This is a genomic window from Nakamurella endophytica (assembly GCF_014646215.1).
Lineage (GTDB): Bacteria > Actinomycetota > Actinomycetes > Mycobacteriales > Nakamurellaceae > Nakamurella > Nakamurella endophytica.
Genome location: NZ_BMNA01000002.1, coordinates 57,672 through 115,342, shown reverse-complemented (window position 1 = coordinate 115,342; position 57,671 = coordinate 57,672). Strand labels below are relative to the sequence as shown.

At 74.1% G+C, this 57,671-nt stretch carries 42 protein-coding genes, 1 tRNA gene and 1 pseudogene (2 of these 44 cut by a window edge); 10 read left to right on the top strand and 34 right to left on the bottom strand.

The window, feature by feature from the left end; translation table 11 throughout:
• Window positions 1-686: the end of an alpha/beta fold hydrolase gene (locus IEY37_RS04145; RefSeq protein ID WP_229673807.1), read on the top strand. Its footprint begins 2,542 nt before the window's first position; 686 of the gene's 3,228 nt are visible here — the last part of the coding sequence; the start codon falls outside the window, past its left edge; its stop codon occupies window positions 684-686.
• A 46-nt stretch (window positions 687-732) separates the two neighbouring features.
• Entirely contained in the window at window positions 733-1,650 is a 918-nt protein-coding gene (locus IEY37_RS04140) for an ABC transporter permease (RefSeq protein WP_188940280.1), read from the top strand.
• Window positions 1,651-2,253: 603 nt separating this feature from the next.
• Here IEY37_RS04140 and IEY37_RS04135 read toward each other — a convergent pair.
• The 3 genes from IEY37_RS04135 to coaE all read right to left on the bottom strand — a co-directional run bounded on the left by IEY37_RS04135 (window position 2,254) and on the right by coaE (window position 6,332).
• Complete coding sequence (locus IEY37_RS04135) at window positions 2,254-2,694, bottom strand: VOC family protein (protein WP_229673806.1); 441 nt, start codon at window positions 2,692-2,694, stop codon at window positions 2,254-2,256.
• A 153-nt stretch (window positions 2,695-2,847) separates the two neighbouring features.
• Window positions 2,848-5,028: an excinuclease ABC subunit UvrB gene (uvrB, locus tag IEY37_RS04130; protein ID WP_188940279.1), complete on the bottom strand. Its 2,181-nt coding sequence runs from the start codon at window positions 5,026-5,028 to the stop codon at window positions 2,848-2,850.
• 110 nt (window positions 5,029-5,138) lie between these two features.
• Complete coding sequence (coaE, locus tag IEY37_RS04125) at window positions 5,139-6,332, bottom strand: dephospho-CoA kinase (protein WP_188940278.1); 1,194 nt, start codon at window positions 6,330-6,332, stop codon at window positions 5,139-5,141.
• A 159-nt stretch (window positions 6,333-6,491) separates the two neighbouring features.
• Between coaE and IEY37_RS04120 the strand changes: the two genes are divergently transcribed.
• Window positions 6,492-6,689, top strand: coding sequence for a hypothetical protein (locus tag IEY37_RS04120; RefSeq protein ID WP_188940277.1), 198 nt, complete (start codon window positions 6,492-6,494; stop codon window positions 6,687-6,689).
• Window positions 6,690-7,066: 377 nt separating this feature from the next.
• Here the strand turns inward: IEY37_RS04120 and IEY37_RS04115 are convergent, their stop codons facing one another.
• Window positions 7,067-7,828, bottom strand: coding sequence for a hypothetical protein (locus IEY37_RS04115; protein WP_188940276.1), 762 nt, complete (start codon window positions 7,826-7,828; stop codon window positions 7,067-7,069).
• A gap of 214 nt (window positions 7,829-8,042) precedes the next feature.
• On the bottom strand, window positions 8,043-9,515 hold the full coding sequence (gene rpsA, locus IEY37_RS04110) for a 30S ribosomal protein S1 (RefSeq protein WP_188940275.1): 1,473 nt from the start codon (window positions 9,513-9,515) through the stop codon (window positions 8,043-8,045).
• Between the two features lie 356 nt (window positions 9,516-9,871).
• Between rpsA and IEY37_RS04105 the strand changes: the two genes are divergently transcribed.
• Window positions 9,872-10,651: a class I SAM-dependent methyltransferase gene (locus IEY37_RS04105; protein WP_188940791.1), complete on the top strand. Its 780-nt coding sequence runs from the start codon at window positions 9,872-9,874 to the stop codon at window positions 10,649-10,651.
• A 63-nt stretch (window positions 10,652-10,714) separates the two neighbouring features.
• On the opposite strand, the gene IEY37_RS04100 is transcribed toward IEY37_RS04105, so the two are convergent.
• Both IEY37_RS04100 and polA read right to left on the bottom strand, forming a co-directional pair.
• Entirely contained in the window at window positions 10,715-11,380 is a 666-nt protein-coding gene (locus IEY37_RS04100; protein ID WP_229673804.1) for a hypothetical protein, read from the bottom strand.
• An 8-nt stretch (window positions 11,381-11,388) separates the two neighbouring features.
• A complete protein-coding gene (gene polA / locus IEY37_RS04095) occupies window positions 11,389-14,184 on the bottom strand; it encodes a DNA polymerase I (protein ID WP_188940790.1) in 2,796 nt (931 codons plus the stop codon).
• A gap of 590 nt (window positions 14,185-14,774) precedes the next feature.
• Between polA and IEY37_RS04090 the strand changes: the two genes are divergently transcribed.
• Both IEY37_RS04090 and IEY37_RS04085 read left to right on the top strand, forming a co-directional pair.
• Complete coding sequence (locus IEY37_RS04090; RefSeq protein ID WP_188940274.1) at window positions 14,775-17,819, top strand: thioesterase domain-containing protein; 3,045 nt, start codon at window positions 14,775-14,777, stop codon at window positions 17,817-17,819.
• On the top strand, window positions 17,816-19,765 hold the full coding sequence (locus IEY37_RS04085) for an ATP-binding cassette domain-containing protein (protein ID WP_188940273.1): 1,950 nt from the start codon (window positions 17,816-17,818) through the stop codon (window positions 19,763-19,765). The genes IEY37_RS04090 and IEY37_RS04085 overlap by 4 nt, the downstream gene beginning before the upstream one ends.
• 43 nt (window positions 19,766-19,808) lie before the next feature.
• Here IEY37_RS04085 and IEY37_RS04080 read toward each other — a convergent pair whose 3' ends face one another.
• The 6 genes from IEY37_RS04080 to IEY37_RS04055 form a co-directional block, all read right to left on the bottom strand.
• Window positions 19,809-20,513: an ABC transporter ATP-binding protein gene (locus IEY37_RS04080; protein ID WP_188940789.1), complete on the bottom strand. Its 705-nt coding sequence runs from the start codon at window positions 20,511-20,513 to the stop codon at window positions 19,809-19,811.
• A gap of 131 nt (window positions 20,514-20,644) precedes the next feature.
• Entirely contained in the window at window positions 20,645-21,487 is an 843-nt protein-coding gene (locus IEY37_RS04075; RefSeq protein ID WP_188940272.1) for an ABC transporter ATP-binding protein, read from the bottom strand.
• Window positions 21,484-22,962, bottom strand: a complete 1,479-nt coding sequence (locus tag IEY37_RS04070) for a branched-chain amino acid ABC transporter permease (RefSeq protein ID WP_229673802.1) — start codon at window positions 22,960-22,962, stop codon at window positions 21,484-21,486. The genes IEY37_RS04075 and IEY37_RS04070 overlap by 4 nt, the downstream gene beginning before the upstream one ends.
• Window position 22,963: 1 nt before the next feature.
• Window positions 22,964-24,010 carry a branched-chain amino acid ABC transporter permease gene (locus tag IEY37_RS04065; RefSeq protein ID WP_188940271.1) on the bottom strand — a complete coding sequence of 349 codons (1,047 nt, stop codon included), beginning with the start codon at window positions 24,008-24,010 and terminating at the stop codon, window positions 22,964-22,966.
• A 142-nt stretch (window positions 24,011-24,152) separates the two neighbouring features.
• The gene (locus tag IEY37_RS04060) at window positions 24,153-25,472 is read right to left on the bottom strand and encodes a branched-chain amino acid ABC transporter substrate-binding protein (RefSeq protein WP_229673800.1); all 1,320 of its coding nucleotides are present in this window, start codon (window positions 25,470-25,472) and stop codon (window positions 24,153-24,155) included.
• Window positions 25,473-26,331: 859 nt separating this feature from the next.
• The gene (locus tag IEY37_RS04055) at window positions 26,332-26,919 is read right to left on the bottom strand and encodes an ANTAR domain-containing response regulator (protein ID WP_188940270.1); all 588 of its coding nucleotides are present in this window, start codon (window positions 26,917-26,919) and stop codon (window positions 26,332-26,334) included.
• A gap of 198 nt (window positions 26,920-27,117) precedes the next feature.
• On the opposite strand from IEY37_RS04055, the gene IEY37_RS04050 reads away from it, so the two are divergent.
• Window positions 27,118-27,194, top strand: a tRNA-Leu gene (locus IEY37_RS04050).
• 65 nt (window positions 27,195-27,259) lie between these two features.
• On the opposite strand, the gene IEY37_RS04045 is transcribed toward IEY37_RS04050, so the two are convergent.
• The 10 genes from IEY37_RS04045 to IEY37_RS04000 form a co-directional block, all read right to left on the bottom strand.
• The gene (locus tag IEY37_RS04045; RefSeq protein WP_188940269.1) at window positions 27,260-28,162 is read right to left on the bottom strand and encodes an acyl-CoA thioesterase; all 903 of its coding nucleotides are present in this window, start codon (window positions 28,160-28,162) and stop codon (window positions 27,260-27,262) included.
• A gap of 40 nt (window positions 28,163-28,202) precedes the next feature.
• Window positions 28,203-29,621, bottom strand: a complete 1,419-nt coding sequence (gene pyk / locus IEY37_RS04040; RefSeq protein WP_188940268.1) for a pyruvate kinase — start codon at window positions 29,619-29,621, stop codon at window positions 28,203-28,205.
• A 110-nt stretch (window positions 29,622-29,731) separates the two neighbouring features.
• Window positions 29,732-31,216 (bottom strand): glutamate synthase subunit beta, encoded by a 1,485-nt coding sequence (locus IEY37_RS04035; RefSeq protein ID WP_188940267.1) that lies wholly within the window; start codon window positions 31,214-31,216, stop codon window positions 29,732-29,734.
• Entirely contained in the window at window positions 31,209-35,837 is a 4,629-nt protein-coding gene (gltB, locus tag IEY37_RS04030; protein WP_188940266.1) for a glutamate synthase large subunit, read from the bottom strand. The genes IEY37_RS04035 and gltB overlap by 8 nt, the downstream gene beginning before the upstream one ends.
• Window positions 35,838-36,328: 491 nt before the next feature.
• Window positions 36,329-37,552, bottom strand: a complete 1,224-nt coding sequence (gene lgt, locus IEY37_RS04025) for a prolipoprotein diacylglyceryl transferase (RefSeq protein ID WP_188940265.1) — start codon at window positions 37,550-37,552, stop codon at window positions 36,329-36,331.
• Window positions 37,549-38,430, bottom strand: a complete 882-nt coding sequence (gene trpA / locus IEY37_RS04020; RefSeq protein ID WP_188940264.1) for a tryptophan synthase subunit alpha — start codon at window positions 38,428-38,430, stop codon at window positions 37,549-37,551. The genes lgt and trpA overlap by 4 nt, the downstream gene beginning before the upstream one ends.
• Window positions 38,427-39,719, bottom strand: a complete 1,293-nt coding sequence (gene trpB / locus IEY37_RS04015) for a tryptophan synthase subunit beta (protein ID WP_229674049.1) — start codon at window positions 39,717-39,719, stop codon at window positions 38,427-38,429. Before trpB ends, trpA begins: the two co-directional genes overlap by 4 nt.
• A 166-nt stretch (window positions 39,720-39,885) precedes the next feature.
• The gene (gene trpC / locus IEY37_RS04010; protein ID WP_229673798.1) at window positions 39,886-40,695 is read right to left on the bottom strand and encodes an indole-3-glycerol phosphate synthase TrpC; all 810 of its coding nucleotides are present in this window, start codon (window positions 40,693-40,695) and stop codon (window positions 39,886-39,888) included.
• Window positions 40,696-40,786: 91 nt separating this feature from the next.
• On the bottom strand, window positions 40,787-41,653 hold the full coding sequence (locus IEY37_RS04005) for a Trp biosynthesis-associated membrane protein (protein ID WP_188940261.1): 867 nt from the start codon (window positions 41,651-41,653) through the stop codon (window positions 40,787-40,789).
• Entirely contained in the window at window positions 41,646-43,307 is a 1,662-nt protein-coding gene (locus IEY37_RS04000) for an anthranilate synthase component I (protein WP_373298250.1), read from the bottom strand. Before IEY37_RS04000 ends, IEY37_RS04005 begins: the two co-directional genes overlap by 8 nt.
• 47 nt (window positions 43,308-43,354) lie before the next feature.
• Between IEY37_RS04000 and IEY37_RS03995 the strand changes: the two genes are divergently transcribed.
• On the top strand, window positions 43,355-44,170 hold the full coding sequence (locus tag IEY37_RS03995) for a GNAT family N-acetyltransferase (RefSeq protein WP_229673796.1): 816 nt from the start codon (window positions 43,355-43,357) through the stop codon (window positions 44,168-44,170).
• A gap of 24 nt (window positions 44,171-44,194) precedes the next feature.
• On the opposite strand, the pseudogene IEY37_RS22945 reads toward IEY37_RS03995, so the two are convergent.
• The 10 genes and pseudogenes from IEY37_RS22945 to IEY37_RS03950 form a co-directional block, all read right to left on the bottom strand.
• A pseudogene (locus tag IEY37_RS22945) lies at window positions 44,195-44,515 on the bottom strand (hypothetical protein); the annotation flags it as partial.
• Window positions 44,439-45,596, bottom strand: coding sequence for a hypothetical protein (locus tag IEY37_RS03990; protein WP_188940259.1), 1,158 nt, complete (start codon window positions 45,594-45,596; stop codon window positions 44,439-44,441). The gene IEY37_RS03990 and the pseudogene IEY37_RS22945, both read right to left, overlap by 77 nt.
• 124 nt (window positions 45,597-45,720) lie before the next feature.
• Window positions 45,721-46,092 (bottom strand): phosphoribosyl-AMP cyclohydrolase, encoded by a 372-nt coding sequence (gene hisI, locus IEY37_RS03985; RefSeq protein ID WP_188940258.1) that lies wholly within the window; start codon window positions 46,090-46,092, stop codon window positions 45,721-45,723.
• Window positions 46,089-46,883 (bottom strand): imidazole glycerol phosphate synthase subunit HisF, encoded by a 795-nt coding sequence (hisF, locus tag IEY37_RS03980; RefSeq protein ID WP_188940257.1) that lies wholly within the window; start codon window positions 46,881-46,883, stop codon window positions 46,089-46,091. Before hisF ends, hisI begins: the two co-directional genes overlap by 4 nt.
• A 95-nt stretch (window positions 46,884-46,978) precedes the next feature.
• Entirely contained in the window at window positions 46,979-47,911 is a 933-nt protein-coding gene (locus tag IEY37_RS03975) for a hypothetical protein (protein WP_188940256.1), read from the bottom strand.
• A 103-nt stretch (window positions 47,912-48,014) separates the two neighbouring features.
• Entirely contained in the window at window positions 48,015-48,431 is a 417-nt protein-coding gene (locus IEY37_RS03970) for a RidA family protein (protein WP_229673794.1), read from the bottom strand.
• Window positions 48,428-49,147: a bifunctional 1-(5-phosphoribosyl)-5-((5-phosphoribosylamino)methylideneamino)imidazole-4-carboxamide isomerase/phosphoribosylanthranilate isomerase PriA gene (gene priA / locus IEY37_RS03965; protein WP_188940255.1), complete on the bottom strand. Its 720-nt coding sequence runs from the start codon at window positions 49,145-49,147 to the stop codon at window positions 48,428-48,430. The genes IEY37_RS03970 and priA overlap by 4 nt, the downstream gene beginning before the upstream one ends.
• Window positions 49,148-49,335: 188 nt before the next feature.
• Window positions 49,336-50,544, bottom strand: coding sequence for a THUMP-like domain-containing protein (locus tag IEY37_RS22455; protein WP_268237962.1), 1,209 nt, complete (start codon window positions 50,542-50,544; stop codon window positions 49,336-49,338).
• Entirely contained in the window at window positions 50,541-51,320 is a 780-nt protein-coding gene (locus IEY37_RS03955) for an enoyl-CoA hydratase/isomerase family protein (RefSeq protein ID WP_188940254.1), read from the bottom strand. The genes IEY37_RS22455 and IEY37_RS03955 overlap by 4 nt, the downstream gene beginning before the upstream one ends.
• On the bottom strand, window positions 51,320-52,171 hold the full coding sequence (locus tag IEY37_RS03950; RefSeq protein ID WP_188940253.1) for an ABC transporter ATP-binding protein: 852 nt from the start codon (window positions 52,169-52,171) through the stop codon (window positions 51,320-51,322). The genes IEY37_RS03955 and IEY37_RS03950 overlap by 1 nt, the downstream gene beginning before the upstream one ends.
• Before the next feature lie 139 nt (window positions 52,172-52,310).
• Here IEY37_RS03950 and glgX point away from each other — a divergent pair, with 139 nt between their 5' ends.
• Window positions 52,311-54,500: a glycogen debranching protein GlgX gene (gene glgX, locus IEY37_RS03945; protein ID WP_188940252.1), complete on the top strand. Its 2,190-nt coding sequence runs from the start codon at window positions 52,311-52,313 to the stop codon at window positions 54,498-54,500.
• Window positions 54,501-54,517: 17 nt separating this feature from the next.
• Here glgX and glgP read toward each other — a convergent pair whose 3' ends face one another.
• On the bottom strand, window positions 54,518-57,106 hold the full coding sequence (gene glgP, locus IEY37_RS03940) for an alpha-glucan family phosphorylase (protein ID WP_188940251.1): 2,589 nt from the start codon (window positions 57,104-57,106) through the stop codon (window positions 54,518-54,520).
• Between the two features lie 257 nt (window positions 57,107-57,363).
• Between glgP and IEY37_RS03935 the strand changes: the two genes are divergently transcribed.
• Window positions 57,364-57,671, top strand: partial view of an alpha-1,4-glucan--maltose-1-phosphate maltosyltransferase gene (locus IEY37_RS03935; protein WP_229673792.1) — the start only. The gene runs 1,717 nt beyond the window's last position; only the first 308 of its 2,025 coding nucleotides appear in the window; it begins with the start codon at window positions 57,364-57,366; its stop codon lies off the right edge, out of view.

Genomic DNA, 57,671 nt, shown 5'->3' with positions numbered 1-57,671 from the left:
AGGACGCCCATCTCGAGCAGGCGCTCGAGATCGCCGGCTTGGGGACCGCGGTCGACCGGCGGGTGAAGACGTACTCACAGGGCATGCGCCAGCGACTCGCGATCGCCCAGGCCATGCTCGGCTTCCCGGACCTGCTCATCCTCGACGAGCCCACCAACGGCTTGGATCCGCCGCAGATCCACGCCATGCGGGAGGTCCTGCGCCGGTACGCCGCCACCGGGCGCACCGTCGTGGTCTCCAGCCACCTGCTGTCCGAGGTCGAGCAGACCTGCAGCCATGTGGTCGTGATCAACCGCGGGCGCACGATCGCCGCCGGCACCGTCACCGAGCTGGTGTCGGCCTCCGGCGACACCGTCTTCACCGTCGACGACGTACCGGCCGCCGCCCGCGTGCTGCGCGACCTCGACGGAGTCGGCGCCGTCGTCGACGACCGCATCGGGCAGGCCCCGTCGGAGGTCGCGACGGCAGCCGACGCGTCCGGATCCCTGCGCGTGGACCTCGACCGGTGCCCGCCGGACGTGGCCGTGGCGGCGCTGGTCCGCGCCGGCATCGCCGTGCGCTCCGTCGCGCCCCGCAACCGGCTCGAGGACGTCTTCCTGGAACTGGTCGGCGCCGCCGGGCCGGAGGTGCCCGCGGACACCCGGACCGGATCCGAGCCGGTCGGCGCCGGACGAGGGGCACCGTGACGCCGGCGACCGCACGCCCGCAGGTACTCAGCGAGGAGGGACGCGCGTGACCGCAGCCCACGATCGGTCCGCCGAGGCCGCGGCCCACGCGTTGGCCTCCCTCGGCCCGCCGGTCGACGCCACGGCTTCCGGGGTACCGCACGGGTTCCGGCCGGGCCGGACGCTGCCCGTCCGCGTCGAGGTGGCGCGCCAGCTCCGCCGGCGGCGCACCCAGCTGTCGCTGGGCTTCATGGTGGCGCTGCCGGTGATCCTGTGGTTGGCGTTCTCGTTCGGGTCCGACGACAACGGGTCCCGCAGCTCGTTCGTCGACCTCGCCCAGGGCGGCGCGGCGAACTTCGCGCTCGTCTGCCTGTTCTTCTCGACGAGCTTCCTGCTCATCGTCGTCATCAGCCTGTTCTTCGGCGACACCGTGGCGTCGGAGGCGTCGTGGTCGTCGCTGCGCTACCTGCTGGCCATGCCGGTGCCGCGGCTGCGGCTGCTGCGACAGAAGGTCGTGGTCGCGGCGTTGCTGTCCTTCGTGGCGCTGGTCCTGCTGACCGCGACCGGCTGGGTGGTGGGCGCGCTCGCCTACGGCACCGGGCCGCTCACCACCCCCATCGGCGACCAGTTCACGCCGGGCACCGCGGTCGTCCGGTTGTCCGTCGTGGTGGCCTATGTCGCGGTGCAGCTCACCTGGGTCGCCGGGTTGGCGTTCCTGCTCAGCGTGACCACGGACGCGCCGCTCGGCGCGGTGGGCGGCGCCGTGCTGCTGTCCATCGTGTCGCAGATCCTCGACCAGATCTCGGCGCTCGGCACGCTGCGGAACTGGCTTCCCACGCACTACTCGCTGGCGTGGACCGGCGCCGTCGTGCAGCCGATCCGGTGGGACGACATGGTCCGCGGCGCCTTCTCCGGCCTGGCCTACGCCGCAATCTTCTTCACGCTGGCGGCGCTGCGCTTCCGGCGCAAGGACATCACCAGCTGACACCTCGACCGCCGGACGAGACGGTGGTGTCCGGCTCCGCGCGCGCCGCCCGGCGCCGCGGTGATCCAAGCGTCGCGGCGCCCGGGCGTCGGGATGCTCAGGCGTCGGGGTGCTCAGGCGTCAGGTGCCGCAGCCTGACCGTGCTGGAGCGTCGCGGTGGCGCAGCGCCGGGAGTAACCGGGCACCGCGGTACAGGAGCGTCGCGGTACAGGAGCGTCGCGGTGCTGAAGCGTCGCGGTACTGAAGCGTCGCGGTGCTGAAGCGTCACGGTGCCGCAGCGCCGGCAGTAACCGGAGCACCGCGGTAGCGGAGCGCCCGCGGCATCCCGGCGCGGTACGGGCGTCCGAGGACTCAGGGCACTCAGGTCACCGCGGCAACGGAATCGCCACCTGCGGAGGGTGAAGACCTCGGACTGCCGGCATCTCGGAGAGTCCAGGCGCCGACATGACCGAGGTGTCGGGCGCCGGCATTACCGGGGCGCCGGCATCACCGGGGCGCCGGCATCGGGGTGTCGGCGCCCCGGCACCGAGGTGCCGAGACGCCCCGGTCACCACAGCGCCGGGTGACCGGGACGGCGAGGACGGGCCGCCGCCGCAACGTCGGTCACTGCACGCAGAACTCGTTGCCCTCCGGGTCGGTCATCACCATCCAGCGCTCGCCCCAGTCCCCGGTGCGCTCCTGCACCACGGCCGCGCCGGCGCCGATCAGCCGCTCGACGTGCTGCATCACCCGTTCCCAACGCTGCTGGGGGTCGCTGATGCCCCGTCCCACACCGACGTCCAGGTGCAGCCGGTTCTTGACCTGCTTGTGCTCGGGCACCTTCTGGAAGAAGATCCGCGGCCCCGGGCCGTGCAGCGGCACGATGGCGCTGGCGTCGTCCCACCGCTCCTCGGGCAGGCCGGAGGCCCGCAAGGCCTCTTCCCACGTCTGGAAGCCGGGCGGCGGGTCGTCCAGCCGGTAGCCGAGGGCCACGCTCCAGAAACCGGCGAGCAGCGCGGGGCTGCCCGCGTCCACCACCACCTGCAGGCTCACGGTCTCGGTCACGGCGACTCCTGTGTCCTCGGGCCGGCCGGGCGGGCCGACGGGGTTCGGTCAGCGGACGGCCGGGCGGCCGACGGCCTCAGCGACTGTGCGGGGCGAGGGGCCGCCGAGGCGATCCCGCCCGGCCGGCCGACCGGGCGGGTCGCCAGGCATCGATCAGCGCGCCGCCACCGTGACACCGGTGGCGTCCATGCCGCGGATCTCCTTCTTCAGCTCGGCGATCTCGTCGCGCAACCGGCCGGCCAGCTCGAACTGCAGCTCGCGTGCCGCGGCCATCATCTGGTCCGTCAGCTGCTGCACCAGGTCGGCCATCTCGGATCGGGCCATACCCGCGGTGGAGTGCCCGACGTAGACGCCGGAGCTGCTGCCGCCACCCTTCTCACCGGTGGCCTTGCGCCCGCGGGAGGCGTTGCGGCCGGAACCGCCGATCGGCACCCGGCTCCCGTCCACGGACTCCTCGGCCTCGGCGTACACCCGCTCCAGGATGTCGTTGATCTTCTTGCGGAGCGGTTGCGGGTCGATCCCGTGCTCGAGGTTGTAGGCCTGCTGCTTGTCGCGCCGCCGGTTGGTCTCGTCGATCGCCCCGGCCATCGACGGGGTGATCTTGTCCGCGTACATGTGCACCTGGCCGTTGACGTTCCGCGCGGCGCGGCCGATCGTCTGGATCAACGACGTGCCGGAGCGTAGGAAGCCCTCCTTGTCCGCGTCGAGGATCGCCACCAGCGACACCTCCGGCAGGTCCAGGCCCTCCCGGAGCAGGTTGATGCCGACCAGGACGTCGTACTCGCCCAGCCGCAGCTCCCGCAGCAGCTCCACCCGGCGCAGCGTGTCGACCTCGGAGTGCAGGTACCGGACCCGGATGCCCAGTTCGAGCAGGTAGTCGGTGAGGTCCTCCGACATCTTCTTCGTCAGCGTCGTCACCAGCACGCGCTCGTCGCGCTCGGCCCGGGCTCGGATCTCGCCGACCAGGTCGTCGATCTGACCGGTGGTCGGCTTGATGACGACCTCCGGGTCGACCAGGCCGGTCGGCCGGATCACCTGCTCCACGAACTCGCCCTGGCTGCGGGTCAGCTCGTAGGTGCCGGGGGTCGCCGACAGGTACACGGTCTGACCGATGCGGTCGGCGAACTCCTCCCAGGTCAACGGCCGGTTGTCCATCGCCGACGGCAGCCGGAACCCGTGCTCGACGAGCACCCGCTTGCGCGAGGCGTCACCCTCGTACATGGCGCCGATCTGCGGCACCGTGACGTGCGACTCGTCGATGACGAGCAGGAAGTCCTCGGGGAAGTAGTCGATCAGCGTCGCCGGCGCGGAACCCGCCGGGCGGCCGTCGATGTGCCGCGAGTAGTTCTCGATGCCGGAGCAGAAGCCGACCTGACGCATCATCTCGATGTCGTAGGTCGTCCGCATCCGCAGCCGCTGCGCCTCCAGCAGGTTGCCCTGCCGCTCCAGCTCGGCCAGTCGCTGGGCGAGTTCGGCCTCGATGCCGGCGATGGCCTTCTCCATCCGCGCGGGCCCGGCGACGTAGTGCGTCGCGGGGAAGATCCGCAGCTCGGTGACCTCGCGGACGATGTCTCCCGTCAGCGGATGCAGGTAGTACAGCCGCTCCACCTCGTCGCCGAAGAACTCGATCCGGACGGCCAGCTCCTCGTACGCCGGGATGATCTCGACCGTGTCGCCGCGCACCCGGAACGATCCGCGGGTGAACGCCACGTCGTTGCGCGAGTACTGGATCTCGACGAGCGCCCGCAGCAGCGCATCCCGGTCGAGCGACTGGCCCACGGCCACCGGCAGCGAACGGTCCAGGTAGGACTGCGGCGTGCCGAGGCCGTAGATGCAGGACACCGACGCGACGACGATGACATCGCGGCGGGACAGCAGCGACATGGTCGCCGAGTGCCGGAGGCGCTCGACGTCGGAGTTGATCGACGAGTCCTTCTCGATGTAGGTGTCCGTCTGCGGGACGTACGCCTCCGGTTGGTAGTAGTCGTAGTACGAGACGAAGTACTCGACCGCATTGTGCGGGAACAGCTCCCGGAGTTCGTTGGCCAGCTGCGCGGCGAGCGTCTTGTTCGGCGCCATGACCAGCGTCGGCCGCTGTATCCGCTCGATGAGCCAGGCCGTCGTGGCCGACTTGCCGGTGCCGGTGGCGCCCAGCAGCACGACGTCCTTCTCGCCCGTCCGGAGCCGGCGTTCGAGCTGCTCGATCGCCTCCGGCTGGTCCCCGGACGGCCGGTACGGGCTGACCACCTGGAACCGACCCTCGGAGCGGGGGATGTCGCCGACCGGACGGTGCTCGGAGACGGCGAGGACGGGGTGCTCGGTCGCGAATGCCACGTACCACAAGGTACGCGGCACCCCCGACAACGACCCTGACGTGCGACAACGGCAGCCGCGACCCGGGACCCGGGACCCGGGATTCGGGCCCCACGGCGCGGGACTGAGCGTCAGCCGGCGGGATGCCAGCCCGTGCGCCGCGCCCACGCCAGTCCGCGCCGGTACGCCTCCGCCATCCAGGGCTCCTTGGCCTCGGCGTATCCGGCGGCGGTGCGGTCGGCTGCGTGGTCGACCGCCGCCCACCGCTTGACCGCCAGGTACTCGGCCGCCGCCTCGGGATCGGCGCGCAGCCAGGCCGGGAAGAGCAGCGCCCAGCGCCAGCCGGGACTGTCTCTCACCCTCACGTGGAGGTTGACGGTACGGCCCGGATCGGCGTTGGCGTGCAGCCGCTTGTCCCACAGCGCCGGTTCGTCGGCCGGCGGGTGCGGCGTGTCCCTCCACCGGCCCGGAACCCGGGGGAAGCCGGCGTCCCGCAGCGCGTCCGACCATTGGTCGGCCTGCGCGAGGTCGTCCACAGCGAGCTGCAGGTCGACGACGTCCTTGGCCGGCATCCCCGGCACGGCCGTGGACCCGATGTGGTCGACTCGGCCACCCCCGGTCGCCCGGGAGACCCGGGCGGCCAGCCGGGCCGCCGCCTCCGGCCAGCCCGGATCGGCCGGCACGAGGACGGGGCCGCCGCGTTGCGCGGGATCACCCGCCAGGACGGCGTCCCGGAAGGGCAGGATGCGACCCCTCCAGGTGTCGGCGACGAGCGGTCGGAGGGCCTCCGGGGAGCCGTCGTTGGACCACCACAGGTCGCACAGCCTGGCCCGCGCCCGGTCGTCGATCTGTGCCGCCAGCCGCGCCCGGGCGTCGGACTCGGCCAGCCCACGGCCGACCAGCCGGCGCACCCGCACCTCGTCCGGGGCGTGGACGCCGATCACCAGGTGGAAGGCGGCAGCCGCTGCGACGTCGCGGAGCAGCGGGATGTCGTTGACCACGACGGCCTCGCGCCCGGCCTCGCGGACGACGGCATCGAACGCGGCGCGGACGCGGGGGTGGGTGATGGCCTCGAGCCGGCGGCGCGCCTCCGGGTCGGCGAACACGACCGCGGCGAGCGCAGCCCGGTCCAGCGCGCCGTCCGCGCCGACGACACCCGGTCCGAACGTCCGGACGATCTCGGCCAGCCCGGGTGTCCCCGGAGCCACGACGTCCCGAGCCAGCCGGTCCGAGTCGACGACGGTCGCGCCGAGCTCCGCCAGCATCCGCGAGACGGTGGACTTCCCCGCACCGATGCCACCGGTCACCGCCACCGTGAGCGCCACGACCACCTCCTTCCCCGTGCTCGTGGGCCGTTCGTGTGGGCGCCGACGACACACCGCGCACCTGCGCGACGGCGGCCCCGACCGGACCTAGCGTGACAGCAGCGACCGAGGTGGGGCCGCCCCGGGTGGGGTCGGACGCCGGTCGCACGAGGAGGATCGGTGAGCACGACGTTCGCGACGGCGATCGGGATGGGCCGGCACCGCGCCGGCGGGCCGGGACTGGTCCCGGTCACCATGCTGGTCCAGGTGCGGCGGCGTGGCTGGTTCCGCTCCCTGTTCCGTCCCGCCCGCCACCGCGCTGTGCCGGACCAGGTCACCGGCCCTCTGCGACGCCCGGCTCCGGCGCACGCCCTCTAGGCGCGTCCGGCGGGCCGCGCCTCCGGTGCGGCGGTCGGGCGCCCGGTTCCGCCTGCATCGCGACCGTCCGGCAGGTCCGGGACGAGCCGCCTTTCGGCAGCTGCCGGGCGTCACGTCCGTTGTCTGTCTGCCGGCCCTGACCGGCGGCGGGTGAGCAGGGACGTCCTGCCTCCACGGTTGCGGGTCGGCTGTCCGGGGCCGCGCGCCCTCCGGAGCCGCCATCAAGCGGAGGGTGCCCGCCGACCGTCGCCCGGGCCCGGTCGGCGGCGTGCCGCCGGCGGGCGCAGCCTGCGACCCCCCGCCGCGCCGCCGGCGCGCTCCCCCGGCGCCGACACCGCCCTACTGCCCGTCCGGCTGGACGGGCGGCCGGCCGGCCGTCAGGCGTTCTTCAGGATGCGGGCCAGGACCTGCTCGGCGAGCAGCGGCAGCCCGCTGGTCAGCTTGTCCGCGGATGCCAGCTTGTCGGCCGCGACCACGCTCAGCGTCCAGGTGTCGTACTGCAGGACGATGAGGCCGCCGTCGCGCAGCAGGATCCGGGCCGGGTAGCCACGCACCGTCGCCGCGGACGACGTGGCACCCAGGTCCTCCTCGCTGGACCGGGTCAGCGTGACCTGCTTGGCCGCCGAGGCGGCGTTGTTGTAGGTGGTCAGCAGCACGGTCACCTTGCCGGTCTTGCCGCCGTCGGTGCTGCCGAAGCGGCACCGGGCCTTGCCCGTCACGCCGCGCTCCGGGTCCGCGACGTCCTTGACCCGGACCGACCCGCTGGGCACGGTGGCGCCGAGCGCCTTCTTGATGTCCGACTGGGTGAGCAGCAGCGCGCAGCTCACGCTCAGCGGGTCCACCTTCTCGAACGGCGCCGCGGACGACTTGGTCGTGGAGGGCGCCGTGGTGGTCGCTGCGGTGCGCGTGGCGGTGGTCCTGGTGGCTGCGGTGGTCCCCGCGGTGCCGGTCGCCGATCCGCTCGGCGGCACCACGGTGACCGACCCGCCGGATCCGGCCGTGCCGGTCCCGGTGGCACCCGTCGCGCCGGTGACCGTGTTGGTGAACGTGACCGTCCGAGGGGCGGACGTCGACGAGTTGCAGGCTCCGACGGCGAGGGCGACGGCGAGCATCACGGGAACGATCGAGGTGCGGCGCATGGTTCCACGGTAACCAGCACCGGTGTGGGGAGACCGTTGACCCGCCGTGCCCGACCGGTTCTCCAAGGTCACGATGTGGCGTCGAAACCCTTGCGCCAGGCGAACATCCGCCGGGCGGCGGCCGCTGGACGGCCGGGACCACGGACCGGGAACGGCGACGGGCCGCCCTCCCTGGTGGAAGGGCGGCCCGTCGGTGCCGCTTGTGCCGGCCGGGTCAGCTACCGGCGAGCCGCTCGCGGAGCGCTGCGAGCTGCTCGTCGTTGACCAGCGAGCCGGCGGGCTCGCTGCCGGCCGAGCCGGTGGTCGCTGCGGAACCCGAGGAGTAGTTGCTCGGGCCCGCGGCCTCGGCGTCGGCGGCCTGGGCGCTGGCGATCTGCTTGAGGTGCGCCTCGTACACGGCGTGCGCGTCGGCGTACTGCTTCTCCCACGCCTCGCGCTGCGTGTCGAAGCCCTCGAGCCACTCGCCGGTCGCGACGTCGAAGCCCTCCGGCGGCAGGAAGTTGCCCTGCTCGTCGTAGTGGTCGACCACGCCGTACTGGGCGCGCACCTCGTCGAAGTCCGTCTCCGGGGTGATGCCCTCGTTGGCCTGCTTGAGCGACAGCGAGATCCGCCGGCGCTCCAGGTCGATGTCGATGACCCGGACGAAGATCTCCTCGTCCACGGTGACGACCTGCTCCGGGATCTCCACGTGCCGGCCCGCCAGCTCGGAGATGTGCACCAGGCCCTCGATGCCGTCGTAGACGCGGACGAACGCGCCGAACGGCACCAGCTTGGTGACCTTGCCGGGGACGATCTGGCCGATGGCGTGGGTCCGGGCGAAGTGCCGCCACGGATCCTCCTGCGTCGCCTTCAGCGACAGCGAGACCCGTTCGCGGTCCATGTCGACGTCCAGGACCTCGACGGTGACCTCCTGGCCGACCTCGACGACCTCGCTCGGGTGGTCGATGTGCTTCCAGGACAGCTCGGAGACGTGCACCAGGCCGTCGACGCCGCCCAGGTCCACGAACGCACCGAAGTTGACGATCGAGGACACGACGCCCTTGCGGACCTGACCCTTGGCGAGCTGGTTCAGGAACTCGCTGCGCACCTCGGACTGGGTCTGCTCCAGCCACTGCCGGCGGGACAGCACCACGTTGTTGCGGTTCTTGTCCAGCTCGATGATCTTGGCGTCCAGCTGCCGGCCGACGTAGGGCAGCAGGTCGCGCACGCGGCGCATCTCGACGAGGGAGGCGGGCAGGAAGCCGCGCAGGCCGATGTCCAGGATCAGGCCGCCCTTGACGACCTCGATGACGGTGCCGGAGACGACGCCGTCCTCTTCCTTGATCTTCTCGATCGTGCCCCAGGCTCGCTCGTACTGCGCGCGCTTCTTGGACAGGATCAGACGACCCTCCTTGTCCTCCTTCTGGAGGACCAGGGCCTCGACGTGCTCGCCGAGCTCGACGACCTCGTTGGGGTCGACGTCGTGCTTGATCGACAGCTCGCGGGAGGGGATGACCCCTTCCGTCTTGTAGCCGATGTCCAGCAGGACCTCGTCCCGGTCGACCTTGACGATCGTGCCCTCGACGATGTCGCCATCGTTGAAGTACTTGATCGTCTGGTCGATGGCGGCGAGGAAGTCCTCGGCCGACCCGATGTCGTTGATCGCGACCTGCGGGACGTTCGAGGTGGGGACGGTGGGGGCTGACATGTGGTGGGGTGCTCCGAAGGGTGGACTGGGATCGGTGGGCCGCCGGGCGCGGTCGCGACCAGAGGGGTGCGCCGCGGACTTCACGGCGGCCCGACGACGCGGCGGCATCATGGAGCAGTCGACGTGTGCCGGCTCCCCCGCTGACCCGGCACCCGGTCAGCGGACCCGGGCACGATCGAAGGGCTTGGTGAGTGCGCCTGCTCCATTCCGAGGCAGCACGAACCCACAGCGCTCCGTCCACTCTACCCGCGTCGATCACCCGCGCGCACCCACCGTCCCTGCGCCCCACGTCCCTGCGCCCTGCCGGCCCGGTGCACGATCGACAGGTGACCTCGCTCGGCCCGACGCGGCCCCGGATGATCGGGGCGGACCAGGCCCGCTCCCGTGCGGCGAACCGCCGGTGGTGGGACGCCGACGCCGACGACTACCACGCCGAGCACGGCGCCTTCCTCGGCGACGCGGACTTCGTGTGGTGCCCCGAGAACCTGCGCGAGGCCGACGCCCGGCTGCTCGGTGAGGTCGAGGGCCGGCGGGTGCTCGAGGTCGGCTGCGGGTCCGCCCCCTGCGCGCGCTGGCTGCGCGCCAGGGGCGCCGACGTGGTGGCGTTCGACCTGTCCGCCGGGATGCTGCGGCACGCCCGGGACGCCGCGGACCGGACCGGTGTCGCGGTGCCGCTCGTCCAGGCGGACGTCTGCGAGCTCCCGTTCACCGACGCCGCCTTCGACCTCGCGTTCAGCGCCTTCGGCGCCATCCCGTTCGTCGCCGACTCGGCCGGCGCGCTGCGCGAGGTTGCCCGGGTGTTGCGGCCGGGCGGGCGGTGGGTGTTCTCGGTGACCCACCCGATGCGCTGGATGTTCCCGGACGACCCCGGGCCGCGCGGGCTGACCGTCATCCAGTCCTACTTCGACCGGTCGCCCTACGTGGAGGTGGACCAGGACGGCGTGCCGGCGTACGTCGAGCACCACCGCACGCTGGGCGACCGCGTCCGCGAGCTGCGGGCCGCCGGCTTCGTGCTGGACGACGTCGTGGAACCGGAGTGGCCGGAGGGGTTCGAGGGCCGCTGGGGACAGTGGTCGCCTGAACGCGGCGAGATTTTCCCGGGGACCGCGATCTTCTGCTGCCACCTGCCCGGCTGACACAGCGGTCCGGGGCGCCGCGGGACGGGCGGCCGGACAGCCCCCGCGGGCCCCGGTGCGCAGTCAGCTGTCGGCCGTCGGTCCCGGCGACTCCGGCCCGGCAGCCGTCGGAGCCGCCGTCGGAGCGGCCGTCGGCGCGGCCGTGAGAGCGGCGCCGATGGCCGCCAGATAGGCCTGGCCGCGCGGCGAGAGCCGGTAGCCCACCGGCAGGCTGACGGTCAGGCCCACGGCCTTGAGCCGGCGGATGTCGGCCTTCATCGGCTGCAGGTCCCGGCGCAGCAGTGCCGCCAGCTCCGTCGACACGGTCGCCGGGTGGTCACGGATCCACTCGAGGATCTCCCGGGTCCACGGCCCGGTGCGGCGGCCGCGGTCCAACCGGTCGACGGCGGCGACGAGGGCGGCCATCTCCGCGGGGTCGGCCGGTACCGCGTCGCGCAGCGCCACGCGCGGATCCGGCCCGGCCCAGTGCAGGTCGACCCGGTAGACGGCCCGGCCGGCCCGCCCGGTCAGCCACCGCAGCAACCCGGCCAGGTCCGCCTCGCCGGCGGCGCGGGCGTCGTCGTCCGTCAGCACCGCGGGATCCACCTCGGTCACCCGGTCGAACGCCACGACGCCCGCCGAGGTGAGCTGGCTGCCGCCGGCCCGCACCCGCGGAGCATCCCAGCGCCGGAACGCCGCGGTGACCCGGCCGTCGGCGATCGCCTGCGCCACGGCGGGCGGGATGCGCACCCGTGTCCCTAGTGCGCCGCGTCGTCCCAGCTGCGGCCGACGCCCACGGACACGTCCATGTCGACCGTCAGGGGATAGGCGCCGCCCATCTCCTCGCGCAGCACCGTGGTCAGCGCCTCCTGCTCGCCGGGACCGACCTCGCACACCAGCTCGTCGTGGACCTGCAGCAGCAGCTGCGAGCGGAGCCCCTCCCGGTCCAGCCGGCGCTGCACCCGCAGCATGGCCACCTTGATGATGTCCGCCGCGCTGCCCTGGATGGGCGCGTTGAGCGCCGCACGCTCGGCCAGCTCGCGCCGCTGCCGGTTGTCGCTGGTCAGGTCGGGGAGGTAGCGACGGCGGCCGAGCAGGGTCTGCGTGTAGCCCTCCTGCCGGGCCACGTCGACGGTGCGGCGCAGGTAGTCCCGGATGCCGCCGAAGCGGGCGAAGTACGCCTCCATCTGCTGCCGCGCCTCGTCCACGCTGATCTTCAGCTGGCCCGACAGGCCGAACGCCGACAACCCGTACGCCAGGCCGTAGCTCATCGCCTTGATGCGGCGCCGCATCTCGCCGGTGACCTGCTCGGCGGGCAGCCCGAAGGCGCGCATGGCGACGAAGGTGTGCAGGTCCTCGCCGGACCGGAAGGCCTCGATGAGCCCCTCGTCGCCCGACAGGTGCGCCATGATCCGCATCTCGATCTGCGAGTAGTCCGCGGTGATCAGCGACTCGAAGCCGTCGCCCGGCACGAACGCCCGGCGGATCAGGCGGCCCTCGTCGGTCCGGACCGGGATGTTCTGCAGGTTCGGCTCGGTGGACGACAGCCGGCCGGTCGCGGCGACCGTCTGCAGGTACGTGGTGTGGATGCGACCGTCCGCGCCGACCGCCTTCTGCAGGCCCTCGACCGTGGTCCGGAGCTTGGTGACGTCCCGGTGCCGCAGCAGGTGTGCCAGGAACGGGTGCTCGGTCTGCTCGTACAGCGCCGCCAGCGAGTCCGCATCGGTGGTGTAGCCGGTCTTGGTGCGCTTGGTCTTCGGCATGCCGAGCTCGTCGAACAGCACCACCTGGAGCTGCTTGGGCGACCCCAGGTTGACCTCCTTGCCGATCTCGGCGTACGCCGCCTGCGCGGCGGTGTCGGCCTCGGTGCTGAAGGTGGCGTGCAGGTCGGCGAGATATGCCGCGTCGACCGCGATGCCGGTGCGCTCCATGCGTCCCAGCACCTGCATGACGGGCAGCTCCAGGTCGGTCAACAGGTCGTGCTGCCCCGACGCGACGAGCTGCTGGTCCAGCGCCTCGGCCAGGTCGATCACGGCCCTGGCCTGGATCATGTCGGCCTGGTCGGCGGCGTGCTCGGCCTGCGCCGGGTCGTCGGTCTCGAACGCCAGCTCGAGCTGGTCCGCGCCGCCCTCGGCCTGGCCGGCGTCGAGCGTGCGGTGCAGGTACCGCTGCACCAGGTCGCCGAGATCGAACGCCCGCTGTCCCGGCAGCGCCAGGTAGGCGGCCAGGGCCGTGTCGCTGGTCAGGCCGCCGAGCGTCCAGCCGCGGGCCACCAGCGCGTTGATCGCCGGCTTGAGATCGTGGCCGACCTTGGGCCGGTCGGCGTCCGCGAGCCAGGCGGCGAGCGCCGCGTCGTCGTCCTGGTCCAGGTCGGTGGTCTCCAGCACCGCGGCCTCGCCGTCCGCGGTCGCCAGCGCCACCCGGCGCACGTCCCCCCCGCCGGGGGCCCACGCGCCCGCCAGGTGCAGCCCGGTGGCGCCGGCCGCCGCGTGCTCGGCGAGCCAGCCGCCGACCTGCCCCGTCCGCAGCCGGTCGCCGGTGACCTCGAACCCCTCGGTGCTGGTCTCGTCCGCCTGCTCGAAGGTCTCCAGTAGGCGCTCCCGCAGCACCTTGAACTGCAGGTTGTCGAAGATGCGGTGGACGGCCTCGCGGTCGTACGGGGCCATCCGCAGGTCGACCACCGGATCGGCCGGGACGTCGACGTCGCGGACCAGCTCGGTGAGCCGCCGGTTCTGCAGCACGCTCGAGAGCGCGGCCCGGAGCGCGTCGCCCGCCTTGCCCGGCACCTCGTCGACCCGGTCGACGAGCGCGGTCAGCGAACCGAAGTCGCGGATCCACTTGGCCGCCGTCTTCTCCCCGACGCCGGGGATGTTCGGCAGGTTGTCGCTGGGATCGCCGCGCAGCGCGGCGAAATCGGGGTACTGGGCCGGGGTCAGGCCGTAGCGCTCGGCCACCTCCTCGGGCGTGAACCGGGTCATGTCCGAGACGCCCTTGCGCGGGTAGAGCACGGTCACCTGGTCGGTCACCAGCTGCAGCGCGTCCCGGTCCCCCGTGCAGATCAAGACCTGCATGCCCTCCGCCGCCGCCCGGACGGTCAGCGTGGCGATGACGTCGTCCGCCTCGAAGTTGTCCGCCGTCAGCACCGGGATCCGCAGCGCCGCCAGCACCTCCTTGACGAGCTCGACTTGGCCGCGGAAGTCGGTGGGCGACGACGACCGGTTGGCCTTGTACTCCGGGTACTCCTCGGCGCGCCAGGTCTGCCGGGACACGTCGAACGCCACCGCGACGTGCGTCGGCGTCTCGTCCCGCAGCAGGTTGATCAGCATCGAGGTGAAGCCGTACACCGCGTTCGTGGGTTGGCCGGTGGTGGTGGCGAACTTCTCGACCGGCAGCGCGAAGAACGCCCGGTAGGCGAGCGAGTGCCCGTCCAGCAGCAGCAGCCGCGGCGGACGCTCCCCGGCGGGCGCGGCCGCGGCTGCCGGTGCGCTGCGACCGGCCGCCGACCGGGTGCCCGAGCGCGTCGACCTGCGGGCGGTTGCCGTGCTGGTGGCCATCACCGGGCCGAGTCTAGGGACCGGGTCCGACAGTGCCGACCTGCCGACGGCCTCGACCGCGGGACCGTGCCCCGGACCCCACACCCGCGCCGCCGCGGAGCCCGCCGGACGGCCCGACCGGCCGACGGCCTCGACCGCGGGACCGTGCCCCGGACGCCACACCCGCGCCGCCGCGGAGCCCGCCGGACGGCCCGACCGGCCGACGGCCTCGACCGCAAGACCGTGCCCCGGACCCCACACCAGCGCCGCCGCGGAGCCCGCCGGACGGCCCGACCCGCCGACGGCCTCGACCGCAAGACCGTGCCCCGGACCCCACACCAGCGCCGCCGCGGAGCCCGCCGGACGGCCCGACCCGCCGACGGCCTCGACCGCAGGACCGTGCCCCGGACCCCACACCAGCGCCGCCGCGGAGCCCGCCGGACGGCCCGACCGGCCGACGGCCTCGACCGCAGGACCGTGCCCGCCCGTTCCCCAGCGGCACCGCCGCGGGACCGGCCGGATGTCGGTGCCGCCACTTACGATGACCGCACTCCGCCCCGGGGCCGGCGCGGCCGCCGGCGGGCGGAGCCGTTCCGGACGGGAGGACGGCCATGCGGGTGGTCGCGGCGCTGGCGCTGGCCGGCCTGCGCCACCGCCCCGGCCGCGCACTGCTGCTGGCGCTCGGTGTCGCCGTGGCGGTGGTGGTCCCGGTCGTCGCCGGCGGCATGCGAGTGTCTGCCGAGGCCGCGGCGGTGGCCCAGGCCGTCGACCGGCTCCCGGCCGCGGAACGCGCCGTGCTCACCACCACCAGTGCCCGGCTGCCACCGGACAGATCCGCGGAGCTGGACACCCGCCTGCGGGCCGGCACCGCCGCGCTCGGCGTCCCGGACCTCCGCCGCTACCTGGTGTACCGGCCGCTGTCGGTGGCCGGCAGCTCCTTCACCCTGGCGGCCGCCGACGACGCGGCGGGGATCGTGCACCTGACCGGCGGCCGGATGCCGGCCTCGTGCACGCCGCAGCGCTGTGAGGTGCTGCTGACCGCGACGGGCGGCGCGGGCGGGTCGCCGACGTCCGTCGCGCTGTTGAGACCGGCCGCCGGCCAGCTCGGGCTGGTGGTGACGGGCACGGCCGAGCTCGTCGACGCCACCGCGGTCGGCGCCGGCCTGGTCGACGGCACGCAGCCGCTGCTGCTCGGTACCTCCACGACCGCACTCGACCGGCTGGCGACGCTCGAGCTGTTCGGCCGCACCACCGCCTGGATCGGCCGGCTGACCGGCGAAGGCGTCGCGGCCGTCGGCGCCGCGCCGTTCGCGGCCGGGCTGGACGCCCTCGCCGACCGGCTGAACCTGCTCAACGGCAACGGGCTGACCATCCGGTGGCCCGCCGACCAGGTCGCCGGCGCGGCCGCGCGGGCCGCGGCGTCCGCCGAGCGATTCACCGTGCTCGGCGCGGCGGCAGCGGCGCTGCAACTGGGCTTCTGCGTCCTTGCCGCCGTCGGCATGCGACGCCGCCAGCAACTGGTCGCCACCCTCCTGGTGCGCCGCGGCGTCCCGCGGGCGGCGCTGCTGGTCCCGCCGCTGGTCCAGCTGGTCGTGGCGGTCGCCGCCGGGCTGCTGGCCGGCGCCGGCGTCGGCGCGGTCGTGGTTGCCGGCCAGTCGGGCGGGCTGCCGCACGGCCGGTGGACGGTCGCCGGCGAGGCGCTCACGTCGGCCCTGCCGACCCTCGGCTGGATCTGCGCGGTCGCGGTGCTGCTCGGGGTGGCGGTGGTGCGCTGGCCGGCCGGCGCCGCACGCGGCACCCGGGTCGTGCTCGACTGCCTGCTGGTGGCCGCCGTCGGGTTGGCGTGGCTGGCCGTGCTCTCCCCCGGCGGCGGCACCGCGGATCCCCTGACGACGAGCGTCACCACGCTGGTGGCGATCGCCGCCGGTCTGGTCGCCGCACGGGTCTGGCCGCTGGTGCTCGCCGGGCTCGGCGCCGCCGGCCGGAGGTCGGTGACCTGGCGGGTGGCCGTCACCGGAGGCCGCACGCGGCCGTTGACGAGCGCGGTCACCGCCGCCTTCGTGGCCGCAGCCATGTGCGCGACGCTGTTCGCCGGGTCGTACCGGGCGACACTGCAGGACTCCGCGGACGACCAGGCCGCCTACCAGGTGCCGCTGGACGTCGCCGTGTCGGCCAGTCGCGACGTCGCCACCCCGCTCGAGGCGCTCGACACCGCCGCGCTGGCCGCCGTCCCCGGCGTGACGGTGCGGCCGGTCGTCGCGAGCGCCGTGACGGCGTTTCCCGGCACGGTCCGGGCGGCCGGCCTCCCGCTGGTCGGCCTCGACCCGGACACCGTGCTGGCCATGCACCGCTGGACGGCCACCACGGGCGCCACCGTCCCGGCCGTGCAGCTCGCCGGCGAGCTCGGGTCCGCGGACACCGGCGCCGCGGCGGTCGCCCGCCCCGTCGTCCCGGCCGGGACCCGGGTGCTGCGGATCGCCGCCGCCGGCGCCACCGCGGACGCCGACGTCTCGCTGTGGGTGGCCGGTCCGGACGGCGACGAGCGGCAGGTCCCGCTGCTGCAGGCCGGCACCGACGCGCTGCGGGCACCGGTCGCCACGGACGTCCCGCTGCGGGTGGTCGCCGTCGAGCTGGCCGAGTCGGCCACGCACCTCGTGCACCGCCAGCACGCGGTCGGCGAGGGCAACACCGACCAGCCGCTGGCCGCCGGTCGGCTGACCCTGGGCGCGGTGACCGCGGACGGCACACCGGTCCCGTGGTCCTGGGCCGGGTGGGGGTCGGACGCGGCGACCGTCGACGCCCGTGCGGACCGGCTCGCGGCGGACTACCGGATCGACGACGTCCGGGTCGTGCTCACGCCCGGCTTCGTCCCGCTCGCCCGGCTTCCCGAGCTGCCGGTCGCCACCGACCCGCAGACCGCCGGATCCGCGGTGGACGGCATCGTCCCCGTCGACGTCGGGGCGACGACCGTCCGCGGGCGGGTGGTGGCCACGCTCCCGCGGATGCCGACCATGGGCGGGCGGTACCTGGTCGCGGACCGGGCCGCCGTGGCGGCGTTGCTGGACCGGTCCGAGCCGGGGACGGCCGCCGTCACACAGGTCTGGCTCGGCGTCCCCGACGGGGCGCTGCCCGCGGTCCGCCAGCTGCTCGCGGCGCCGCCCGCGTCGACCGCGACGGTGGTCTACCGGGCCGACGTCCGCACCGCCGTCGCCACCGACCCGGTCGCCGCTCGCTCCGGCACCCTGCTCACGCTCGCCGGGATCGTCGCGCTGCTGCTCGCCCTGGTCGCGATCGCGCTGGCGGTGCGCATCGAGGACGGTGACGGCGCCGCGGACGGGCTGTCCCTGGAACTGGACGGGCTGCCCCCGGCCCGCGTCCGGCGGACGCTGCTGCTCCGCGCCTGTCTCGTGCTCGCGGTCGGGATCCCGTTCGGCGCGGCCGTCGGGTTGCTGCTCACCGGCGTCGCCGTCCGGCTGATCGGCCTCGGCAGCGCCGGGGTGGACGTGCAGCCGCCGGTCCAGGTGGCGCTGGGTGGCGTATGGGCCGCCGTCCTGGTCGTCGTCGCGGTGGCCGGCGGCGTCGGCGTCGCGACGGTGACAGCGGCGGCCGGCCTGCGGGGGCCGCGGCCACTCGTCCCCGAGATGGACCTGCGGTGACCGCGGCGCGGACCGGGCCGGCGGCGCTCGACGTGGCGGCGGACGTCCCGGTCGCGCTGGTCGACGACGTCTTCGTGGCCTTCGACGCGCCGGCCGGGCCGGTCATGGCGCTGCGCGGCGTGACACTGCGGATCCGCGCCGGCGAGCGGCTGCTGCTGCAGGGTCCGAACGGCTCGGGCAAGTCCACGCTGCTGCGGGTGGTCACCGGCGAGCAGGCCGTCACGGCGGGCTCCGTGCACGTCGCCGGCGAAGAGCTGACGGGGATGTCGGCGGCGGACCGCCGGCGCTGGCGGGCGCGGCACATCGGCATCATCGACCAGCACGCGCGCCGCAGCCTGCTGCCGGAGTGGCCGGTCGTCGACAACGTGGCCCTGCAGCTCCGGTTGCTGGGAGCCGGTCCGGACGCCGGCCGGGCGGCGGCCCTGGAGACCCTCGACCGGTTTGGCCTGGCCGACCTGGCCCGGCGCCCGGTCGGCACGCTGTCCGGGGGCGAGGCGCAACGGGTGGCGATCTGTGCTGCGGTGGCCCACCGGCCGACGGTCGTGCTGGCCGACGAGCCGACCGGCGAGCTCGACGAGGACGCCGCCGACCGGGTCTACGAGCAGTTGTCGCAGGCCGGCCGGACACCGGGGTCGTGCCTGGTGCTGGTCAGCCACGACCGGCGGGCACAGGGCGTGGCCGACCGGGCCGTCCGGATCCGGGACGGCCGGGTGGCCGAGCAGTGGTGGCCGGGAGGACCACCCGGCGCGGCGGCGGAACAGCAGGTGGTGGATCCCCGCGGCTGGCTGCGCCTGCCGGCCTCGCTGCTCGGTCCGCTCACGGCGACGAGCACGGTGTTCGCGAGCGCCGGACCGGGCGGGGAGATCGTGCTGCGACCGGCGCCGGCAGCTCCACGTCCGGACGACGCCGGTGATCGTCCGACCGATCCGCCCGCCGGCGCCGCCCGGCCCGGCGTAGCCGCACCGGCGCCGGCCGGCGAGACGGTCCCGCCGCCCGGATCAGCCGCACCGGGGCCGGCCGGCGTGATCGTCCCACCGCGACTCAGGCCCGCAGCGGTGCCGGCCGGCGTCGGCGCGGCCGGGCTGTCCGGGAACGACCCGGTCGTCGCGGTGCTGCCCGGCGGCGCGGTCGGGCCGCCGCTGCTCGCGCTGCACCGGGTCACCGCCCGGTTCGGCGGGCGGGTGCTGTTCGAGGATCTCGACCTCGCCGTCCACGGCGGCGAGGTGGTCGTGCTGCGGGGTCCGTCGGGGTCCGGCAAGTCGACAGTGCTGGCCCTGGCCGCGGCGTTGACCGACCCGGCGGCCGGCCACGTCCAGCTGTGCGGGACGCCGGTCGCATCGCTGTCCCGGGCGGACCGGGCACGGTTGCGCGGACGGTGCGCGGCCGTCGTGCTGCAGCAGACCGTGCTGACCGAGTCGCTCACCGTCCGGGAGAACGTCGTCCTCGCCGCCGACGTGCACCGCGCCGCCCGGTCGGACGCCGCCGCTCCGCCCCCGGGATCCCGGCCCGACGATCAGGCCGGCGCCCGGCGACGCCGACCGGCCGGCCACCGCGGCGGGTCGGACGGGACCGCGGCCCCCGTCGCGGACGCGGCGCAGTGGGCCGAGCAGCTGCGGCTGACCCGCCTGCTCGACCAACCGGTGCGGTCGTGCTCGGGTGGCGAGCGGCAGCGGACCGCGCTCGCCCGCGCGCTGGTGGCCGGCACGCCCCTGGTCGTGCTGGACGAGCCGACGTCGCAGCAGGACGAGGCATCGGCCGCACTGGTCACCGCGGTCATCGCCGCGGAGGCCCGGCGCGGTCGCGGCGTGCTGGTCGCCACCCATGACGCCGCGGTCGCGGCGGTGGCGGACCGGGTCGTGACGCTGGGCCGCGGCCGGCACGGCGCGACGGACGGGCGGACTCCACAGCACCCGCAGGGCCGGGCCGGACAGATCGGATCAGCCTGATCAGCCGACCCGGTCGCCGACGGAGGCCGACCGGGTCCCGCGGTCAGCCGCCCAGGTAGGCGGCTGCCACCGAATCGTCGGCCAGCATCTGCGCCGCCGGACCCTGCATGTTGAGGTGTCCGGACTCGAGGACGTAAGCGTAGTCCGCGATCTCGAGCGCCGCGAGCGCGTTCTGCTCGACCAGCAGCACCGTCGTGCCCTGCGACCGGATCGTCTCGATGGTCTCGAAGATCAGGTCCACCAGCACGGGCGCCAGACCCATCGACGGCTCGTCGAGCAGCAGCAGGCTCGGGTTGCCCAGCAGCGCCCTGGCCACCGCGAGCATCTGCTGCTCACCGCCGGACATCGTCCCGGCCTTCTGGTCGATGCGCTCGCGCAGTCGCGGGAACAGCTCGAGCACCCGCTCCCGGTCCCGGGCGATGCCGTCGGCGTCCTTGCGCACGAACGCGCCGAGGTCCAGGTTCTCCGACACCGTCATCCGCTGGAAGATCTTGCGACCCTCCGGGGACTGGCAGATTCCCAGCTTGACGACGTCGTGGCCGGGGATGCCGTTGATCCTGCGGCCCTTGAAGACCACGTCGCCGCTGCGCGGCTTCAGCAGGCCCGAGATGGTGCGCAGCGTCGTGGACTTCCCCGCGCCGTTGGACCCGATCAGGGTGACGATCTCGCCCTCGTACACGGTGAGGTTGAGATCCTTGACGGCGGCGATGTTCCCGTAGCTCACGTTCAGGTCCTTGAGCTCCAGGATCACCTCCCGCCCGGCACCCCGCTCGCCCGCCGGCTGCGGCGCGGTCAGGGTCGCCGTGCCGCTGTCGCCCGCCGGGACGCCGGGTCCTGCAGTGCCGCTCGGCCCGTCCGCCGAGGTGCCGATGGGGTGGCTCACGCGCGCCTCCTGCCCTCGCGGGTACCGGTCTTGCCGAGGTAGGCCTCGATGACCTGCTGGTTGTTCCGGATGTCGTCCGGCGTGCCCTCCGCGATGAGGTTGCCGCGGTCCAGCACGGTGATCCGCTCGGAGACCTTCATGATCACACTCATGTCGTGCTCGATGAGCAGGACGGACAGGTCCTTCTCGTCGCGCACCCGGTACACGAACTGGTTGAACAGCTCGGACTCCTGCGGGTTCATGCCTGCGGTGGGCTCGTCCAGCAGCAGGATCTTGGGCCGGAGCGCCAGCGCCCGCGCTACCTCGAGCCGCCGCTGGTCGCCGTAGGACAGGTTGCGGGCCAGTTCGCCCTCGGCCTTGCCGATACCGACGAACTCCAGCAGCTCGCGGGCGGCGTCGCGCGCCTCCCGCTCCTCGCGCCGCTGGCCCGGCAACCGCAGCACCGTGCTCATGATCCCGGACCGCAGGTGGCTGTGCATGGCCACCATGACGTTCTCCTCGGCCGTCATCAGGTTGAACAGCCGGATGTTCTGGAACGTGCGAGCCAGCCCCATCGCCGCGCGGCGGTGCGGCGGGACGACGGTGATGTCCCTGCCCTCGAGGAACACCGCTCCCTCGGTGGGCTCGTACAGCCCGGTCAGCACGTTGAAGAAGGTCGTCTTGCCGGCGCCGTTGGGCCCGATGAGGCTGACCACGGACCGCGGCGGGATGGCGAACGAGACGTCGTTGACCGCCACCAGACCGCCGAAGCGGATGGTGATGTGGTCGGCGTAGAGCGCGTTGACGTCGACCGGGTCGGGCGTGCCAGCCGTCTCCGGCCGCGGCGGTGCCTGCGTCATCGCGACACGTCCCCGGTCTCGTCACGCCGCCGGGCCGCCGGGTCCGCACCGGTGCCGTCCGACGTCCCGGCACCGTCCGCCCGAACCACCCCGTCGGGACCGTCCGCTCCGTCGTCGCGCGCGGACGGCGCCTGCCCCAGCACGGGGCTGACGTCCCGCGCCGCCGAGGCGATCGCCGCGTCGTCGCCGGAATTGGCCTCCGCCGCCTCGCTTTCGGCCTCGGCCTCGGTGATGTCGGCGCCCACCGACTCCATCTCGGTGCGGTTGGGCGTGCGCAGGAGTGCCTTGGTGCGTTTCTCGGGTATCAGGCCCTCGCGGCGGAACAGCATCATCAGCACCAGCAGCAGGCCGAGGATGACGAAGTTGTAGCGCGGCAACCAGGTTTCGGCACCCCAGCCGAACCAGGAGTCCAGCTGCACGCCGATCTGCTTGAGGCCGTTGCCGTTCAGCCAGGCCAGCAGGAACGCGCCGATGGTGACGCCCCAGACGTTGCCCATGCCGCCGAGCACGACCATCAGCAGCACCAGCACCGACTTGCCGAAGTCGAAGCCGGACGGCGACACCGCGCCGGTGATGCCGGAGGCGTTGGCGACACCGCCGATGCCGCCGAAGAACGCGCCGACCGCGTAGGCGGACAGCTTGGCGCGCACCAGGGGCACGCCCATCATGCTGGCGGCCAGCTCGTCCTCGCGGATCGCCAGCCAGGCCCGGCCGAGCCGGCCCTCGCGGATCCGCAGCGAGACGAAGATGCAGACCCCGACCAGCAGCCCGAGCACCAGGATCTTGTAGGTGTTGCTGGTCGAGTCGATCGACAGCGCCTGCGGGACGCTCTTGTCCACGACGTGGAACGGGCCGGTACCGATGCCGTCGATGCTGGAGATGCCGCCGTCGCCGCCGGCCACGTTGAGGCCGGCGATGTTGTTGCTGTTGCGGAAGAACTGGGTGATCACCTCGCCGAAGCCGAGGGTCACCAGTGCCAGGTAGTCACCGCGCAGCCGCAGGGTCGGCGCGCCGATGATGATGCCGAGGATGGCGCAGAGCACCCCGGCGATGATGATCACGAACCAGAAGTTGATGTGCGTCCCCGGGTAGTCGCCCGGCACCGCGGTCGCCAGGTGCACGTTCCAGGTCCAGTTGAACGGCGCGGCCATCAGCCAGCCGGCGGTGTAGCCGCCGAGCGCCCAGAAGGCGACGTAGCCCAGGTCGAGCAGGCCGGCGTAGCCGACCACGACGTTCAGGCCGAGGGCCATGATCGCCCACATCAGGCACTCGTTGATGGTGGCGACCGGCAGCCAGCTGGCGATGCCGTTGGCCACCGGGGTGACCAGCGTCGGCAGGATCGACTGGTACAGCAGGAAGAGCAGCACGATGACCACGACGTAGCCGGCGGGCCAGCGGAAACGGGCGACCGCGCCCGGTCCGGACCGGCGGGGTCCGCGTCCGGTGGCCGGGGGCCGCTGCAGGGTTGTCGTCATGTCACACCTTCTCCGTGGTGCGGCGCCCGAAGATGCCCTCCGGCTTGAAGACCATCAGCACGATCAAGATGATGAAGACCAGCGACTGCGACCAGTTGGAACCCAGGCCGTGCGCGCCGCCCTCGTTCAGTGCCTGCACCAGCCCGATCGCCACGCCGCCGACGACGGCACCGGTCAGGTTGCCGATCCCGCCGAGCACGGCCGCGGTGAACGCGATCAGGCCCAGCTGGGTCCCGGTGTCGTAGTAGGTCTGGGTCTGCACCAGGAAGTACAGGACGCCCGCCGCGCCGGCGAGGGCGCCGCCCAGCGCGAAGGTGAACGAGATGGTGCCGTTCACGTTGATGCCCATCAGCCGGGCACCGTCCTGGTCCTGGGCGACCGCGCGCATGGCCTTACCACGCCGGGTGCGGGCGACGATGTACGTCATCGCCAGCAGCAGCGGGATGGTCACCACCAGCACCAGCAGCAGCTTGTAGACGTAGACGCCCTCGATGATCGGGCCGCCCCAGTTGACCGGCCAGTTCTTCTGCGTCGACCCGTTGATGTAGTCCTGCTGGGCGATGCCGCGGAACACGAACGACAGGCCGACCGCCGTCATCAGCGGGGCCAGCTTGGGCGCCGTGCGCAGCCGGCGATAGGCCAGGAACTCGGCGGAGACGTTGACGAACGCCCCGAAAGCCATGCACACCACCAGCGCGACGATCAGCGGCAGGATCGTCGCCGTGGTCAGGTCACCGACGCCGAGCACGTTCACCATCAGGTTGGCGGCGACGATGCTGGCCAGCATGAACAGGTCGCCGTGCGCGAAGTTGATCAGCTCGATGATCCCGTAGACCATCGTGTACCCCAGCGCCACCAGGGCGTACAGGGCGCCGTTCTGCAGGCCGACGAGCACGGAGCCGACGAACTGGTCGGGGCCGTCGATCGCGTTGATGACGATCCAGTAGACGGCGAACAGCAGGATCAGGATGCCGAGGACCCGTTCCACGATCGGCCCGAGCCGGATCTTGGCCTTCCTGTTGGTACCGCCGATGGCAAGAGCGGTCATCGCGTCCGGACCTCTTTCTCCGCGCGCCCGGCGCAAGGCCGGCTGACAGGGGGAGGACCCGCGGCACGGTACTGGCCGCGGGTCCGGTGACCGGGGAACGCGTCGGGCCCGGCGAGGTACTCGCCGGGCCCGACGCGTGCGGTCAGCTGACGGCCTGGGCCTTGAGGAAGGTCTCCTTGCCGCCGGTGACGAGCTCCACCGTGACGTCCTTGGCCGTGGTGTCGCCCGACTTCGGGTCGATCTTGATCTCCTTGCCGGTCACCGACTCGGACTGCGGGATGTCGATGCCCTCGCCGGAGAACACCGCGTCGGTGACGCCCTTGCGGGTGCCGTCCGACTTGGCGATGGCCGCCAGGATCACCTGGACGCCGGCCACGCCGTAGAGCGGGTAGCTGCCCGTCGGCGCCTGGCCGTACTTCTTGGTGTAGGCGTCGATCAGCTTGGCCGGCACGCCGCCGGCCTTGACCAGCTGCTCGGTGGTCAGACCCGCGAAGGTCAGGTACAGACCCTCCGACTGCGGCAGCTTGAGCAGGTCCTCGTACCCGGTGAAACCGTCGGGGCCGAGCATCTTGACCGTCTTGTTGTCACCCAGGACGGCGACCTTGTCCTTGATCAGCTGGCCGCCGTTGTTGTCGTAGATCCCGCCCAGGTAGACGCAGTCCGCGCCGGTCGCCTTGATCGACTGGAACAGCGCCGTGTAGTTCGGCTGCTTGGCGTCCCACGACTGCTGCCCGGCGATCTGGATGCCCTGCTTCTGCGCCGCGTCCGCGAAGGACTTCGCGACACCCAGGCCGTACGTCTGGTTGTCGTTGAGCACGAAGCACTTCTTGACCTTGAGGTCCGACGCGGCGAACGCCGCAGCGGCGTTGCCCTGGTAGTCGTCCGTGGTCACCACGCGGGCGTAGTTGCGCTTGCCCGTCGGGTAGTACTTCTGCGGCTCGCCGGTGTCCCAGGTCTTGGTCAGGCCGGGGTTGGTGTTGGCGTGCGAGACCATCAGCATCGGGCCGGTGGTGTCGCGGTTGAGCACCGGCACCTCGATCTTGGCGCAGCCCGAGTTGAAGGTGCCCATCACGGCCACCTCGTCCTTGTTGGCGACGTGGTCGGTGGCGTTCTTGGCGCACGCGGCGTCGTCCCAGGCGCCCTTGGCGGCGGTCGAGTCGTCGTAGGCCTTGAACTGGATCGAGTAGTTGCCGGCCTTGTTGCCGACCTGCTCCAGGTACAGCTGGATCAGCTTGTTCGTGGAGTCGGACTGCGAGGCGCTGGACCCCTGCAGCGGCAGGTCGGTGGAGATGATCACGGTCTTGCCGGCCCCGCCGCCGCCACCACCGCCACCACTGGTGGCGCCGCCGCCGGCGGACGAGGACGAGCTGCTGCTGCTGCTGCTCGACGAGGTACCGCTCCCGGAGTTGCCGCTGGCACAGCCGGTCAGCGTCAGGGCCGCCGCCGCACCGACGGCCACCACGCGGGTGATCGGACGAATTCGCAATGCTCCTCCTAGTCAGGTGCCGGCGGACGCGGGACGCGGCCACCGGGTGGTGCTGGGCACGTCGGACGCACCGTGGCAACGGCATTCCGTCCGGACCGCCGCCCGTTGGTCGCTCCCCGGCTCCTCTGGCCGGCCGCACCGCGGTCGCGGGGCGGGGACACCGGGAGCCACCGGCGTGATCGTCGGCGGAAGCTTGACCCACGGTTGTTTCGAGGGGGTTACCCGCCGGTATGTCCGGTGGGACGTGCCTGTCCTGCCGTTCGTGTCATCGGGGTCACAGACCCTGCTCGGGTGATCCGACAAAGTTACGCAGACAGGGAGGCTAACGCCACGGATCCGGCAGCAGGAGGGACCGACCGCCCGAGGTCGGCAATCGTGACCAAGTTGAGTCCGTGCGCCCGTTCGGCCCATCGGCCGAGCCGCACCCGTGACAGACGGTCACGGTTCGCCGGGACTTCCGGCCCGGGACACCGCCGGCCGGGGCCTCGCGGTCCGTGCGCCGGACCGGGGAACCACGGTGCGACGAGCGGGGCGGGCCGCCGGCTGCATCGGCCAGGTCGACGGGATCGGCGCGGCGGTGCCCGGCGGCGGGCGTGCCGGCTCGATCGACGGCGACGACGCCGGTGCGGCGACGCAGCACCGGGCGCGTCGCCGGCCGGATCAGCCGCCGGTGGCGACCACGGCGACCGGGTGTCGCCCGTACCGCTCCCGACCGCGCGACCGGGACGGTCACCCGCGGCCGGTCGGTACCGGACCTCACCGGCGCCGATCACCGCACGGCGGTGGCCGGCCACCGGTCAGCGCCTGACCGTCACCCGACCGCCACCGAGAGGGATCAGGAGGACTTGGCTCCGAGACCGTCGAGCACGGCCTGGGCGACGACCTGCATCGAGGTCCGCCGGTCCATGGCGGTGCGCTGGATCCAGCGGAACGCCTCGGGCTCGGTCATCTTCTGTGCCGTCATCAGCAGGCCCTTGGCCCGGTCGATGAGCTTGCGGGTCTCCAGCCGCTGCGTGATGTCGGCGACCTCTTCGCGCAACGCCACCATCTCGGTGTAGCGGGCCACCGCCAGCTCGATCGCCGGCAGGAGGTCCGCCTGGTTGAACGGCTTGACCAGGTACGCCATCGCGCCGGCGTCCCGGGCCCGCTCGATCAGGTCGCGCTGGGAGAACGCGGTCAGCATGACGACCGGGGCGATCTGGTCGGTGACGATCTCCGCGGCTGCGTCGATGCCGTCCTTGTTCGGCATCTTGACGTCCATGATGACGACGTCCGGCTTCAGCTCGCCGGCCATCGTGACCGCCTCGGCCCCGTCGGCGGCCTGGCCGACCACCTCGAAACCTTCCTCGGTCAGCATCTCGGCGAGATCGAGCCTGATCAGGGCCTCGTCCTCGGCGATGAGGACACGGCGCGGTGCCGTCATCGGTCACCCTCCCGGTCGGAATGCGCGGGCCGTCGGTCGGCCCCGCGTAGCCCGAGCAGCGTATCCAGCGCAGGTTTCCCCTGCGTGACGACGACCGTCCCGGGGGCCGTGATGCAGTGCGGCTCACAGTGCCGGGCTGCGGCCCGGTCCCGTCTAGGATCGTGCTGCGGACGCCGGGCACCGGCACGGGTCCGCTCGGCCCCCGTATCCCAATCGGCAGAGGAAGCGGTCTCAAAATCCGTCCAGTGTCAGTTCGAGTCTGACCGGGGGCACCACAGCAGCACGCCGGGCACCGCCCCGACCGCGATCCGTACACACCGCACGACCCGCGACGGCGGCCTCAGCGGACCCGGATCAACCCCTCCTGCACCACCGTGGCGAGCAGCGCGCCGGACCGGGCGAAGAACCGGCCGGTGGCCAGGCCGCGCCCGCCCGACGCGCTCGGCGAGTCGGTGTCGTAGAGCACCCAGTCGTCGAGCCGGATGGGTCGGTGGAACCACATGGCGTGGTCCAGCGAGGCCAGCTGCGTGACGTCCTCGCCCACGGCCACGCCATGGCTGGCCAGCACCGAGTCCAGCAGCGTCAGGTCGGACAGGTAGGCCAGCACGCAGACGTGCAGCAGGTCGTCGTCGGGCAGCGCGCCGTCCGGCCGGAACCAGACCCGGACCCGGACACCGGGGCGCGGCTGCGCGCGGCCGGTCCAGTGCGGCGCCTCCACGTAGCGGATGTCGAACGGGCGCGGCACCCGGGCGAAGAACGGCGGCTTGGGGTCGGCCGCGGCCAGCCGCTCGGACATGGTCGGCAGGGTCTCCGGCTCCGGCACCGCCGGCAGGTCGACGGCATGGTCGACACCCGGCTCGTCGACCTGGAACGAGCTGGACATGGTGAAGATCGGCTTGCCGTGCTGGATCGCCACCACCCGGCGGGTCGTGAAGCTGCGGCCGTCCCGGGTCCGGTCGACCTGGTAGACGATCGGCACCGACGGATCGCCCGGCCGGATGAAGTACGCGTGCAGCGAGTGCACCCGGCGGTCCGGCGGGACGGTGCGACCGGTGGCCACCAGCGCCTGGGCGGCCACCTGCCCGCCGAAGACGCGGACCGGCGACATCGGCGGGGAGACGCCGCGGAACAGGTCCTCCTCCAGGCGCTCCAGGTCCAGCAGCCGGACCAGCGCGTCCAGCACCGGCTGGCCGCGCGGGACCCCGTCGTCGTCCAGCAGCGGGCCTCCGTCGGCGGCGGTCACGGCAGCCCTGTCCTCCCGGGTCGAGGTGTCCGTCCGGAGGTCAGTCGTCGGCGCCGAGCCGGTGCACCCGGATCAGGTTCGTCGATCCCGAGGTGTTCGGCGGGGAGCCGGCCACGATGACCACCGTGTCCCCGGCGTGGTATCCGGGGACCTCGAGCATGGCACTGTCCACCAGCGCGACCATCGCGTCGGTCGAATCGACCGACGCCACCTCGAAGGTCTTCGTCCCCCAGGTCAGCGACAGCTGGTTCCGCGTCGACTCGAGCGGCGTGAAGGCCAGCAGCGGCAGGTGGGTGTGCAGCCGGGCCAGCCGCCGCACCGTGTCCCCGGTCTGCGTGAAGGCCACCAGCGCCTTGGCCTCCAGCCGCTCGCCGATGTCGCGGGCCGCGTAGGACAGCACGCCACGCTTGGTCCGCGGCACGTGGCTCAGCGGCGGCACCACGGTGGTCTCCTGCTCGACGGCCTCGATGATCCGGGCCATCGTCGCGACGGTGACGAACGGGTACTTGCCGACCGAGGTCTCGCCGGACAGCATCACCGCGTCCGCGCCGTCCAGGACGGCGTTGGCGACGTCCGAGGCCTCCGCCCGGGTGGGCCGGGAGTGCTCGATCATCGAGTCGAGCATCTGGGTGGCGACGATGACCGGCTTGGCGTTCTCCCGGGCGATCTGCACCGTGCGCTTCTGCACCAGCGGGACCTGCTCCAGCGGCAGCTCGACGCCCAGGTCGCCGCGGGCCACCATCACCCCGTCGAACGCCAGCACGATCGCCTCGAGATTGGCCACCGCCTCGGGCTTCTCGAGCTTGGCGATGACCGGGACGCGCGCGGCACCGACCTCGTCCATGACCTGGTGGACCAGGTCGACGTCGGACGGGGACCGGACGAAGGACAGCGCGACGAAGTCCACGCCCAGGGACAGCGCGAACTTGAGGTCCGCGATGTCCTTGTCGGACATGGCGGGCACCGACACGTTCATGCCGGGCAGCGAGATGCCCTTGTTGTTGGACACCGGGCCGCCCTCGGTGACGGTGCAGTGCACGTCGTCGCCCTCGACGGCGGTGACGACCAGGCCGACCTTGCCGTCGTCGATGAGCAGCCGGTCACCGGGACGGGCGTCGTTGGCCAGACCCTTGTAGGTGGTGGAGACCCGCTCCCGGGTCCCGACGACGTCCTCGACCGTGATGGTCACGCTGTCGCCGGTGTCCCAGTGGTGCGGGCCGTCGGAGAACCGGCCGAGCCGGATCTTGGGGCCCTGCAGGTCGGCGAGGATGCCGACGGTCCGGCCCAGCCGGGCTGCGGCGGCGCGCACGTAGCCGTGCACCTGCTGGTGGTCGGCGTAGTCGCCGTGGCTGAAGTTCATCCGGGCCACGTTCATGCCCGCCTCGATGAGCGAGGTGATCGCCGCCTCGGAAGACGTTGCGGGGCCCAGGGTGCAGACGATCTTCGCGCGGCGTTCCATGCCGACCACCCTACCGGCGCATCTGAACCGATTCTGAAGCCGGGGTCACACCACCGCCGGCGCACCCTCACCGGGCGGGCGCCGGCCGGGCGCCGGAGGGTGTGCCGGCGTCAGCGCAGGGCGACCGCGGACGGCTCCACGGGGTCCGGCAGCGCGGTGGCGCCGGAGAGGTACGCGTCGACCCCGGCGGCCGCGGACCGGCCCTCGGCGATGGCCCAGACGATCAGCGACTGGCCGCGCCCGGCATCCCCGGCGACGAAGACGCCGGGCATGTTCGTCATGTAGTCGTCGTCCCGGGCCACCGTCCCGCGGCCGGTGACGTCCACCCCGAGCTCGTCGAGCAGGCCGGCGCGCTCCGGGCCGACGAAGCCGAGCGCCAGCAGCACCAGATCCGCCTCCAGGTGCCGCTCCGTGCCCGGGGTGGGCACGAAACCGCCCGGCACCCGCCGCCCCTCGACCAGGTCGATGCCGGTCACGTGGCCGGTGGGGCCGCCGTCCGGGCCGGTCCCGCTGCCCTTGAACGAGGTCGAGTTGACCCCGAACACCCGCTGGCCGCCCTCCTCGTGCGCCGCCGAGGTGCGCAGCAGCAAGGGGTACGTCGGCCACGGCGTGCTCGCGTCCCGGGTGGGCGGCGGCTGCAGGTGGATGTCGAGCTGGGTCACCGACGCGGCGCCCTGGCGCAGCGCGGTGCCGTAGCAGTCGGCGCCGGTGTCGCCGCCGCCGATGATCACCACGTGCTTGCCGCCGGCGTCGATCGGGAAGTTCGGGCGGGCACCCGGTGCGGCGTCCTCGAGGGCGCGGTTGGCGCCGACCAGGTACTCCATGGCCAGGTGGACGCCCGCCAGCGTGCGGCCGGCGACACGCAGCTCGCGGCCGACGGTGGCGCCGGTGGCCAGCACGATCGCGTCGAACCGGCGGCGCAGGTCGGCCACCGAGACGTCCGCGCCGACCGTGCAGTGGGTCAGGAACCGCACGCCCTCGGCGCGCATCTGGTCCAGCCGGCGGTCCAGGACGGAGCGGTCCATCTTGAACTCCGGGATCCCGTAGCGCATCAGCCCGCCGATCCGGCCGTCGCGCTCGAAGACGGTCACCTCGTGACCGGCGCGGGCCAGCTGCTGGGCGGCGGCCAGCCCAGCCGGGCCGGAGCCGACCACCGCTACCTTGCGCCCGGTGGCCACGGCGGCCGGGCGCGGCGTCAGGCCGCCGTTCTCCACCGCCCAGTCGCCGATCTCCTGCTCGACCAGCTTGATCGACACCGGGTCGTCGGCGATGCCCAGCACGCAGGCGCCCTCGCACGGCGCCGGGCAGAGCCGGCCGGTGAACTCGGGGAAGTTGTTGGTGGCGTGCAGCCGTTCCGAGGCCTCGTCCCAGCGCCCCAGCCGGACCAGCTCGTTCCACTCCGGGATCAGGTTCCCCAGCGGGCAACCCTGGTGGCAGAACGGGATGCCGCAGTCCATGCACCGCGCGGCCTGGACGCTGGTGTCCTCGCGGCTGAACGGCTCGTAGACCTCGTTCCAGTCCCGCAGCCGCAGGGGGATCGGGCGCCGCGCCGGCCCCTGGCGCTCGTACTTGAGAAAGCCGGTGGGATCAGCCACGCGATGCCTCCATGATCAGTCGGTCGGCGTCGGTGCCGCTGCGCTCGGCCTCGGCCCGCAGGTCCAGGACCCGCCGGTAGTCGCGGGGCATGACGCGGCGGAACCGCTGCGCGGACGCCGGCCAGTCGGCCAGCAGCGCCGCGGCGACGGTGGACCCGGTCCACCGCTGGTGGTCGGCGATCACCTGGCCGAGCCAGAGCACCTCGTCCTCCAGGGTCACCGGCTCGACGTCCACCAGCTCGGTGTTGATCCGGGCCGGGTCGGGATCCAGGAAGTAGGCGATGCCGCCGCTCATGCCGGCGGCCGCGTTGCGGCCGGTGCGGCCGAGCACCACCACCCGGCCCCCGGTCATGTACTCGCAGGCGTGGTCGCCGGCGCCCTCGGCGACGAACAGCGCGCCGGAGTTGCGGACGGCGAACCGCTCCCCCACCCGGCCGCGCAGGTACACCTCGCCCGACGTGGCGCCGTAGCCGATGGTGTTGCCGGCGATGACCTGCACCTTGGCTCCCGGCGCCTGGGCGGGCGAGTTCTCCGCGGGACGCACCACGACCCGGCCGCCGGACAGCCCCTTGGCGACGTAGTCGTTGGCGTCACCGGTCAGCGTCAGGGTGATCCCGGCCGGCAGGAACGCGCCGAGCGACTGCCCGGCGGTGCCGGTCAACGCCACGCGAATGGTGCCGTCCGGCAGCCCGTCCGGGCCGAACCGCCGGGTGACCTCGGAGCCGAGCATCGTCCCGGTCGTCCGGTCGACGTTGCGGATCTCGCTGCGCAGCGCCACCGGGGTGCCGTCCTGCAGCGCCTCGTGCGCCTGCTCGACGAACCGGGCGTCCAGCGAGCGGGACAGGTCGTGCCGCGGCAGGCCGGTGCACGAGTGGCCGGACGGGGTGTCGGCGACCGCGAGCAGCGGCGCCAGGTCCAGGCCGCGGGCCCGGTGGTGGTCGACGGCCGGCGCCACGTCCAGCAGCTCGGCGTGGCCCACGGCCTCCTGCACCGTGGCGAAGCCCAGCGCGGCCAGGTACTCGCGCACCTGCTCGGCCAGGAACAGGAAGAACGTCTCGACGAACTCCGGGGTGCCGGTGTAGCGCTCGCGCAGCACCGGGTTCTGGGTGGCGATGCCGACCGGGCAGGTGTCCAGGTGGCAGACCCGCATCATGATGCAGCCGGCGACGACCAGCGGCGCGGTGGCGAACCCGTACTCCTCGGCCCCCAGCAGCGCGGCGATGACGACGTCGCGACCGGTCTTCATGCCGCCGTCGGCCTGCAGCCGGACCTGCTCGCGCAGCCCGTTCAGCCGCAGCGTCTGCTGCGCCTCGGCCAGGCCGAGCTCCCAGGGCTGCCCGGTGTGCTTCAGCGAGGTCAGCGCGGCGGCGCCGGTGCCGCCGTCGTGCCCGGCGATCACCACCCGGTCCGAGTGCGCCTTGGCGACGCCGGCCGCGACCGTGCCGACGCCCGGCTCGGCCACCAGCTTGACCGACACCTCGGCCCGCGGGTTGGCGTTGCGCAGGTCGTGGATGAGCTGCTTGAGGTCCTCGATCGAGTAGATGTCGTGGTGCGGCGGGGGCGAGATCAACCCGACCCCGGTGGTGGCGTGCCGGGTCGCGGCGATCCACGGGTACACCTTGTTCCCGGGCAGCTGGCCGCCCTCGCCGGGCTTGGCGCCCTGCGCCATCTTGATCTGGATCTCGGCCGCGTTGACCAGGTACGCGCTGGTGACGCCGAACCGGCCGGACGCCACCTGCTTGATGGCCGACCGGCGGACCGGGTCGAGCAGCCGGTCGACGTCCTCGCCGCCCTCGCCGGTGTTGGAGCGGCCGCCCAGCCGGTTCATCGCCACCGCCAGCGTCTCGTGCGCCTCCCGCGAGATGGACCCGTAGGACATGGCGCCGGTGACGAAGCGCTTGACGATCTCCGACGCCGGCTCGACGTCCTCGAGCGGGATCGGTGTCCGGACGTCGGTGCGCAATCCGAACAGGCCGCGCAGGGTTCCGCCGCGGCGGGACAGCTCGTCGACGGTGTCGGTGTACCGGCGGAACACCGACTCCTGCTTGGTGCGCGACGAGTGCTGCAGCAGGTAGACGGTCTCCGGGTTGAACAGGTGGATCTCGCCCTCCCGCCGCCACTGGTACTGGCCGCCGATCTCCAGTCCGCGGTGCTCCCGGACCGCGGTGTTGCCTGCGAAGGCCAGCCGGTGCCGGGACGCCACGTCCTCGGCGAGCACGGCCAGGTCGCTGCCGCCGGTGCGGGACGTGGTGCCCGAGAAGTACTCGGCGAGCAGCTCGTCGTCCAGCCCGAATGCCGCGAACACCTGCGCGCCGCGGTAGGAGCCGACCGTCGAGATGCCCATCTTGCTCATCACCTTGAGCACGCCCTTGCCGAGCGCGGTGACGACGTTGCGGACCGCCTGGTCGGCGGGGACGGCATCGAGCACGCCGGACCGGGCCAGGTCCTCCGCGGAGTCCAGGACCAGGTAGGGGTTCACCGCGCCGGCGCCGTAGCCCAGCAGCAGCGCCACGTGGTGCACCTCGCGGGCGTCGCCGGCCTCGACCACCAGGGCGACCTTGGTCCGGGACTTGACCCGCACCAGGTGCTGGTGCACGGCGGAGGTCAGCAGCAGCGACGGGATCGGGGCGCGCCGGGCGTCGGAGTCGCGGTCGGACAGCACCAGGATCCGGGCGCCGGCGGCGATCGCCTCGTCGGCCTCGCGCCGACATCGCTCCAGCGCAGCGGCCAGGGCCGCGCCGCCGCCGTCCACGTCGTACAGCCCGGAGATGGTCGCCGAGGCGTAGCCGCGCAGGTCGCCGTCGGCGTTGACGCCGGCCAGCCGGGCCAGGTCGTCGTTGTCCAGGATCGGGTAGGGCAGCTTGATCAGCCGGCAGGACGACGGTCCGGGCTCGAGCAGGTTGCGCTCCGGACCGATCACGCTGGCCATGCTGGTCACCACCTGCTCGCGGATGGCGTCCAGCGGCGGGTTGGTGACCTGGGCGAACAGCTGGGTGAAGTAGTCGAACAGCAACCGGGGCCGGGTGGAGAGCACGGCTTCGGGGGTGTCCGATCCCATCGAGCCGGTGCCCTCGGCACCGGTCCTGGCCATCGGGGTGACCAGCACCCGCAGCTCCTCGACGGTGTAGCCGAAGACCTGCTGGCGGCGCAGCACCGAGCCGTGCGACGAGGTGTTGTGCGGGCGGGACGGCAGCTCGTCCAGGTGGATCAGCCCCGCGTGCACCCACTCGGCGTAGGGGTGCTCGGCGGCCAGCGACCGCTTGACCTCGAGGTCGTCCAGGATCCGGCCGGCGGCCGTGTCCACCAGGAACATCCGGCCCGGCTGCAGCCGGCCCCGCTCGACCACCTTCTCCGGCGGGATCGGCAGCACGCCGGACTCGCTGGCCAGCACCACGGTGTCGTCCGAGGTCAGCCACCAGCGGCCGGGCCGCAGCCCGTTGCGGTCCAGGACCGCGCCGAGCAGCCGCCCGTCGGTGAACGTGACGCAGGCCGGGCCGTCCCACGGCTCCATGAGGCAGGCGTGGAACTCGGCGAACGCGCGGATGGACGGGTCCATCGTCGCGGCGCCGTTCTCCCACGCCTCGGGGATCATCATCAGCACGGCGTGCGGCAGCGACCGGCCGCCCAGGTGCAGCAGCTCGAGCACCTCGTCGAACGAGGCCGAGTCACTGGCGTCCGGCGAGCAGATCGGGAAGGCCCGCGCCAGGTCGCCGGGGATCAGGTCGGAGGCCAGCAGCGCCTCCCGGGCCCGCATCCGGTTGCGGTTGCCGCGGACGGTGTTGATCTCGCCGTTGTGCGCGATGAACCGGAACGGGTGCGCGAGCGGCCAGGCGGGGAAGGTGTTCGTCGAGAACCGGGAGTGCACGACGACGATCGCGCTCTCCATCCGCTGGTCCCGCAGGTCGGTGAAGAACTCGGGGAGCTGGACGGTGGTCAGCATGCCCTTGTAGACCGTGGTCCGGCTGGACAGCGAGGCGAAGTAGACGCCGCACCCGGCCGTGGCGGTGTCGCGCTCGATGCGCTTGCGCGCCGGGTACACCAGGCGGTCCAGGAGCAGGCCGTGCGGCCGTCGGCCGTCCGCGCCGGCGGGCGCGGCGACGAACAGGTGCTCGAACACCGGCATGACGTCCAGTGCCATCCGGCCGACCCCGGACCGCTCCGGCTCGGTGGGCACCGACCGCCAGCCGAGCAGCTCCAGGCCCTCGTCGGCGAGCACCTGCGCGACGATCTGCTTGGCCGCGCGGCGCTGCGCCACGTCGACGGGCAGGAAACCGAGGCCGACGGCGAACGCGCAGCCGTCCGCCGGCTCCGTGCCGGCACTGTCCGCCCTGTCGGCGCCGGCGGCACTGTGCGGCTCGTCGACGGTCGGCAGCTCGAAGTCCACGACGGCGCGCAGGAAGCCCTCCGGGACCTGCAGCAGGATGCCGGCGCCGTCACCGACGGCGGGATCCGCGCCGGCCGCGCCGCGGTGGTCCAGGTTGATCAGTGCCGTGATGCCGTCGGCGACGACCTTGTTGCTCCGCCGCCCACGGATGTCGGCCACCGCGGCGACGCCGCAGGCGTCGTGCTCGGCGGCGGGGTCGTACAGGCCCTGGGGACCGGGCGCAGCGGAGAACAGCACGGCAGACCTCCCGTCGTGGACAGGGCGGGCGGGTGCCTGCGGTGTCCGGTCTGGTACCCGATCCGGTGACCCGGGGGCGGGCGGTGGTACGCACACCGCACGATGTGCGGGGCTGGGGGCGGGAGGCGACGGCGCGCGCCCGCGGGACAGGCCGCTGTCCCCGGTGGTGTGGTGTGCACGGGCGGGCTGGCGGCCGGGACGGAACGGTCGGCGCGCGGCGCTGCAGGATGTCTGCCGGACCCGCGACCCCGTCCTCCGGGTCACCGGGACGGCGATGGCCCAGTTACCGGCAGATTACAGGACAGTGGCGCGCTCGCCCTACCTCCGCTTCACACAGCGGCTGCCCGCAACGGACCTGTGACCTGCGGACGCCTGCTTCGTCGCGTCCGGTGACCCGCTCGTGACCGGCTGCGGCCGTGGTGGCACGGCACAACGCGGCACGTCGCGGCCCGACCCGTGCCCGACGGACGGCGACGCGGTCCGACCCCAGGTCAGTCGGTGTCGTCCCGGGCGACCGGCCGGCTGCCGGCCGACGGTGCGTCCGTCCGGTCGGCCGGCGTCGGGTCGACGGTGACCGTCCCGGTGGACAGGGCCTCCGGCCCGAGTGCCTCCCCCGCCGCTCCGGTCCGCGCGACGCCGTCCCCGGCGGCACCGAGCGACGACCGCACCACGGTGTCGTCCCGGGTGTCGTCCCGGGCGTCGTCGCTGCTCCCGCCGACCGCACCCGCCGCGCCGTCCGGACCCTCGCCGCCCGTACCGTTGCTGCCCTCCGTGCCGTCGGTGCCGGGGCGGGGGGCCGTCGGCGCGTCGACGACGGCGCGGGATCGCGGCCGGCCGCGGCGGGCGACGAGCACGACGACCGCGACGAGGAACAGCGCGATCGAGGTGAAGACGTTGATGCGCAGGCCCAGGAAGTGGTTGGCGGTGTCGATGCGGAGCATCTCGATCCATCCGCGGCCGGCGGTGTACCCGGCGACGTACAGCCAGAAGACCTGCCCGGCACCGAGCCGGAACCGGCGGTCCGCCCAGATCAGCAGCGCCGCCACGGCCAGGTCCCAGAGCAGCTCGTACAGGAACGTCGGCTGGTAGGTGCCGCAGAGGATCTCCGGCACCGCCTTGACGTACTGCGTCGGGAACTCCGGTGCGGACCCGGCCGGACCGCACAGCGCCTGGGTGCCCGGGACGCCGCCGGGGGTCCGGACGAACACCTCCAGGGCCCACGGCAGCGAGCTGGGGCTGCCGAACAACTCCTGGTTGAAGTAGTTGCCGAGCCGGCCGATCGCCTGGGCGGCGACGACGCCCGGGGCCACCGCGTCGGCGAAGGCGGCGAACGAGATCCCGTAGCGGCGGCAGCCCAGGTAGGCGCCGACCGCGCCGAGCGCGATGGCACCCCAGATGCCGAGCCCGCCGTCCCAGATGGCGAAGGCCCGCCACGGGTTGCGGCCGGGCCGGAAGTACAGCTCGTTGTCGGTGATGACGTGGTACAGCCGACCGCCGATCAGGCCGAACGGGACGGCGAACACGGCGATGTCGGTCACCACGCCGCGGCGGCCGCCGCGGGCGGTGAGTCGCCGGCCGCCCCACCAGACCGCCAGCACGATGCCGCAGATGATGAACAGCGCGTACGCGCGGACCGGCAGCGGCCCGACGTACCAGACACCCTGCGGCGGCGACGGGATGGCCGCCGGCAGCCGGGTGACGCCGGCCAGGCTCACGACCGGTCCCCCACTGCTGACCCGGCCGACGGGGCGGCCGCCGCCGCGGCGATGCGCACCCCGTCCGCCAGCTCGGCGGCCAGTCCGGCCAGCGCCGCGTCGGCCTCGGCCGCGTCCCCGGCGCCGGCCATCGAGGTGAAGGCGGAGCCGACGATCACTGCGTCCGCGAACCGGGCGATCTCCGCGGCCTGCGCGCCGGTGCGCACGCCGAGACCGACACCGATGGGCAGGTCGGTGAGCGCCCGGCAGCGGGTGACCAGCTCGGGTGCGGCCGAGGACACCTGGTCGCGGGCGCCGGTGACGCCCATCGTCGACGCCGCGTACAGGAACCCGCGGGTGTGCTGCGCGGTGCGCGCGATCCGTTCCGCCGACGACGCCGGGGCGACCAGAAAGATCGGGTCGATGCCGTGCCGGTCCGCCGCCGCCAGCCACTCGTCGGCCTCGTCGACGATCAGGTCCGGGGTGATCACGCCCAGGCCGCCGGCCGCCGCCAGGTCGCGGGCGAAGCGGTCCATGCCGTAGGACAGCACCGGGTTGATGTAGGTCATCACCACGGCCCGGCCGCCGCGCGCGGCGATGCCCTCGACCAACCCGAACAGGTCGGACAGCCGGAACCCGTTGCCGCGCGCGGTGTCGGACGCGGCCTGGATGACCGGCCCGTCGATCACCGGGTCCGAGTACGGCACCCCGACCTCGACCAGGTCGCAGCCGGAGTCCAGCAGCGCGGCGTACGCCCGCGCGGACCGCTCCGCGGTCGGGTAGCCGGCCGGCAGGTACCCGACGAGCGCCGCCCGCCCGGCACCGCGGGTGGCGGTGAACAGCTCGGCGAGCCGGTCCCCGGTGCCCCGGGCCGTCGCACCCGTGTCCGTCGCGGTCATCGGCCGTCGACGGCGACGCCGCCCTCTGTGCTGGTGCGGTCGGCGACCTGCGCCTCCGCCGTCGACGGGTCGCCCAGCCCGAACCACCGCATGGCCGTCTCCATGTCCTTGTCACCCCGGCCGGAGACGTTGACCAGCACCAGCCCGTCCGGTCCGAGCTCGCGGGCCAGGTCGACGGCGCCGGCGACGGCGTGTGCGGACTCGATGGCCGGGATGATGCCCTCGGTCCGGGCCAGCAGGGCCATGGCGTCCATGGCCTCGCGGTCGGTGACCGAGCGGAACTCGGCCCGGCCGACCTCGGCCAGGTGCGCGTGCTCCGGCCCGACCCCGGGGTAGTCGAGCCCCGCGGAGATCGAGTGCGACTCGCGGATCTGGCCGTCCTCGTCCTGGAGCAGGAACGACCGGGCGCCGTGCAGCACGCCGACGGTGCCGCCGGTGATCGTCGAGGCGTGCCGGCCGGTCTCGATCCCGTCGCCGCCGGCCTCCAGGCCCAGCAGCCGGACACCGGGGTCGTCCAGGAAGGCGTGGAAGATGCCGATGGCGTTGGACCCGCCGCCGACGCACGCGGCGACGGCGTCCGGGAGCCGCCCGGTGAGGGCCAGCGTCTGCGCCCGCGCCTCGAGCCCGATGATCCGCTGGAAGTCGCGGACGATCAGCGGGAACGGGTGCGGGCCGCCCACCGTGCCGAAGAGGTAGTAGGTGTGGTCGACGTTGGTGACCCAGTCCCGGAACGCCTCGTTGATGGCGTCCTTGAGGGTGGCCGAGCCGCTGTCCACGGCGACCACCTCGGCACCGAGGAGCCGCATCCGGGCGACGTTCAGCGCCTGCCGCTCGGTGTCGACCCGGCCCATGTAGATGGTGCAGTCCAGGCCGAGCAGCGCGGCGGCGGTCGCCGTCGCCACACCGTGCTGGCCGGCGCCCGTCTCGGCGATCACCCGGGTCTTGCCCATCCGGCGGGTGAGCAGCGCCTGTCCGAGCACATTGTTGATCTTGTGGCTGCCGGTGTGGTTCAGGTCCTCGCGCTTGAGCACGATCCGCGCGCCGCCGACCTGCGCGGTGAGCCGCTCCGCGTCGGTGAGCGGGCTGGGCCGCCCGGCGTAGGTCTCGGCGAGGCGGTCGAGCTCGGTCAGGAAGACCGGGTCGAGCCGCGCCTTGGCATAGGCGTCGGCCACCTCGTCGACGGCGACGACCAGCGCCTCCGGGAGCCACCGGCCGCCGAACGAGCCGTAGTACCCGCGCGCGTCGGGGTCGTGCGCCGTCCCGGTGACGGCGGCGGACGGCCGCGGCAGGCCGTCGGGCCGGGGACCGAGCCACGAGGGCGACCGCCCGCCGGCCCGGTCCGGGTCGGGCCCGACGGCCAGGGGTGCGACGACAGGGCTCACCACGGTGACCACTCCAGACATGTCTCGGGGGCGCGACAGCCCCGTGCCGGCCGGGACGCCGGCACCTCCGACGCTAGCGCGTCGGGCGGGGGCAGGACGGGTGTGCGCCGGCGGTCACCAGGTCCGCGACCGCAGCGCGCGGGTCGCCGCTGGTCACCAGCCCCTCGCCGACCAGCACCGCGTCGGCACCGGCGCCGGCGTAGGCCAGCAGGTCGGCCGTGCCGCGGACGCCGGACTCGGCGACCAGCACGACGTCGCTGGGCAGGCCGGGCGCGATCCGGGCGAAGACGCCGCGGTCCACCGAGAGCGTGGTCAGGTTCCGGGCGTTGATGCCGATGATCCGGGCGCCCGCCTCCAGGGCACGGTCGGCCTCGGCCTCGGTGTGCACCTCGACCAGCGCGGACATGCCCAGCGACTCGACGCGCTCGAGCAGCCCGTGCAGGACGTTCTGCTCCAACGCCGCGACGATCAGCAGCACCAGGTCGGCGCCGTGCGCCCTGGCCTCGTGCACCTGGTACGGCGAGACCACGAAGTCCTTGCGCAGCACGGGGATGTCGACCGCGGCGCGGACGGCGTCCAGGTCGGCCAGCGAGCCGCCGAACCGGCGCCCCTCGGTGAGGACGGAGATCACCCTGGCCCCGCCGGCGGCGTAGGCCCGGGCAAGCTTCGCCGGGTCGCCGATCGGCGCCAGCGCACCCTTGGACGGGCTGGCGCGCTTGACCTCGCCGATCACGCCGACCCCGGCCTCGCGCAGCACCGGCAGCACCGGGCGCGGCGGCGGAGCGGCCTGCGCGGCGGCGCGGACCTCGGCGAGCGGGACCTGCGCCTCACGGGCGGCGACGTCCTCGCGCACTCCTTCGAGGATTGCCGCCAGCACGCTCACCGAGTCGTCTCCTTCGAGCACCCGTCCGACTGGGGCGACGGGCGATCTGCTCTGCCCCCCACGCGCGAGTCGCGGCTCGGCGCGCAGGCAATCATGGTAACTGCCTCGCCGGGTCCGGGCGGACACCGTCCCGGGTGACCGGAGCCCTCGCCGCATCTCCACCCGGCCGGGTGCCGGGGTCCCCGTCCGGATGACGTTCCGCGATCTGCGGGCCGCCGGTGCCGCCCGGCTGCCCGGCCGGGTCGTCCGGTCCGCCCGCGGCGGCCGTCGGATCGACACCGGCGTCCAGGTCCTTCCACAGCCGCGCCGCGAGGTCCGCCTCGGTCGCCGCGGCATCGCCCCGGGCACCCGCCGATCGGGTCGGCGCCACGCCCGCACGGCCTCCGGCGACCCGGGCGGTGCTGGCGGCATCCTCCGGCGACTGCCCCGGGCCGGTCCGGCGGTCGTACCGGGCACCCAGTGTCCGGGTCCCGCGGCCGACCGCGGTGACCAGTCCCCCGGCGACGACCAGCACCGCGCCGAGCACCGACACCGCGGCGCCCCAGGGGTGCGCCCGGACGGGTCCCATCAGGTCGGGCGGAGCCGGCAGGCCGGCGTCCGCGGACAGGTACCGCGGCGGCGCGGAGACGGCCAGGACGGCCGCCACCCCGAGCCCGATGCCCACCAGCACGGTCACCGCGCCGACGGCGCGGCGCAGCACGCCCCTGGCCGCCGGGCCGGCGCCCAGCGCGGCCAGGGCCACCAGGGCGAGCGGCACGATCGCCGGAGCCGCCTGCAGACCCGTCCGGGTGAGCTGACCGGACCCGTCGGTGCCGTAGGACTGGGACAGCCACCGCGGCAGCGCGCCGGCCAGGGCCAGGGCAGCGCCCAGCACGAGCGCGGCCGGCGCGGCCCACGACGGCACCCGGCGGCGCACCCGGACCGTGCCGGCCGCCGGGGCGGTGGCCGGGTCAGCCACCGGTCACCGGGTGCAGCGTGCCCGCCGCGGCGACGGCGGCGAGCACGGCGGCCGCCTTGTTGCGGCACTCCGCGTCCTCGGACTCCGGCACCGAGTCGGCGACGATGCCGGCACCGGCCTGCACGTGCGCCGTCCCGCCGGCCAGCAGCGCGGTGCGGATGGCGATCGCGGTGTCGGCGTCGCCGGCGAAGTCCAGGTAGCCGACGATCCCGCCGTAGATGCCGCGGCGGGCCGGCTCCAGCTCGTCGATGATCTGCATGGCCCGCGGCTTGGGCGCCCCGGACAGCGTCCCGGCGGGGAAGCAGGCGGTCAGCGCGTCGATCGCGGTCCGGCCGGGGGCGAGCCGGCCGGTGACCGTCGAGACGATGTGCATGACGTGGCTGTACCGCTCGACGGTGAAGAAGTCGACGACCCGCACGGTCCCGGCCGCGCACACCCGGCCCAGGTCGTTGCGGCCGAGGTCGACGAGCATGACGTGCTCGCTGCGCTCCTTGAGGTCGGCCAGCAGGTCCTTGGCCAGCAGCGCGTCGTCCTCCTCGGTGGCGCCCCGCGGGCGCGTGCCGGCGATCGGGTGCATGGTCACCTGACCTTCGCGGACCGTGACCAGCGCCTCCGGCGACGATCCGACCACCGAGACCGGCCGGCCGTCCGGGGTCGGCAGCCGCAGCAGGTACATGTACGGGCTGGGGTTCGTCGTGCGCAGCACCCGATACACCTCGAGCGGGTCCGCCGCGGTGTCCATGTCGAAACGCTGGGACAGCACGATCTGGAAGGCGTCGCCCGCCCGGACGTGCTCCTTGGCGGTCTCGACGACCTCCCGGTACTCGGCCGAGCTGGTCCGCCGCCGCACCTGCGGTGCCGGCCGGTCGAACACGGCGGGCGGGATCGGCGCCGGCCGGGCCAGCCTGGCCGCCATGGCGTCCAGCCGGGCCACCGCGTCGTCGTAGGCGGCGTCCACCCGCTCGTCGGTGGCGTCCCAGTTCACCGCGTTGGCGATCAGGGTCACCGTGCCCTCGTGGTGGTCGAGCGCGGCCAGGTCGGTGGCCAGCAGCATCACCAGCTCCGGCACGTGCAGCTCGTCGACCGCCGGGTGCGCGCCGTCGATCCGCTCCAGCCGGCGCACCACGTCGTACCCCAGGTAGCCGACCATGCCGCCGGTGAGCGGCGGCAGGCCGGCGAGCGGCTCGGTGTGCAGCAACCGGACGGTCTCGGCGAGCGCGGCCAGCGCGTCACCGTCCGTGGGCAGGCCGGCCGGCGGGGTGCCGATCCAGTGCGCCCGGCCGTCCCGTTCGGACAGCGCCGCCGGGCTGCCGGCGCCCACGAAGGACCACCGGGACCAGGATCTGCCGTGCTCGGCCGACTCCAGCAGGAAGGTGCCGGGGCGGTCGCCGGCCAGCGTCGCGTAGAGCCCGACGGGGGTCAGCGTGTCGGCCAGCAGCCGCCGCGAGACCGGGACGACGCGGCGGTCCCGTGCCAGCTCCCGGAAGTCCTCGCGGTCGGGCACCGTGGCACCCAGCGGGGCGGGCGTGCCGACCGGCGCGACGACGGGGGCGCCGCCGGCCGGACCGGGGTTGCCGTCCGCACCGCCGGGTCGCCCGCGCCCGGGTCGGCGGCCGGCCGGTGGCGCGGAGGTCTCGGCGGTCATGCCGGTCATTCTGCCGCCCGCGCCGGGACGTGCCGGCGTCCCGTTACGGTCGGCGGGTGTCTCCCGCCGTCGACCCGACGCCCGTTCCCGTCACCGATCCGAACCCCGACCCGCACCGGGTGCCGGTCACCGAGCTGGAGCGGATCGCGGCGCTGGGTTGGCGCGGCACCACCGTCGAGCGGCTGGGTGGCTGGCTGCTGCGCGCCGGGTCCGGCTTCACCGGCCGCGCGAACTCCGTGCTGCCGCTCGGCGATCCCGGCCTCGCGCTGCCCGCGGCCATCGCGCACGCCGAGCGGTTCTACGCGCGGCACGGGCTGCCGGTGGCCGTGCAGCAGCCGGACGCCGGTCCGGGGACGGCCGCCGCCGACCTCGCCGCCGAGCTGGACCGGCGGGGCTGGTCGACGAGCGACCCGGTGCTCGTGCTGGTCGCCCCGCTCGCGCAGGTGCTGGACCGGTCCCCGGCAGCCGACGTGCTGCCGCCGGCCGCACTCGCCGCCCGCCCCGACGCGGCCTGGCTGTCCGGCTACCTCTACCGCGGTGCGCCGCTGCCACCCACGGCGGTCGACGTGCTGCTCGCGGCGGACCGCCCGGTGTTCGCCTCGCTCGTCCTCGACGGCAGCCTGGCCGGCGTCGCCAGGGCCGTCGTCGACGAGGGCTGGCTGGGCATCACCGCGCTCACCGTCGACCCGGGCCACCGGCGCCGGGGCCTGGGCTGCCACCTCGTCGGCGAGCTGGCCCGGTGGGGCGCCGCGCAGTCGGCCCGCTCGGTGTACCTGCAGGTGGACGGCGGCAACGCGGCGGCGCTGGCGCTGTACGACCGGTTGGGGTTCCGCCGGCACCACGAGTACCGCTATCGCCGGCCGCCGGGCTGAGCGCGCCGGCTTCGGCGTTCTCGCCTACCGAGCGGTCCGACAGGAGATACGGATCTCCGAGATGGCTGTGTTGTCGTATCCGGGTGCACCGGGCCTGCTGGCGGTGACGGTCAGGTAAAGGGTGTGCCCCGCGGCGAGCGATGCGGGGACAGTCTGCATCGCCCGGTCATCACGGAAGGTCTGGGTCACGTGCGCTCCGCCTGCGACGGACCACACCACGCTGCGGAGCCGGCGGTTCAAGGGGAACCAGTCCGTCCCGGTGGCATCGTCAATCTTGTCGTAGCCCGGCACCACGCCGAGCTGCGTCGTCGTGCACGGCCGCGCCAGCGTCACTTTCAGTCGGTGACGGCCGCCACCAGGCGCCTCCCAAGCCGTGCGGAGATCTCCGTCTGCGACGTTCCCCGCGCGGCTCGGCGGCCACCGAGGTCACCGGACGCCGGGGCTGCGCCGCCGTGGACGCCGAATGCGTGACCGGCACCCTCGTGGCTGTCCCAAGACTCGGCCGGCCGGTTGACCTCGCGGGCGCCGAAGCTTCCGATGCCGAAGCTGGAGCTGACGATCGATGGTTCGACACGACGACCGGCCCGAGAAGCACGACCGCCAATGGCAGCACTGCAAAGCCTAACAGTCCGCGGGACATCACGCCCGAGACGGGTATCGGCGCCGGCGGTGATCTCCACAGGGATCTCGCCGACGGACCCACGGTTCTCCGGTGCAACGACTCCAGGGTCCACAGCTCCCACGCCGCCAGCGCTAGCACGACGATGCCGCCGCCGAGTGCCAGCCAGCCGAGCCGCCGTTCCAGCGTTCCGCTGGCCGAGACGATGGATCCAGTGCTCTGACCGACGGTGATGGCACCCACCACCAACCCGACGACGGCCGGCATCTCGGGGTGCACGTCCGTTGCCATGAAGGAGTTGCGGACCCCGAAGTAGACCGCTGCAACAACGGCCGGCACCAGCGGAAGTGCGGTGAGGAGAAAGACGGCGAACAGGAACCCGGTCCGACCGGTGACATGGCCCGTGAACAGGTCCAGCCGCCAGGCCGCCGCGAGGAACAACAGGGCCGGGATCGCCACCACACCGACCGCGACGAGCGCTGGGCGCATGGACCGCCAGGCCAGCACTGCGCGGTGTCCGCGCGGTCCGGAGATGATCAGGACCAGGCCCGCCACGACGAAGGCGCAGAACGCGATCAGGGCCTTGACGGCGGGCGCGCCGGCCAGCGAGCGGACGACCGTGCCGTAGTGGGCATCGCCCTGGCCATTGATGAGGACCACGACCAAGGAAGCCACGCCCAACCAAGCACGAGCCGTCTGCAGTGTCGCGATCCTGCGGTCCCTCGGTGTGCGAGGGGTGAGAAGCGTACGGACCGCGCGAACAGGGCGCAGCACGATGACGTCCAGCAGGATGAGCAGGAACGCCATGCCGGCCCCCAGCGTCGGCGATGCACTGCTACCAGTTCACACGGCTTCGCGGCGGTTCGACAGCGCAGGACGGGTGACGGTTGACCGGTTAGTTCGGGATTCCCGTGTCCGACGTGCAGCGATATCAGCTCCCGGACGTCGACAATCGGCGGCTCGCCCCGGGCTCGTCGTCGAAGCAGCTGCGGGTGCCGGTGTGGCAGGCCGGACCGGTCTGGTCGACCAGCACGAGCAGGGCGTCGCCGTCGCAGTCGTGCCGCACCTCGACCACGCGCTGCACGTGCCCGGACGTCTCGCCCTTGACCCAGTAGCTCCGGCGGGACCGCGACCAGTAGGTCGCTCGTCCGGTGGTCAGCGTCCGGCGCAGCGCCTCGGCGTCCATCCACGCGACCATCAGCACCTCGCGGGTGTCGAACTGCTGGGCCACCGCGCAGACCAGCCCCTGCGCGTCGAACCGCAGCCCGTCCGGCGCGGCCGCGGTCACCGGGTCGGCGGTCACGACGCGGCCACCGTGGACCGGCGGACCGGGTGGCCGGCCGCCGCCAGCTCGCGCTTGACCGCGTCGATGCGGAAGGTCCCGAAGTGGAACACCGAGGCGGCCAGCACCGCGTCGGCGCCGGCCGCGACGGCCTCCGGGAAGTGGCCGAGGGCGCCGGCGCCGCCCGAGGCGATCAGCGGGATGCCGACGGCCGCGCGGATCGCGGCGAGCATGGCCAAGTCGAACCCGGCGCGGGTGCCGTCCGCGTCCATCGAGGTGAGCAGCATCTCGCCGGCACCGGCGTCCTCGGCGCGCCTGGCCCAGTCGACCGCGTCGATGCCGGTGCCCCGCCGGCCGCCGTGCGTGGTGACCTCGTACCCGCTCGGGCAACCGTCACCCGGCTCCGGCACCCGGCGGGCGTCGATGGCCAGCACGACGCACTGCGACCCGAACCGCCGGGCCGCCTCGCCCAGGAATTCGGGACGGGCGACCGCCGCCGAGTTCACCGACACCTTGTCCGCGCCGGCGCGCAGCAGCCCGTCGACGTCGTCGACCGTGCGGACGCCACCGCCGACTGTCAGCGGGATGAACACCTGCTCGGCGGTGCGGCGGATCATGTCGTACGCCGACGCCCGGTTGTCCGAGGTGGCGGTGATGTCCAGGAAGGTGAGCTCGTCGGCGCCCTCGGCGTCGTACAGGCGGGCCAGCTCCACCGGATCCCCGGCGTCCACCAGGTCCACGAAGTTCACGCCCTTGACGACCCGGCCCTCCGAGACGTCCAGACACGGGATCACCCGCACGGCCACGGTCACGCCACCCAGTCTAGGTGCGGGCCCGGACGGTCCCGGCGGGCCGCGACCGGCGGGCGGTCCCCGGCGGACGGCCGCCTCGCGGACCGGCCCGGCGGTCAGCCGGTCCAGGGCAGCGGCGCGGCGCCCAGGCCGGCCAGGGTGCGGCCCAGCGGCCGGCCGGCCGCGGACTGCACCACGCACCCCGCCCGGCCCTGCTGGTCGGCGGCCGTGGGCGGTCCCTCGATCGGCCGCCCGGAGCGGTCGTAGTGCTCGACGCGGACGGCGACCCGCAGCGCGCCACCCGCCGCCGGATCCGGCATCCGGGTCGCCGCGGCGACCAGCCCCCGGCACGCGGTCTCCAGCCGGCGCAGGGCGGCGGCGTCGGCCGCCGCGGCCACCGGCGCCACACCGAAGATCTCGACCGTGTGCCGGCCGGAGCACGGCACGCTGCTGCGCCACAACGGGAAGACCTGCAGCGTGCAGGTCGCCCAGGAGGCGGGCAGCACGCCGCCGTCGAAGGCCCCGGCCGCCGAGCCGGGATAGCGGTGGGCGCCGGCGGGCAGCAGCACGCAGGCCCGCCACCGTTGGCCGGCGGCCCGCTGCCGGGCGTCGGGTCCGGCACCCTGCGCAGCGCCGACGCCGACCGGCGCCCAGGGGCTGAACCGGGACCGTCCCGAGCTGGGCTCGGTCAGCCCCAGGTACGCCTGCGCCGGGGCCCCGCAGGACCGGAAGTCGGCGGTGGGTGGGGCGAAGTAGTCCAGCGGCGTGAAGGCGTCCGGCCGCTCGAGGACCGACGTGACCTCGCCGTCGTGCGCGAACCGGCAGTCGATCGGGTGCACGGCCGGGATCTGGATGACCCCCGCACCGGTGCGGCGGATCTCGACCGGGTCGTTCCGGTCGACGGTGACGCACTGGCCGACCGCCGGAGCCGGGGCGACCGGGGCGATGGCGGCCGAACCGCCGATCCACCGGCCACCAGCGGCCGGCAGCCCCGCGGCCGCCAGCACGGCGACGGCGACGACCACCCACCCGGCCCTGCGCCGATCCACGGCCGGACAGTAGCGCCGGCGCACGAGAGGAGGAAGGCCCCCGCGGAGCGTGGGCCGGCGGCGCGTCCGGCACGCTGCCCTGCTCGCGACGACCGGGCGACGCTCAGGCCCAGGCGGTCAGTTCGACCTCGACGCGCATCCCGGGGTCCAGCAGCGCGGCCACGACGACCATCGTGGCGGCCGGCCGGACGTCACCGAACACCTCGGCGTGCACGTCGCCCACCGCCTCGGCGTCGGCAGGGTCGACGACGTACATCCGCGACCCGACGACCCGCTCGGCGGTGATGCCCACCGCGGCCAGCGCGGCCAGCGCCGTCCGGAACGCGACCCGCGCCTGCCCGGCGGCGTCCCCGGGATGGCGCAGCATGCCGTCCACCACGGCGGTGCAGCCGGCCGTGACCGCCAGCGGCCCGCTGCGCACCACCCGGCTGTAGCCGAACCGGTCCTCCCAGGGTCCGCCGGAGGCGTGCCGCAGCACGGGCGGCGGCACCTCGCCGGGATCGCCCGCCGGACCGGTCACCGGACCGCTGCGAGGGCTTCTGGGAGGGTGAACGCCCCGGCGTACAGGGCCTTGCCCACGATGGCTCCCTCCACGCCGTCGCCCGCCAGGCCGGCCAGCGCGACGAGGTCCGCCAGCGACGAGACGCCGCCGGAGGCCACCACCGGCGCGGAGGTGGCGCGGCACACCTCGCGGAGCAGGTCCAGGTTCGGCCCCTGCAGGGTGCCGTCCTTGGTGACGTCGGTGACGACGTAGCGGGCGCAGCCCTGGCCGTCCAGCCGGGCCAGCACCTCCCACAGGTCACCGCCGTCCTGCGTCCAGCCACGGGCCGCCAGCGTTCGGCCACGGACGTCGAGCCCGACGGCCACCCGGTCGCCGTACCGGGCGATCGCGCCGGCGCACCACTCCGGCTGCTCGAGCGCGGCGGTGCCGATGTTCACCCGGGCGCAGCCGGTGGCCAGTGCCGCCTCGAGCGAGGCGTCGTCCCGGATGCCGCCGGACAGTTCGACCCGGACGTCCAGCGCGCCCACCACCTCGGCCAGCAGCGCCGCGTTCGAGCCCCGGCCGAACGCCGCGTCCAGGTCCACCAGGTGGATCCACTCGGCGCCGTCCCGCTGCCAGGCCAGCGCGGCGTCCAGCGGTGCGCCGTAGGTGGTCTCGGTGCCGGCGCGGCCCTGTACCAGGCGGACGGCCTGGCCGTCGGCGACGTCTACGGCGGGGAGCAGTTCGAAGGCCACGAGCGCTCACCCTACGGCCGGGTACCGACACCCTGGGACGGGCGGCGACGCCCCCGGTGCGGACCGGTGCGGACCGGTGCGGACCGGTGCCGACCGGTGCCGACCGGCGCCGACCGGCGCCGACCGGCGCCGAACGGTGCCGAACGGTGTCGACCCGTGCGCCGACCCGTCCGGCCCGTGCTGCGTCCTCAGCTGCGCTCGGCCCGGCACCAGAAGGCCTGCGGCCGGTCCCCCACCCTGGCCACCACCAGGGTCGCCGCCACGGCGGTGTCGTGCGGGCGGAGCGCGGGACGCAACCGGCGGCGCAGCTCGTCGGGCACCACGGACGTGCCGCGCTGCAGGATCTCGAGCGTGCCGGCGCCGTCCCGGCGGATCCAGCCGGCGACCACCGCGGGCCGCAGCGGGGCGTGGTCCAGCACCCGGAAGGCCCGGACGCCGGGGGGCGGCCGGTCACCGGTCAGGTAGGCCAGGTGGGGGTCGAGCAGGTGCAGGCCGTGCCGGGCGGCGTAGTGGGTGACGAGGCCGGCCCGGACGACGGCCCCGTCCGGGTCGACGATCCAGCGGCCGACCGGCCCGGTCCCGCGGTCCTCGGGGTCGTCGGAGCTGATCTCCCAGCCGGGCGCCCCGGTGCGCAGCACGGTGGCCCGCCGGGACGGTCCGGCGAGCTCGGGCGGCCACAGCACGGCCTCCCGGACGTCGCCGTCCAGCGACACCAGTTCGGCCTCGCCGGGCCGGGCGAGGGCCACGTGGTCGACTCCCGGCGGCATCCGCAGCACCGGCGGCCGGTGGGCGTGCACCCGGTCCAGCTCGTGCGGCGACGGCTGCAGGTCGGCCGGTCCGACCCGGCGGCCACCCTGGTCGCGGCGGGCCGGGTCGGCGTAGCCGAGCAGCCCGCGGGACGTGCGGGTCAGGGCATCGGCGACGAACACCCGGGCCGACCGCGCCGCGTCGCCGAGGTTGTGGGCGGCCATGGCGACCCGGACCGGGTCCAGGTCGGAGCCCACGGCCACCGGCACCGCGCCGGACAGCGCCGCCAGGTCCGCCCCGATCGAGCACGTCAGGTCGTGCACCGCGGTCCCGGCCGCGGCGAACCGACCGGCCCGGTGCCGGGCGACCGCCGCCGGCGTGCCCTGCTGCAGCGCCGCCTCGGTCAGCAGCCAACCGGCGGCCTCGGGGCCGAACTTGGCGGTGGCGCGACGGCGCAGCCGGACGGTCTCCGCCGCGGCCGCCGCCAGGTCGCCGCAGCTGCGGCGCAGCCGGGCCAGGTCGCCGAGCAGCGACCGGTCGTCCAGCACCAGCTCGCCGGCGGCGGCGAGCGCGTCCCGTCCCGGGGCCGACCGCAGCGCGGCGACCTCGGCGGCGGTGAACCGGTGCCCCAGCCGGGGCGGTCCGTTCACCGGCCGGTGAAGGTCGCCCTGCCGGGCCCGTCCCGCAGGAACGAGGCCATGCCGGCCTTCTGGTCCGCGGTGCCGAACAGCTCGGCGAACCGGCGGCCCTCCAGCGCCAGACCCGAGGCCAGGTCCAGCTCGACGCCGCGGTCGACGACCTCCTTGGCCGCCGCCAGCGCCGCGGTCGGTCCCGCGGCCAGCCGCTCGGCCAGGGCGAACGCCTCCGCGTAGACCGAGTCGGCCGGCACCGCCCTGGTCACCAGCCCGATCGCCGCGGCTTCCGAGCCGGTCACCGGCCGGCCGGTGAAGATCAGCTCCTTGGCGCGCGCGGTGCCGACCAGCCGGGCCAGCCGCTGCGTGCCGCCGGCTCCCGGGATGACGCCCAGGGTGATCTCCGGCAGCCCGATCCGCGCGTCCGCGGCGGCGATCCGCAGGTCGGCGGCCAGCGCCAGCTCGCAGCCGCCGCCGAGGGCGTACCCGGAGATCCCGGCGACGACCGGCACCGGCAGAGCGGCGACGGCCTCGATCGACCGGGTCAGGCCGGCGCCGAATTCGACGACGACATCGGGCTCCAGATCTGCCATCTCGCGGATGTCGGCACCGGCGGCGAAGGCCCGCTCGCCACCCCAGAGCAGGACCGAGCGGACGGCAGGGTCGTCGCGCGCCTCCTGCGCCGCGGCCAGCAGGTCGCCGTGCATCTCGCGGTTCAAGGCGTTCACCGGCGGCCGGTCGAGCCGCAGGATGCCCACCGCACCCTGGCGTTCCAGCCGGACCGTGCCCGTCATCAGCGGCCCCCCGCGGCGGGCACGGCCGGCGGCGCGCCGGCTGCCCGGGCCCAGTACCGGCCACCGTCGGCGCTCAGCGCGAGCCGCAGGCCGAACGTCCGGGACAGCGCCTCCTCGGTCAGCGTGGCGCCGATCGGGCCGGCCGCGACGACGCGTCCGGCCCGCAGCAGCAGCACGTGCGTGAAGCCGGCGGGGATCTCCTCGACGTGGTGGGTCACCAGCACCGTGGCCGGGCTGGCCGGGTCGCGGGCCAGCGTGGTGAGCCGGTACAGCAGGTCCTCGCGGCCGCCGAGGTCCAGGCCCGCCGCCGGCTCGTCGAGCAGCAACAGCTCGGGGTCCGTCATCAGCGCCCTGGCGGCCAGCGCCCGTTTGCGCTCGCCCTCGGACAGGGTCCCCCAGCTGCGGTCGGCCAGCCGACGGATGCCCATGGCGTCCAGCAGCTCCCCGGCGCGCTGCAGGTCGACCGGGTCGTAGGCCTCCCGCCACCGGCCGACCACGCCGTATCCGGCGGACACCACGACGTCGGCGACCCGCTCGGTCGCCGGGACCCGTCCGGCCAGCGCCGCGGACGACAGGCCGATCCGCGGGCGGAGCTCCGCGAGGTTCACCGCGCCCAGCCGCTCGCCCAGCACGTGCGCCCGCCCGGAGGTCGGGTGCAGGTTGCCGGAGGCGATCTGCAGCAGGGTGGTCTTGCCGGCGCCGTTCGGGCCCAGCACGATCCAGTGCTCGCCCGTCTGCACGTGCCAGGCGATCCGGTCCAGCAGCACGGAGGTGCCCCGGCGGACCGTCACGTCCAGGAGGTGCACCACGGACGTCGGGAGCGGCCGGATGGACATCGTCACGCGGGTCATTGTGGCCTACCGGTCCGCGGCGCCCGACGGGCGCGGCGGTCGCCGGACCGGTCGACACCCGCCGGGCGGGCCGGCCGGCGGCGCGTCGAGCGGCGCTCCGACTGGCCGGGCATGATCGCGACACGGGAGAATCCCCGCCATGCCCGCCGAGCCGACTCCCGACCTGCAGGCACGGCCGCGCCCCGCCGGGGCACCCGGGGCCGCGGGAACCGGCCCCCGCCGGGGCGGCAGCGTGTTCCCCGGCCGGCCCTACCCCGTGGGCGCCACCTGGACCGGCGACGGCACCAACTTCTCGGTGTACGCCGACGGCACCTCCGCGGTCGAGCTGTGCCTGGTCGACGCCGGCGGCGCGGAACTGCGGCTGCCGATGGAGGAACGCACCTACGGGCTGTGGCACAGCTTCGTGCCGGGCATCGGCCCCGGGCAGCGCTACGGGTACCGGGTCGCCGACCGGGACCCGGCCAAGATCCTGCTCGACCCGTACGCCCGGCGCATCGACACCACCTCCTACGACGTGTCCGTGGTGTCGGCACCGGGGGTCGACTCGCTGGGCAGGTCGCCGCTGGGCATGGTGGTGGAGCCGGTGCGGTCGACGTCCGAGCGCCCCCGCGTGCCGTGGGAGCACACCGTGGTCTACGAGGCGCACGTCGTCGGCGCGACCCGCCAGCACCCCGGCATCCCCCCGGCGCTGCGCGGCACCTACGCCGGCCTGGCACACCCGGCGATGGTCGAGCACCTGGTGCGGCTCGGGGTGACCTCGGTGGAGCTGCTGCCGGTGCACGCCCACGCCGACGAGCCCGGGCTGCTGCTCACCGGCCGCGAGAACTACTGGGGCTACTCGACGCTCGGCTTCTTCGCGCCGCATCCGGGCTACGCCAGCCGGTCCGGGGCGGAACTGGCCGAGTTCGTCGAGATGGTGGACACCCTGCACGCCGCCGGGCTCGAGGTGCTGCTCGACGTCGTCTACAACCACACCTGCGAGGGCGGCACGGACCCCAGCGTGCCGCTGTCCTGGCGCGGCCTGGCTCCCGACGTCTACTACGTGCCCGGGCGCGACATCACCGGCACCGGGAACACCGTGGACCCGGCGTCGGTGGCCGTCATCCGGATGGTCACCGACTCGCTGCGGTACTGGGCGGACGACCTGGGCGTCGACGGGTTCCGGTTCGACCTGGCGTCCGTCCTGGGCCGGCCGCACGCCGACGGCTTCGACCCGGCCTCGGCCCTGCTGTCAGCCATCGCGCAGGACCCGGTGCTGGTCGACCGCAAGCTGATCGCCGAGCCCTGGGACGCGACCGGGGAGGGCTACGCCGTCGGCCGGTTCGGGACCTGGTGGTCGGAGTGGAACGACCACTTCCGGGACACCGTCCGGGACTTCTGGCGCGGCGCGGCGGGGGTGCGCGACCTCGGGTACCGGCTGTCCGGGTCGGCCGACCTGTACGGCGGGGACCGCCGGCCGTGGGCCTCGGTCAACTTCGTCACCGCCCACGACGGTTTCACCCTGCGGGACCTGGTGTCCTACCAGCACAAGCACAACGAGGCCAACGGCGAGGACGGCCGGGACGGGACGGACAACAACCGGTCGGCCAACTACGGCGTCGAGGGCGACACCGACGACCCCGCGGTGCTGGCGGTGCGGCTCCGGCAGGTGCGGAACCTGGCCGCCACGCTGCTGCTGTCCACCGGCACCCCGATGATCTGCGGCGGCGACGAGATCGGCCGCACCCAGGGCGGCAACAACAACGCCTACTGCCAGGACAACCCGGTGAGCTGGACGGACTGGTCCGGGGTCGTCGACACGTCCGGCGCGCCGGTCACCGGGAGCCCCGAGGCGGACCTGCTGGCGTTCTTCTCCCGCACGCTGTCGATCCGCAAGGACAGCCCCGCGCTGCACCAGGGCGAGTTCTTCGAGGGCCGGTCGCCGTCGACCGGTGACGGCATCCCGGACCTGGTCTGGTTCAACCCCGACGGCGAGCAGATGTCGCTGGACGACTGGTTCGACGGCGGCCGCCGCACGCTGCAGATGTGGGTGGACGGCCGGGACGTCCGCGGGCACAGCCCGGACGGCTCGCCGGTGTCGGACGACTCGTGGTTGCTGCTGCTGCACTCCGGCGAGAACTCCGTGGAGGTCACGCTTCCCGGCGAGCCGTACGGGCTGGCGTACACGCCGGTGCTGGACACCGCCACGGCCACCGGCGAACCGGCCGACGCCACCCCGCTGGGCGCGGCGGTGTCGGTGACGGTGCCCGGACGGACGGTGTGGTTGCTGCGCGCCACGCGTGACGAGCCCGTGCCCACCCCGGATCAGCCGGCCGACGCAGCCGGCTGACCCGCGGCGGGACCTCGTCAGGCGGTGGTGACCAGGCCGAGCTCGGCGGGCGAGGCCAGCAGCGGGTGCCGCGGCAGCACCCGCACGGTGTACCCGACCGGACCGGAGCGCTCCAGCGGCAGCTGCGCCTCGTAGCGATAGCCGTCCCCGTTGCCCACGTACTCCATCGGCACCGTGGTGACCTCGTGCAGCTGCTCGCCGTCGTCCACCCGGCCGGTGACGGTCTGCACCTCGACGTCCTCCGGCGCGAGCCCGCCCAGGTCGACCGAGGCGCGCACCGAGAGCACGTTGCCCATCGACGGTTCGGAGCCGATGCCGGAGGTGTCGACGCTGACCACCCGGATCCGCGGCCACGCGTCCCGGACGGTGTCCTTCCACGCCGCGAGCTCCTTCGCGACCTGCAGGTCCGTGCCGATGGCCCGATGGAAGGTGGCGGCCGGTGCGTAGTACTGCGTGACGTAGTCGCGGACCATCCGGGTGGCCTGCACCCGGGGCCCCAGGTAGGACAGCGTGTGCCGGACGGTGTCGACCCAGCCGTCGGGCCGGTCGTCCTGGCCCCGCTGGTAGAACAGCGGCGCCACGCGGTTCTCGAGCAGGTTGTACAGCGCCGTCGCCTCGAGGTCGTCCCGGCGGTGCTCGTCGGTGATGCCGTCGGCGCTGGGGATCGACCAGCCGTCGTGGCCGTCGAACAGCTCGTCCCACCAACCGTCGGAGATCGACAGGTTCAGCGCGCCGTTCAGCGCGGCCTTCATCCCGGAGGTGCCCGAGGCCTCCTGCGGCCGGATCGGGTTGTTGAGCCAGACGTCCGCGCCGGCACAGAGGATCGCCGCCATGCCCATGTCGTAGTCCGGCAGGTAGGCGATGCGGTGCCGGATCTCGTTGTCGTCGGCGAACCGCACCATCTCCTGCATGAAGCGCTTGCCGTACTCGTCGGCCGGGTGGGCCTTCCCGGCGATGACGATCTGCACCGGGCGCTCCGGGTGCAGCAGGATGCGCTTGAGCCGGGCCGGGTCACGCAGCATCAGGGTGAGCCGCTTGTACGTCGAGACCCGGCGCGCGAAGCCGACGGTCAGGACGTCCGGGTCGAGGATCGACTCGGTCCAGGCCAGCTCGGGGGCGGAACTGCCGCGCAGCAGCCAGGAGTCGCGGACGGCCTTGCGCGCCATGACGACCAGCCGGCGACGCAGCGTCTGGCGCAGCTCCCACAGCCGCTGGTTGCTCACCCGGTCACCGTCCGGCCAGTCCTCGGCCGACGCCAGGTCCCGCCAGCCGGCCATGTCCCCGGCCACGCTGTACATCTCGCGCGCCGCCCAGGTCGGCAGGTGCACGCCGTTGGTCACCGACCCGATCGGCACCTCCTCGGCGTCGAAACCCGGGTACAGGCCGGCGAACATCTGCCGCGACACCACGCCGTGCAGCTTGGCGACGCCGTTGGCGCGCTGGGCCAGCCGCAGGCCCATGTGCGCCATGTTGAACCGGGCCGGATCGTCCTCCGCGCCGAACGCGAGGATCTCGTCGACGCGCAGACCGGGCGCCAACCGGCTCATCCCGGTCTCGTCGCCGTCCAGGTAGTGGCGGACGAGGTCGATCGGGAACCGGTCGATCCCGGCCGGGACCGGCGTGTGCGTGGTGAAGACGGTGCCGGCCCGGACGGCGGTGACCGCCTCGGTCGGGGTGACCGCCTGGTCGGCGATCAGCGAGGCAATGCGCTCCAGACCCAGGAAGCCGGCGTGTCCCTCGTTCATGTGGAACACCTCGGGCCGCGGGTGCCCGGTGATGTCGCAGTAGGCGTTGACCGCGCGGACGCCGCCCACCCCCAGCAGCAGCTCCTGCTTGATCCGGTGGTCCTGGTCGCCGCCGTACAGCCGGTCGGTGGTCGACCGCAGCTCGTCGTCGTTGGCCTCGATGTCGGCGTCGAGCAGCAGCAGCGGCACCCGGCCGACCCTGGCCTGCCAGATGCGTGCGGACAGCCGGCGGCCGCCCGGCATCGGCAGCGAGATCACGGCCTGCTCGCCGTCCGGCCCGGTGAGCCGGTCGATCGGCAGGCCCTGCGGGTCGTGCGCCAGGTAGTGCTCCTGCTGCCAGCCGTCGGCGGACAGCGACTGCCAGAAGTAGCCGAAGCGGTAGAGCAGGCCGACGCCGATGATCGGCACCCCGAGGTCCGACGCGGACTTGAGATGGTCGCCGGCCAGGATGCCCAGGCCGCCGGAGTAGTTCGGCAGCACCTCGGACACGCCGAACTCCATGGAGAAGTAGGCGATCGACTGCGGCAGCACCGTCCCGTCCGCCTTGGCCTCCGCCTCGGCGAGCTGCCCCTGGTACCAGCGCGGCTCGGTCAGGTAGGCGTCAAGGTCGGCCGCCAGGGCGTGCATGCGGTCCAGGAAGGGCCGGTCGGTGGCCAGCTGCTGCAGCCGGGCCACGGAGACCGCGCCGAGGAGCTTGAGCGGGTCACCCTCGAAGCGCTCCCACAGGTCGCGGTCGATGTCCGCGAACAGGTCCTGGCTCGCCGGGTGCCAGGACCACCGCAGGTTGCGGATCAACGCGCCGAGCGGTTCGAGCGGCCCTGGCAGCTGAGGTCGGACGGTGAACCGTCGGAGTGCCTTCACGGACGACCAATCTAGCCGGTGGAGCCCTCCCGGACGGCGTTCCTCCGACAAACCGCCGACACCGGACCTGCCGTGCCCCACCGCAGGCAGGATCGATTCAGATCGTGAGGCCGACCGCGTGTCGCACCACCCGGATGCCCGGCCGGCCGCCACCGTCGCGAACCGTCCAGCTGGACCTCACGGTGACGGTCCCGGGACGCTCCGGGGACCGCGGGCCGCCGCTGCGTGGCCCATGGGTGCCCGGTAGGTTCGTCCGGGTGGCGGGACGCATAGGACTGACGAACGTGACCCCGAGCGTCGAGGGCGGACGCTATCCGGCCCGCTCCGTGGTGGGCGCCGTGATCGAGGTCGGCGCGACGGTGTTCCGCGAGGGGCACGACGCCGTGGCGGCCAACGTGGTGTGGCGCCCGCCGGCCGAGCCGGCGGCGGACGGCAAGCGGCGCGCGGCCCCGCGGGACACCGGCCCGCTGCTGCGCATGGTGCCGGGCATCCCCGGGACCGACCGCTTCACCGCCCAGGTCACGCCCGACCGGCAGGGCATGTGGAGCCTGGTCGTCGAGGCCTG

What these genes read in the sequence shown, in the direction of transcription:
- IEY37_RS03950 (WP_188940253.1), bottom strand. Translation starts at nt 52,171, where the DNA reads ATGACCCGCGTGACGATGTCCATCCGGCCGCTCCCGACGTCCGTGGTG.
- IEY37_RS04075 (WP_188940272.1), bottom strand. Translation starts at nt 21,487, where the DNA reads ATGACGCAGGCACCGCCGCGGCCGGAGACGGCTGGCACGCCCGACCCG.
- IEY37_RS03955 (WP_188940254.1), bottom strand. Translation starts at nt 51,320, where the DNA reads ATGACGGGCACGGTCCGGCTGGAACGCCAGGGTGCGGTGGGCATCCTG.
- polA (WP_188940790.1), bottom strand. Translation starts at nt 14,184, where the DNA reads ATGGCCACCAGCACGGCAACCGCCCGCAGGTCGACGCGCTCGGGCACC.
- IEY37_RS03990 (WP_188940259.1), bottom strand. Translation starts at nt 45,596, where the DNA reads ATGGCGTTCCTGCTCATCCTGCTGGACGTCATCGTGCTGCGCCCTGTT.
- glgX (WP_188940252.1), top strand. Translation starts at nt 52,311, where the DNA reads ATGCCCGCCGAGCCGACTCCCGACCTGCAGGCACGGCCGCGCCCCGCC.
- IEY37_RS04070 (WP_229673802.1), bottom strand. Translation starts at nt 22,962, where the DNA reads ATGACGACAACCCTGCAGCGGCCCCCGGCCACCGGACGCGGACCCCGC.
- IEY37_RS04055 (WP_188940270.1), bottom strand. Translation starts at nt 26,919, where the DNA reads ATGACGGCACCGCGCCGTGTCCTCATCGCCGAGGACGAGGCCCTGATC.
- IEY37_RS04065 (WP_188940271.1), bottom strand. Translation starts at nt 24,010, where the DNA reads ATGACCGCTCTTGCCATCGGCGGTACCAACAGGAAGGCCAAGATCCGG.
- IEY37_RS04105 (WP_188940791.1), top strand. Translation starts at nt 9,872, where the DNA reads ATGATCGGGGCGGACCAGGCCCGCTCCCGTGCGGCGAACCGCCGGTGG.
- IEY37_RS04090 (WP_188940274.1), top strand. Translation starts at nt 14,775, where the DNA reads ATGCGGGTGGTCGCGGCGCTGGCGCTGGCCGGCCTGCGCCACCGCCCC.
- IEY37_RS04000 (WP_373298250.1), bottom strand. Translation starts at nt 43,307, where the DNA reads ATGACCGGCATGACCGCCGAGACCTCCGCGCCACCGGCCGGCCGCCGA.
- IEY37_RS04115 (WP_188940276.1), bottom strand. Translation starts at nt 7,828, where the DNA reads ATGCGCCGCACCTCGATCGTTCCCGTGATGCTCGCCGTCGCCCTCGCC.
- trpA (WP_188940264.1), bottom strand. Translation starts at nt 38,430, where the DNA reads ATGACCGCGACGGACACGGGTGCGACGGCCCGGGGCACCGGGGACCGG.
- pyk (WP_188940268.1), bottom strand. Translation starts at nt 29,621, where the DNA reads ATGGAACGCCGCGCGAAGATCGTCTGCACCCTGGGCCCCGCAACGTCT.
- rpsA (WP_188940275.1), bottom strand. Translation starts at nt 9,515, where the DNA reads ATGTCAGCCCCCACCGTCCCCACCTCGAACGTCCCGCAGGTCGCGATC.